The following is a 57,671-nucleotide window of genomic DNA, read 5'->3' as shown; positions in this document are numbered from 1 at the left end:
CGCAGCGCAACTGTGCTACATGGCCATACACATCATGATTACCACCATGATTACCAAGGTGTTGAGGTGTTCGGCACCCCCGCAACCTCGGTACAATTTGTAAAAAATGCAGCGAGTTGGCAGCAAGAAAATCTCGGCCCAGGGTATCGTCGCGTGCGTCTTGTGGCCAATAAAGCGCCCATCACAGAGGTCAAATGGCTCGCAAATTAATTTATATTCATGGCTTCAATAGCTCCGAACGCTCCCACAAAGCAGTGCAGCTTGGTGAGCACTTACGTACTTGGCAGGGGCAGTATATTGTGCCACGCCTCAGCCACGACCCAGAGCAGACGATCGCTCACTTGAGCGCGTTGGTGGATGAAGACACCGCCTTAATCGGCAGTTCGCTTGGTGGCTTTTATGCTACGTATTTATCGCAGCGTTATCATTTACCAAGCGTGGTGATAAACCCTGCCGTACGCCCTTTCGAGCTGCTCGATGAGTATCGCGGGGTGCAGTACAACCCCTATCAAAATTATAGCTATGAGCTGAATCACACTCACATGCAGGCCTTGCAGGGGCTTTATTTACAGCAATTAACTTCCCCCGAGCTGCTGTTTTTGTTACAACAAGAAGGTGACGAAGTGCTACCCTATGAGCAGGCTGTCGCTTACTATCAAGGTTGTAAACAACAAGTAGAAGCGGGTGGCAACCACAGTTTTATTGGGTTTGAGCGCTACTTTGCCCATATAATGCAATTTCTGAATATCTCTCTAACCACTAAGGCCGTTAACGAATAAAAATATGAGCCAGCAGAATTACAACGCCGAAGCAATTGAAGTATTAAATGGTCTCGAGCCGGTGCAACGCCGCCCGGGGATGTACACCGACACCACGCGCCCTAACCACCTCAGTCAAGAAGTGATCGATAACAGTGTGGATGAGGCGCTGGCCGGACATGCCAGTAAGGTAGATGTCATTTTACATGAGGACAACTCGTTAGAGGTCATTGACGATGGTCGTGGTATGCCGGTGGATATTCACCCTGAAGAGGGGATCCCAGGGGTTGAACTGATTTTAACTAAGCTTCACGCCGGTGGTAAGTTCTCTAACAAAAGTTACCAGTTCTCTGGTGGTTTGCACGGCGTGGGTATTTCAGTGGTCAATGCGCTGTCAACACGTGTTGAAGTGACTGTGCGTCGCGACGGGCAAGTGTATGAGATTGCCTTCGCCGATGGCGATAAGGTGAAAGACTTAGAAGTCACCGGGACTGTGGGCAAGCGTAACACCGGTACGTCCGTTCGCTTTTGGCCCGATCCAAAGTATTTCGACTCCGCGAATTTTTCGCTTTCTAAACTCAACCACATTCTCAAAGCGAAGGCGGTACTGTGTCCTGGCTTGCGTATCCGCTTTATCAACAAGCAAAACAAAGAAACCCAGGAGTGGTACTACGAGGCGGGCCTGCAAGATTACATTAAAGACGCAACCAAAGACTTTGAAGCACTGCCTAAACAGCCATTTACTGGTGAGTTTAGTGGTGCCACGGAAGGGGTGGATTGGGCCTTGTTGTGGCTGCCAGAGGGCGGTGAGTCGATCACCGAAAGCTACGTTAACCTCATTCCCACCGCACAAGGCGGCACCCATGTTAATGGCTTGCGCCAAGGCTTGCTCGAGGCAATGCGAGAGTTCTGTGAATTCCGCAACTTGTTGCCCCGTGGTGTACGGCTGACGCCAGAAGATATCTGGGAAAAGTGCTCCTATGTATTATCGGTAAAAATGCAAGACCCACAATTCGCCGGACAAACCAAAGAAAAGCTGTCGTCACGTTCGTGCTCAGCGTTTGTCTCTGGGGTGGTTAAAGATTCTTTTAGCCTGTGGCTAAATGAGCACACCGATATTGCCGAGCTCCTTGCTGAGCTATGTATTAGTAACGCTCAAAAACGTATGCGCGCCGCCAAAAAAGTGGTGCGTAAAAAGGTTACGCAAGGCCCCGCTTTGCCCGGTAAGTTAACCGATTGCAGCAGTAACGAAAGTGAGCGCACGGAATTATTTTTAGTGGAAGGGGACTCAGCAGGCGGCTCAGCCAAACAAGCCCGGGATAGAGACTTCCAGGCGATTATGCCGCTGCGAGGTAAAATTCTGAATACTTGGGAAGTGGAATCCGGACAAATTTTAGCATCGCAAGAAGTGCATGATATCTCCGTTGCATTAGGTATAGACCCCGACAGCGACGATTTAAGTGGCTTACGCTACGGCAAAATTTGTATTCTTGCCGATGCTGACTCCGATGGACTGCATATTGCCACCTTGTTATGTGCTTTGTTTGTTAAACACTTCCCCACCTTGGTGCGCCAGGGTCATGTTTATGTTGCCATGCCGCCTTTGTATCGCATTGATGTGGGTAAAGAGGTTTTCTATGCCCTAGATGAGGGCGAAAAAACCGGTATTTTGGATCGCATCGAAGCAGAAAAGAAACGCGGCAAGGTCAATGTGCAACGCTTTAAAGGCTTGGGGGAAATGAACCCGTTGCAACTGCGTGAAACAACCATGGATCCGAATACTCGCCGTTTGGTGCAGCTTACCCTTGAAGAGATGGAACACACCGTCGAGGTGATGGATATGCTGCTGGCGAAAAAACGCTCTGGCGATCGCCGCCAATGGCTTGAGAATCACGGCGATAAAGCGCAAGTAGAGGTGTAACTAGAATCAATATCACGGCTAACATTACAGCCTGGTGTTAGCCGTTCACCTTCCCTTTACTTGCGGTGTGGTCTATTTAAACGAGGCCATATTAAATTAAGGATAGCTATGAAACGCGTATTACTGCTTTGCCAGCATATACTATTGCTTGTGTTTGTCGGCTCGGCGCTGGCAAGCGAGCCAGAGCAGTATTCCGACGCGTGGCTGAATCAGCAGCTCAAGCAATTGGATGAATACAGCGTTCAAGACCCTGTAGAAGCTGTTAACTTTACTGAACAACTACTTGATAACCATAGCGGGCTCAGTGCATTGCAACGCGCAGCGTTTGAACTTGAGCTGGTCAGCAACTACTTACTTGTAGGGCGCGATAGTGACGCACAGCGTTTAACCGATAAGCTCACCGCCACAGCAGATGAACTTAGGCCATCACAACAAGTACTCCTGTTGCTTGCCCGTGCGCAACTATTTGACCGCCAAGGCAAGCTAGACGCAGCGACTGAACTCTACAGCCAAGCCGAGCAGCAAGTCCAAGACCTCGCCCCTCTTCTACAAGCTGAAGTGTACAGCGCCATCGGCACTTTTTACGTTTACAACGACCAAGAGATAAAAGCATTAGGCTATTTCTCTCGGGCTTATCGGTTGTTACTTGAACACGGCTCAGAGCTGCAAATCGCGTATCTTGAATCAAGTATGGCGAAAACCCACGAATACCTGTTCGATTACGACCAAGCATTGGCTATGCAAACTAAAGCGCTTAATTATTTTAGCGAGCATGGTTTGTACTTCGATCAAATGGTGTCGCTGTTTAATATTGGTTCTATTTACATCGAACTCAATGACCCCCAAACAGCGTTGGAATACTTTCAAGCAATGTTGCCACTTGGGGCTAAACGCGACGACCCACAAGGTAAATACTTTACCTACTTTGGGTTGGCGCTTGCTTATGCGCAGATGGGGAAAACCGAACAAGCAGACCAAGCATTAGATAAAAGTGAGCACTGGGTTTGGGTGGTTGAAGATGCAGCTAATGAGCGTGCCCATCAATTTTTGCAAGCGCGTATTCGCTTGCAACAAAACCGCCTTGAAGAGGCTCAGCATATATTGCGCAACATTGAACAACGGCGGCAATCACAAGCAGAGCAAGGCAGTATTCATCGCAATTTGGAGTTGCTGGAATTAAAAGCGCAATTGGCCAAGCGCCAGCAAGATTACCCAAGAGCAGTGGACTTGTTAGAGCAGTATATTCAGGCCAGTGAGCAACATTACGACAGTGTTGGAGCCGTGGCCAAAGCGCGCCATAAAGTGCAGTTTGATACCGAGCAAATAGAACTTAATAACCGTATTTTGGCGCAGCAGCAGTCACTGCAAGAGCTAGAACTCGAGGCTTCCGAGCGACAGCACCGACTACAGCAAGGAATCATTTTTCTCGGTAGTTTAGTGCTTATCACCGTGCTTGCTTTTTCTTGGCGACAATATCGTTTGCGACAGCGCTTTCGCGCGCTTGCGGTCACCGATAGCCTTACGGCGGTGGCAAACCGTCGCCATGTCATGGATAAAGTCGATAGCTTGTGGCAAGACAATCAGCCTTTTGCTGTGATCGCCTGCGATATTGATCATTTTAAACGTATTAACGATGAGTATGGGCATAGTGTCGGCGACGATGTATTAATCTGTGTGACCAAACGTTTTAGCTACATGGTACGCCAGAGCGATATGCTTGGGCGCACTGGGGGGGAAGAGTTTTTGGTGGTGCTACCAGACACCGACCTTGAGCAAGCCGTTGAGATCGCAGAGCGTTTGCGCAATAGTTTGTGCTCGGATACAGTAAAAAGCAATAATCATGAGTTACGAGTAACGGCGAGTTTTGGGGTACTGCAGCGCAGTAATGATTATGACTCTGCCAAAGCGCTGCTTAGCGCCGTGGACAAATTACTCTATCAAGCAAAAAACAGCGGTCGAAATAAGGTGATTTATGAATAACAAACTTGTTAGTGCATTACTTGGGTTAACCTTCGCCAGCAGTGCGATGGCAACAGATATCACCGACAGACTGTCGGTTCCCGCAGGCTTCACCATCGAGCCGTACGCGCTAAATGTTGATAACGCGCGGCAACTAGCCATTTCCGAAAATGGTGTGGTCTATGCCGGTTCGCGTAAAGCGGGTAATGTTTACGCCTTAATTGATAAAGACCAAGACGGCCGTGCCGATAAACAGGTGCTGATTGCTGAAGGTCTTAACATGCCTTCGGGCATAGCCTATAAAGACGGAGCACTGTACGTTGCTGAGGTAGAGCGCATTATTCGCTTTGATGATATCGACAACAAGCTTGATAAAGCCAAACTAGAAGTGGTGTATGACAAGTTTCCCGATAAGCGCCACCACGGTTGGAAGTTTATTCGCTTCGCTCCCAGCGGTGAGCTTATTGTGCCTGTCGGCGTGCCCTGTAACGTCTGCGCAGAAGACCCTGAATTTGGCCGTATTTTCTCCCTGAATTTAGAGAGCAAAGAGCTTACCACCCTTGCAGAGGGGGTGCGTAATTCAGTTGGTTTCGATTACCATCCAGACAGTGGCAAACTGTGGTTTAGCGATAACGGTCGTGACATGATGGGTGATGATATTCCGCCGTGTGAAATTAACCGTATCGATGAAGTAGGGCAACATTTTGGCTTTCCATACTTCCACGGTGGTACAATCCCGGATCCGGAGTTCGGCAAAGGCAAAAACGCTGCCGATTACACTCAGCCAGCGCTAAATTTAGGTGCTCACGTGGCGCCACTAGGTATTCATTTTTACACTGGCGAGCAATTTCCAAGTGACTACGACAAACAGCTTTTTGTGGCTGAGCATGGTTCGTGGAACCGCAGTAAAAAAGCGGGCTACCGGGTTATGATGGCTAAGGTAGAAGATGGCCAAGTGACTGGCTACGAGCCATTTATAACCGGTTTTATGGAAAACGAAGAAACCTTTGGCCGACCCGTTGCCATGGTGCAAATGGCCGATGGCAGCTTGCTGGTCTCCGATGATTACGCTAACGCGATTTATCGCGTGCACTATAACAAGAAGTAAGTTTGGGTAAGTATCAATGACACAAACAACGACCTTGTCACAACAAGGCATAGAGCAACTTACCATGGGGCGCTTCACCGAAGACGCCTACCTCAATTATTCCATGTATGTGATCATGGACCGGGCCTTACCTCATATTGGTGATGGTCTCAAGCCCGTGCAACGGCGCATTGTCTACGCAATGAGTGAGCTGGGGCTCTCTGCAGCGGCTAAATATAAAAAGTCTGCCCGTACTGTGGGTGATGTGCTCGGTAAGTACCACCCCCATGGTGATAGTGCTTGCTATGAAGCTATGGTACTGATGGCACAGCCTTTTTCATATCGTTACCCCTTGGTTGATGGCCAAGGTAACTGGGGGGCCGCCGACGATCCTAAGTCCTTTGCAGCGATGCGTTATACCGAAGCGCGGTTGTCAAAATTCTCTGAGGTACTGCTAAAAGAGTTAGGCCAGGGCACCGCTGATTGGATCCCCAACTTCGATGGCACCATGAAGGAGCCTGAGGTACTGCCTGCACGCTTACCGCACATTTTACTTAATGGAGTAACGGGTATTGCTGTGGGCATGGCAACCGATATTCCACCGCACAATGTGCGCGAATTGGCTAATGCCTGTTGTCTGTTATTGGACAAACCCAAGACCGAATTGGCGGAGTTACTGGAGCTGGTTAAGGCACCCGATTACCCCACCGAAGCGGAAATCATTACTCCCAAGGCGGACATTGAAAAGCTCTACACCAGTGGCCGTGGCTCACTGAAAATGCGGGCTAAATACCATATTGAGCAGGGTGAAGTGGTGATCACTGCATTGCCACATCAGTGTTCAGGCGCCAAGGTGTTGGAGCAAATCGCCAACCAAATGACGGCAAAGAAACTGCCGATGGTGGCCGATTTACGCGACGAGTCGGATCATGAAAACCCAACCCGCATCGTTGTGGTGCCACGCTCTAACCGGGTAAAAGTCGAGCCGCTGATGGCGCATTTATTTGCCACCACGGATTTGGAAAAGAATTACCGCGTTAACCTCAATATGATCGGCCTTGATGGTCGACCGCAAGTGAAAGACTTACGCAGTATTCTTAGCGAATGGCTGACTTTCCGTCGTGATACGGTGCGTCGACGGTTGCAGTACCGCCTAGATAAAGTGCTCGCGCGACTGCATATTCTCGAAGGCTTGATGATTGCCTACCTCAATATTGATGAAGTCATTGCTATTATTCGCAGCGAAGACGAACCAAAGCCGGTATTGATGGAGCGCTATGGCCTCAGTGAAAAACAAGCTGAAGCAATTCTCGATTTGAAACTTCGTCACCTTGCTAAGCTTGAAGAAATGAAAATTCGCGGCGAGCAAGACGAGTTGGAACAAGAGCGTGACAAACTGCAGCTGATCTTAGGTTCAGAGCGCCGTATGTCGACGCTAATGAAAAAAGAAATTCAAGAAGCGGCTGAGTTATACGGTGATGATCGTCGCTCGCCTGTAGTTGAACGTGAAGAAGCCAAAGCACTGAGCGAAAAAGACCTGCTCCCCTCAGAGTCGGTCACTGTGGTGCTTTCCGAAAAAGGCTGGGCGCGAGTGGCCAAAGGTCATGAAGTGGATGCCGAGGGCTTAAACTATCGCGCAGGCGATAAGTTTAAAGCCAGCGCCAAAGGCAAGAGCAATCAGCCGGCGGTATTCCTCGACTCCAGTGGCCGCGCCTTTGCCACCGACGCACACAGTCTGCCCTCAGCGCGCAGCCAAGGTGAACCGATGTCGGGGCGTTTTAATATCGCTACGGGCGCCACACTTGAACACGCGGTGATGGCAGAGAATGAGCAACTGTTACTGATGGCCAGTGATGCCGGTTACGGCTTCGTTGCTGAATTTGCCGATTTGGTCAGTAAGAACAAAAATGGTAAGGCACTGGTAAGTTTGCCCAAAGGCGGGTTATTGTTCCAGCCTATTGCTGTGAATGATGTCAGTAAAGACTACTGCATGGCTATTTCCAGTGAAGGTCGCATGTTACTGTTCCCGTTACGAGACTTGCCTAAGCTCGCCAAAGGGAAAGGGAATAAGATTATCTCCATACCCAGTGCCAAGGTACAGGCGCGCGAAGAGTATGTGAAGTTACTCACCGTGGTTCCCGAGGGTGCGAGCGTGACCTTGCATGCAGGTAAGCGCAAACTGACGCTTAAGCCCGCAGACCTCGAGCACTATTATGGAGAGCGCGGACGCCGAGGCAATAAGCTACCGCGCGGTCTACAGCGAGTCGATGGCTGCGATATAGAGCTGAGCGCCAAAGCCAGTGAAGCGCCTGACGAGGAAACGCTTAGCGAAGATTAAAAAAGAGGGCCTTGGCCCTCTTTTTACTTTAACGGCTTTTGTCACTTACAGGTCGAAGCGATCGGCGTCCATGACTTTAACCCAGGCTTTGATAAAATCGTGGACAAAGCGTTCTTTGTTATCGTCTTGAGCGTAAAACTCAGCATAACTGCGCAGGATAGAGTTTGAGCCAAACACCAGATCAACGCGGGTAGCGGTCCACTTCACTTTGCCTGTGCTGCGCTCAACAATATCATAAAGCCCATTCTCTTTAGGCTGCCACTGGTATGCCATGTCGGTGAGGTTAACGAAGAAGTCATTGCTCAGCACCCCTTCACGGTCGGTAAACACACCGTGCTTGGAGCCACCATGGTTGGTACCTAACATACGCATTCCGCCTAATAACACGGTCATCTCCGGTGCCGTTAAGCCCATCAACTGCGTGCGTTCAAGTAACAATTCTTCCGCTGGAACGGCGTAGTCTTGCTTTAACCAGTTGCGATAGCCATCATGAATAGGTTCCAGTGGCTCGAATGACTCGCCATCGGTCATTTCATCGGTCGCATCGCCGCGCCCCGCGCTAAAGGGCACATTGATATCTACGCCCCCGGCTTTTGCCGCTTGCTCAATGGCTGCAGTGCCACCGAGAACAATGAGGTCGGCCATGCTAATGGGTTTGTCTAAGGTGCTTTGCAATTGCGTCAATGCATCAAGTACCCGATTTAAGCGTTCAGGTTCGTTGCCAAGCCAATCTTTTTGTGGTGTCAAACGGATGCGCGCGCCATTGGCACCGCCACGATAGTCTGAGCTACGAAAGGTGCGAGCACTGTCCCATGCGGTGCAGATAAGGTCGGCGGCACTCACTGGGCACGCCAGTATTTGCTGTTTAAGTTCAGCCTGCTCGGAACTACTAAGTACGTAATCGACACTCGGGATAGGGTCTTGCCAAATTAAATCTTCACTTGGCACATCGGCGCCGAGGTAACGAGATTTAGGGCCTAAATCACGATGGGTTAGTTTAAACCAAGCGCGGGCGAAGACATCGCTAAAGTAATCAAAGTCGTTGTGAAAGCGCTCGATGATTTTGCGATAGCTGGGGTCAAGCTTCATCGCCATATCGGCGTCGGTCATGATCGGATTGCAGCGAATAGATGGATCTTCGACATCAACGGGCTTATCTTCCTCTTTCATATCAATAGGCTCCCACTGCCAAGCGCCCGCAGGACTTTTCTTGAGCTGCCATTCGTAGTTAAGCAGTAGGTGGCAATATCCGTTGTCCCATTTTGTTGGGTAGGTGGTCCATGCTCCTTCTAATCCTGAGGTGACCGTATCGCGACCGATCCCGCGCTGGTGGTGGTTATTCCAACCCAGCCCTTGTTCGAAAACATCGGCGGCTTCTGGCTCGGGGCCAAGTATTTCGGCATCGCCATTACCGTGGGTTTTGCCTACAGTATGACCACCGACGGTCAAGGCTGCGGTTTCCTCGTCATCCATGGCCATACGAGCAAATGTCTCTCTGACTTGCGCTGCGGTCTTGAGCGGGTCTGGTTCGCCATTAACCCCTTCAGGGTTAACGTAGATAAGCCCCATTTGCACGGCGGCGAGAGGGTTTTCCATACTTTGCGGCTTCTCAACATTGTCGTAGCGCTCATCGCTCGGTGCTAGCCACTCTTTTTCTGCGCCCCAGTAAACGTCTTTTTCTGGGTGCCAAATATCCTCGCGGCCACCGGCGAAACCAAAGGTTTTCAGTCCCATGGACTCATAGGCCATGTTGCCGGCAAGGATCATTAAATCGGCCCATGAGAGTTTGTTACCGTACTTTTTCTTGATAGGCCACAGTAATCGCCGTGCTTTATCCAAATTGGCATTATCAGGCCATGAATTAAGCGGAGCAAAGCGTTGGTTACCGGTACCACCCCCACCGCGACCATCAGCAAGGCGATATGAACCTGCGGAGTGCCAAGCCATACGAATCATCAACCCACCATAATGGCCCCAGTCGGCAGGCCACCATGCCTGGCTGTCAGTCATCAGTGTTTTAAGATCGTTTTTCACCGCCTCTAAGTCGAGCTTTTTGAACTCCTCAGCGTAATTAAAATGCTCGCCGTAGGGGCTTGTTTTGCTATCGTGCTGATGCAAAATATCGAGGTTGAGTGCGTTGGGCCACCAATCAGTATTAGGTTTTGCTTGCGTGGTTTGGCTGCCATGCATCACTGGACACTTACCCATATCGTCCTCCTTAAGGAATCTAACGGTAATAAATTCATTCACTTACTATAGAGCTGTGGAGATGAACTAAGATTAAACAAGTGTAGTCTATAAGGCCTTAATGACAGCGAAATTGGAAACGATAAAAACCGATGCGTGGCATCGCTTTTTTCCAACACGTATAGCGCACTTAGTGAGAAAGCAATAACAGCGTACAAGTGTTCGCTTAAAATAATTCGCCTATGTATAATGCCGACAATTCAGGTTATGTGGAGTTTATCGTGCTGGCTTTATTGCGTTTGTTAGCCATGGCTGTGTTTGTCCCCTTAAGCTTTATCGCGGGGTTTATCTTGTGCTTGGTACGCCCGTTTCACGGTGATAACGTGCGGGTGATTGGTAGCTGGTATGCAAAGATGCCTAAGTTGCTGGGGGTGAATGTTGTTATTGAGAAAGACCCAGCCATTGTGACTGGTTCGCCTGCGGTCTATGTTGCTAACCATCAGAATAACTATGATTTATTTTTACTCCCCGGTGCGCTGCAGCGTAATACCGTAAGTTTGGGTAAAAAAAGCTTAAAATGGATCCCATTTTTTGGCCAAATTTATTGGTTGTCGGGCAATATTCTTATCGATCGTGCAAATCGTTCACGGGCGATGGCCACCATTGCTAAAACCACCGAAAAACTCAAAAAAGGCGGGTTATCACTGTGGATGTTTCCAGAGGGCACCCGTAGTTATGGTCGTGGCTTGTTGCCATTTAAAACCGGCGCGTTCCACACCGCACTCAATGCCAAGGTCCCTGTGGTGCCGGTAGTAATGAGTGATACCCACAAAACCATCAAGCTAAATCGCTGGGATAATGGTACTATTTACATCAAAATGCTGGCGCCACAATTATTGGATGCCTCGATGAGCCCGCGCGAATATGCGGATCATTTCCATGCCTTGATGGCTCAGACACTGGCGCAATTGAATGAGAGAACATAATGGAAAACTGGCGCGAAATTAGCGAAGAAATTGTCGAATCTTTACTTGAAGATGGCTCTAATCCGGAAATTTTATATGAGGTAGAACACCACTTTGTGTGTGAAGATTTTAATGCCCTAGAAAATGCCGCGTTAGCTGCTTTTAAGGCTGGCTTTGATGTGGAAGAACCGGCTGAGTTGGAGCTCGAAGAAGGGGGAACTATCTGGGGCTTTGATGTGGTGGTTGAGTCGGAGCTGGATGCCGACGTTATTATGGAAGATGTTGATAAGCTGGTAGCCATTGCCGCCGATAACGGCGTGGAATACGATGGCTGGGGCACTTACTTCCAAGACTAAAGGGTGGTTTTAACCACCTTTTATGGACTTTATTTACCATTTAGTGGTAATTTTATCTGAGTTTATTCAGCTTTCGTACAGTCCTCTATGTTGATCTCCTTACCTATTAGCGAGCTAAAAACCGGCATGTTTGTTGACCGGGTAAATAAGCAGGCCCAAGGTGCGTCAATAAAGATAAAAACCCGAGGCATGGTCAGAGATGCTTCCATCATTAAGCGCCTGCTGAGTGAGGGAGTGGAAGAGCTGACCATCGATTTCGCACAAAGCGATATCCCTATTCCCACGCATTTAAAACCCAAGTCTAAGAAAGAACACACTGGCGAGTCGCAAGATATCGCAAGCCAAGCAGAAAAGCCGAAGCTTAGTGACCGTGATCACAGTCAGGCGACGCTAGAGCAAGAGTTCCTCATCGCTAGCACTTGCTATGATCAAAGCTTGGGTAAACTGCGTGCCATGTACAACGAGCTGACATCAGGCATGCAAGTCAATATGGCACTACTCAGTGGTATCGCTGATGATATTGTTGACTCAGTTTTTCGTAACCCAGACGCAATGGCCGCGCTGACACTGCTGCGCGATAGAAATAGCTACACTTGGCGTCATATGATGAATTGTGCCATCTTGACCGCTATTTTTGCCAAATATTTAGGTTTCGAAATTAATAAAGTGCGGCAAATGGCGTTAGCGGCCTTGTTGCATGACATTGGTCTGGCCAAAGTACCGCAAGGAATTCTATCGAAGCCAGGTAAACTCACTGAGCTTGAAACCAAGGCGGTACGTAAACACGTGGCGCTAAGCCTAACCATGCTTAAGGGGCAAAAGCACATCTCCAGCATGATGTTAGAAATGGTTGTTAACCATCATGAGCGTTTAGACGGCAGCGGCTACCCGCGTGGTATCAAAGCCGATAAGTTATCTCGTGAAGCACGTATTTTAGCGCTGGTGGATGTGTATGCTGCGATGGTGGCAGATAAGCCCTATAAAAAAGGTGAGGAGCCGCTAACGGCACTGCGTTTCTTACTAGCGCAAAAGGCGATGTTTGACCAAGCCCTAGTGCAGCGCTTTATAAAATGTGTCGGGATCCATCCGGTGGGAACCTTGGTAAAGCTCACTAATGAGCGTTTGGCTTTGGTAGTGCAGGGCAATGAGGCTAATCCTATCAAACCTAAGGTACGGGTGTTTTATAACACTCAGCACCGTCACCACATTACCGCCAAAGACGTAGATTTAAGTGTCAGCAAAGACGATATCAAAATCTTGGGTAGCACCTCTCCCTTAGAGTTTGACCTTAATTTGTCTCGTTTGTTAAAGGAGCACTTGCTGCCTTAGCACGTTCACACTGCTTTTTTCCTTGGCGCTTCGCAGCGATTAATGCGCCACTAAAACAACTCCCCGTTAATATAAACCATACCATGGTGCCTTGTGTCGTATGCAGGGCAATACAACACAGCCCCAAACTTACCAGCGAGGCCAGCATTGAAGCGAGCCAATATTGGCTTACGGGGTTGTCGCACTCGCCTTGATGGTGGCAGGCGCAGTAGTTCGCACGTAAAAATGCAAATACACTGATAGCGCAAAACACCAGCGCAACCAAAATAAGCATTATAACGAGCACCATAGGACATTCCTGTTCACTTTTTTAATACCCGCAGTGTAGCGATATTAGATAAATAGTCAATGATAATGAGAATTTATATCATTTGAGTGTTTGAGGTCTAATCAGTCTTTAAAATCGTAAAATTATGTAAATATTGCCCTTAAATTACGCTATGTTAACCATATTTAACAGTTTTTTTGCATGAAATACGCTAGTGTATGCCAGTTAAAATGACAACAATGAGAAAGAAGTATGCAATTCAAAAAGACAATTTTAGCGGCTTCATTGGCGCTATTATCAACAGAATCTTTCGCTGCCGCTTTTCAGCTGGCAGAGCAAAATGCGTCAGGCTTAGGCCGCGCCTACGCTGGTGAAGCAGCCATTGCTGATGATGCATCTGTGGTTGCCCGTAACCCCGCACTGATGTCGCAATTTGAAACGGCACAGTTGAGCGTGGCGGCAATTTATGTCGAGCCAGACGTGAGCCTTGAAGGCGAAAGCACTAACAATGGCCTAAACCCTAACGTGTTAAACGACGATAGCATCGCCCCTAGCGCGGTGGTCCCTGCCGGTTACTTTGTACTCCCGGTAAACGATAAGGTGGCAGTGGGCTTTGGTGCCTTCTCTAACTTTGGTCTAGCTACTGAGTTTGCCAGTGATTATGCCGCAGGTCAGCTTGCTGGTGAAACTGAAATCGTCACCATTAACTCTAATGTATCGGTTTCTTATAAAGTGGACGAAGCTCTGACCTTGGCACTGGGTGTTAACCACATATACGCCGATGCAAAAATTGTCCGTAACCTTGGCGCAAACCCGCTAGGTGCACCGGCAAACCTAGAAGCGGTTCACCTTGAGGGCGACGACTATGGCTTTGGCTGGAATGTAGGCCTGGCCTATGACCTAGATAGTGACAACCGTCTTGGCTTCCATTATCGCAGCGAAACAGACCTCACATTTGAAGGTGACTACACCAATCAGCTTCCGGCAGCATTGGGCGGCCTTAATGGGCAAACTTTACCTGGCACGGTTGATTTAACCCTGCCAGCGATTGCTGAATTCTCAGGCTCACACCAGTTAAACCAAGATTATGGCCTACACTACAGTGTGCTTTGGACAGGCTGGAGTAGCTTTGACAAGCTTGAAGCCTATGTGCCAGTGAGTGAGGGACCGGTATTTAGCAAAAACGAAGACTTCTCGGATTCAATCCGTGTGTCAATCGGTGGTGACTACCAGCTAACAAACGATATTAAATTGCGTGCTGGTTTAGCCTTTGATGAATCGCCAGTGGCGCAGAAGCATCTGTCTATCTCTATCCCAGATACCGACCGCTTCTGGCTCTCTTTTGGTGCAGAGTGGTTTATCGATGAAGCGTCTAGCGTTGATTTAGGTGCCAGTATTTTACGCGGTAAAACCCAAAACTTTGTTGAAGGTGACAACCTAGGGCAGCAATGGGGCTTTGAGTCTGAAGGCCATGCTTACCTGGTGGGTGCACAGTACAACTACAGCTTCTAAGAGACGCTGAGATGAAAAAGCCAAGCAACCGCTTGGCTTTTTTGTGCTTATTTGTATGCGGCGCGGGCATAAAAAACGCGAGCCTGAGCTCGCGTTATGATTGTTGCCTAACAGTTTTTACAGGCTTTCGATTTTTGCTTTTTGCTCGAGCAATTTCGCCTTGGCTTCGCTGTACTCTGCAAGCTTCGACTTTTCTTTTTCAAGCACGGCTTCAGGCGCATTGTTGACAAACTTCTCGTTAGCGAGCTTTTTCTCAACTTGAGCCAGACCTTTTTCAGCTTTTTCCAATTGCTTAGTAATACGCGCTAACTCAGCGTCTACATCAATCAGTCCGGCCATGGGGATCATGATCTCGAGTTGACCCACGTAGGCGGTCGCACACGCTGGCGCGTCGTCGACGTTATCAAGCACGGTCACATCTTCTAACTTGGCTAGAGCGGCTAGGAAAGTCTGATTTTCTTGTAAACGACGAGTATCCTCGGCAGAAGCCTGAGCAAGCAACACGTTCAATGGTTTGCTTGGGCTAATGTCCATTTCACCGCGAATATTGCGAATGGCGACAATAAATTGTTTCATCCACTCTAAATCAGCCATCGCGGTGCTATCGACTTTATCTTGCTCAAACGCAGGGAACGCTTGGGTCATAATGGTATCGGCTTTGATACCTGCAAGCGGAGCCACACGCTGCCAAATAGTTTCGGTGATATATGGCATTAGCGGGTGCATCAAACGCAGTAGTCCTTCAAGCACAGTGATCAGCGTATGACGGGTGCCGCGTTGCTGGGTCTCGGTGCCTTTAAATAACACCGGTTTAGTCAGCTCGAGGTACCAGTCACAGAACTGGTTCCAGGTGAACTCGTAAATCGTGTTAGCAGCAAGGTCAAAACGGTAGTTGTCCAAGTGTTCAGTAAAGGTTTTCACGGTTTGTTGGAACTGCCCTTGAATCCAGCGATCCGCCAGCGAGTACTCGCGCTGTGCATCGTTGAAGCCGCAATCTTGCTCTTCGGTGTTCATAAGCACGTAACGGCTAGCATTCCACAGCTTGTTACAGAAGTTACGGTAACCTTCCAGGCGGTTCATATCCCAGTTGATATCACGACCTGTTGACGCCATGGCTGCAAGAGTGAAACGCAGGGCATCGGTGCCATGCGGCTCAATGCCCTCAGCGAAGGTTTTACGGGTGTTCTTTTCGATTTTCTTCGCCAGCTGCGGCTGCATCATGTTGCCGGTGCGCTTAGTCACTAGGCTTTCCAAATCGATGCCGTCAATCATGTCCAGTGGGTCAAGCACGTTACCCTTAGACTTCGACATTTTATCGCCATTCTCATCGCGAATCAGGCCAGTCACATACACGGTTTTAAACGGTACCTGAGGCTTGCCATTGTCATCTTTGATGAAATGCAGAGTCATCATAATCATACGGGCAACCCAGAAGAAAATGATGTCGAAACCAGTGACCAACACGTTAGACGGATGGAATACTTTTAAGTCTTCAACGTTGTTCGGCCAACCAAGGGTTGAGAAGGTCCACAATGCTGATGAGAACCAAGTATCGAGTACGTCGTCATCTTGGCTGAGCGTGACATCGTCATCGAGGTTATGCTCGCGGCGCACTTCTGCTTCATCGCGTCCAACATACACGTTGCCGTTGTTGTCGTACCACGCTGGAATACGGTGGCCCCACCATAGCTGGCGTGAAATACACCAGTCTTGAATGTCGCGCATCCAAGAAAAGTACATGTTTTCGTATTGCTTTGGTACGAACTCAATATCACCGTCTTCAACGGCTTTGATAGCTGGCTCGGCCAGTGGTGCAACGCGCACATACCATTGGTCGGTAAGTAGGGGCTCAATCACCACCCCAGAGCGATCGCCGTAGGGCACGGTTAAGCTGTGATCGTCAATCTTTTCTAATAACCCAGCCTGCTCGAACTCCGTAACCACTTGCTTACGCGCATCAAAACGGTCTAAGCCGTGGAAGCGCTCAGGGATAGGGGCGTCTAACTGCAGAGGTTTGCCATCAAAGGTAAAGGTTTCGCCTTCGCTTAGAATCGCCGCATCTTTGTTGAATACGTTAATCATCGGCAACTGGTGGCGTTTACCGACTTCATTATCGTTAAAGTCATGCGCAGGAGTGATTTTCACACAGCCGGTGCCTTTTTCCATATCGGCATGCTCATCGGCAACGATAGGAATACGGCGGTTGACGATAGGCAGCAAGACTTCTTTGCCAATGAGGTTCTGATAACGCTCGTCATCAGGGTTTACGGCCACACCGGTATCGCCGAGCATGGTCTCAGGGCGAGTGGTGGCGACGACGATGTAATCTTTGCCATCCTGAGTTTTGACGCCATCGGCCAATGGATAGCGCATATTCCACATATGCCCTTGTTTGTCTTTGTTTTCAACTTCAAGGTCAGAAATAGCGGTGTGTAGTTTTGGATCCCAGTTAACCAGGCGCTTACCACGGTAAATTAAGTCGTCTTTATACAGGCGTACAAAGACTTCTTTAACCGCTTCAGATAGGCCGTCATCCATAGTGAAGCGTTCACGGTCCCAATCCACCGAGGCGCCTAAACGACGTAGCTGCTTGGTGATGGTGCCGCCAGATTCATTCTTCCATTGCCAGATTTTATCGATAAAGGCATCACGACCTAGGTCATGGCGTGTTTTATCTTCCTCGGCGGCGAGTTTGCGCTCGACCACCATTTGTGTCGCGATCCCAGCATGGTCGGTACCAACCTGCCACAATGTGTTATTCCCTTGCATCCGCTTGAAACGGATTAAGGTATCCATGATGGTGTCCTGGAAGGCGTGACCCATATGTAGGCTGCCGGTGACATTTGGTGGTGGGATCATAATTGAGTATGAGTCGCCCTCACCACTTGGCTTAAAGTAGCCGTTCTCTTCCCACTTCTGATAGAGGGATTGTTCAATATCTTGCGGATTATAGGTTTTATCCATTGCCCAGAACCTTAACTTAAACTTTTTGTGTTGCCAGCTGCGCGCCTAAGTCGCGTAACTGCTTATATCTTGCTCGTGCTTGGTGTTTGCGTGTGTCATCGGCTGGCACAAAGTCAAACACCGTATCAAAGCGACGTATAAAATCGGGCACGCTTGACGCTAAGTTGATCAGTACACTGCGCCGTGACACGGGCGGGGTTAGCCCTATCTCCACAGCGGCACCGGCGCGCGGCCCTTCACCTTGGAGGTTGTGGGGCACAAAGCTATCGGCGTCAAATGCCCATAGGTGCTGATCAACAAGATGAGCATCGTCGCGATTATCAACAAAGATAAATACCCGTTGTCCTTGGCGATATTGCTCGCACGCCAAGCGAGCGCCAAGATCAAAATGAGCCGGTACGTCGCTGCCCGGCTCATCGGCATGTTCTAGCAGGTAAAATAACGCGTGCATTGCGCCCTCTACGCGGCTCGTTAATCCGCCAATTTTGACACAATCACGCCCCTGCATCAATGAATAAGCCCCTTAAAAAAGGGGCTTGAAGTGATATCGCAGTGATTAATCTTGCGGGTTATCCAATACCCCAGCGCGGTTAATCAAATATTGCGTTAGCATCGGCACAGGACGCCCCGTGGCGCCTTTAGTTTTGCCGCCGCTGCGCCATGCCGTACCGGCAATATCTAAGTGCGCCCAGTTATACTTTTTGGTGAACTTAGATAAGAAGCAGGCTGCGGTAATAGTGCCTGCGGCGCGACCGCCTAAGTTAGTGAAATCAGCAAACGGGCTTTCTAACTGCTCATGATAGTCATCCCATAGCGGCAGCTGCCAAGCACGATCGCCACTTTGCTCAGAGGCTTTAAGAAGGTCATGTGCCAAAGGATTATGGTTAGAGAGCATGCCGGTTGCATGAGCACCCAGGGCAATGATACACGCACCAGTAAGGGTGGCTACGTCAATCACGGTATCGGGGTCGAATGCCTCCACATAGGTGAGGGCATCACACAGTACCAAGCGTCCCTCGGCGTCAGTATTAAGGACTTCGACGGTTTGCCCCGACATCGTGGTTAGAATATCACCCGGGCGATAGGCATTGGAGCTGGGCATGTTTTCACAACCTGCAAGCACACCAATGACATTAATGGGCAGTTGCATTTTGGCAATGGAGCGCATGGTGCCGATAACCCCAGCTGCGCCGCCCATGTCGTATTTCATCTCGTCCATGGCTTCGCCTGGCTTAATTGAAATACCGCCAGAGTCGAAAGTCAGGCCTTTGCCTACCAACACTATCGGCGCCGCGCCTTCTGCGCCGCCATTGTAGTGAATCACTGACATCACTGACTCGTTAGCACTGCCACGGCCTACGGCGAGGTAAGAGTGCATACCGAGCTCTTCCATTTCTTGCTCGCCGACCAAGTTTACGGTGACGTTCTCGAACTCTTCTTCTAAGCCTTTTGCTTGCTCACCTAGGTAACGAGGGTTACAGATATTTGGCGGCATATTGGCGACATCTTTACAGAGTTTGGCTCCTGAAGCGATAGCTAAACCATGCTCAATAGCACTTTCGCCAATCGGCAATTCGCGGCGCGTTGGGACGTTGAAAACAATTTTCCGCAGTGGTCGGCGTGGGTCGCTTTTTTTACTTTTCAGCTGGTTAAAGGTGTATAAGCAATCTTGTGTAGTCTCAACAGCTTGGCGTACTTTCCAATACGTATCACGGCTTTTCACATGCTGCTCTGTTAAAAAGCACACCGCTTCCATGGCCCCAGTCTCGTTCAGGGTATTAATGGTTTTGGAAATGATTTGCTTATACTGTTTGTCGTCTAGCTCGCGCTCTTTACCACAACCTACAAGTAGTACGCGCTCACTTAGCACATTCGGTACATGGTGTAATAATAGCGTTTGCCCTGGCTTACCTTCTAAGTCGCCGCGACGTAAAAGGTTAGAGATGTAGCCTTCACTGATTTGATCCAGTTGCTCGCCGATAGGGGATAAGCGGCGTGGCTCGTAAACACCCACTACAATACAAGCGCTGCGTTGCTTCTCTGGGCTACCACTTTTTACGCTAAATTCCATTGTGACTCCTAATTAGAGGAAAAGTCAGCCCTTGGGGCGTTTGCCAGCCAAGGCGCTGTTCACCTACTTACTATTGTCGTGAACTATTTACGCATTTATCAATCCACTAACTAAAGTGTAGACAATTACATGCCTTAGGTATGATATTTAATGCGCTTGACATATAATAAAGTGACTAAAACAACTAGTTTACTCAAATTTTCCTACTATGCCAGTGAAACACGACGTTTTTAGGGGCGGACATTGCTGATTTTTCGATACTTAACCGCTGAAGTTTTCAAGTCTCAGGTTGCTGTTTTCTTGACCTTAATGACCATTTTTATCAGCCAAAAATTCGTCGTAATTCTAGGCGATGCATCTGAGGGCAGTATTCCTGCAAAATTAGTGCTTTCTATGGTGGCACTAAAGCTGCCGCAATTAGCCTCGTTGATTCTGCCGCTAAGTATCTTTTTAGGTATTATCCTCGCTTATAGCCGCGTGTATGCTGACAGCGAAATGACGGTTCTTAAAGCCTGTGGCGTCAGTGAATGGTATGTGGTGCGTATCACCTTAATCTCAAGCACCGCATTGGCTATTTTAGCCGGTGCCATGACCTTGTATTTGGCCCCATGGGCCAGTGAAAAGGAATACCAGTTAAAGGAGCGGGCACAAGCCGATGCCGGTCTTTCTGCCTTGCGTGCCGGGCGCTTTCAGGAAACAGGGAATGAAAAAGCCGTGGTCTTTATTCATGATATGGACGATGGCGGACGCGTTTTAAATAAAGTGTTCGTGGCGCAGTTGCCTCGTGGTGAAGGCCAGCAACAGTCTCAGGTTGTGTATGCCGAGCAAGGGCAGGTGATCGAACGTGATAACGGCGAACAACAGTTGATCCTGCGTCAGGGGCAGCGCTACGAAACTCAGGCCCGCGCACTGAACATGCAACATACCGAGTTTGATAGCTATCAGGTGCAGATCCGCGAGCAAGCCATTGAACACCAGCGTCGTAAGCTGGAAGCCGTGCCCACCGCCAAGTTGTTAGAGCAAGATAGCAATGAAGCTATCTCGCAGTTTCAATGGCGCTTAGCCATTCCGTTGTCTATTCCGCTATTAACGCTTATCGCCGTGCCTTTGAGCGTGGTGAACCCGCGCCAAGGTAAATTTGCCAAACTAGTGCCGGCGATCAGCCTGTACCTAGGGTATTTTATTTTATTGAATGCCGCTAAGTTTGCCTTGGAAGATGGCAAAATTCCGCCTTCGATTGGCCTGTGGTGGGTGCATCTTAGTGCGCTGTTTATTGGTGCATTTCTTATTATCAAAGGGCGACCGCTCGGCGTGTGGCTGCGCTCCATCCTAACTAAGCGAGAGGCCGCAGTATGAAAACACTCGATTGGTATTTAGGGCGCAGCATTATGCAAACCACGGGGTTCGCCCTATTGGTTCTGGTGGGGATCAGTACCCTCATTAAGTTTATTGAGCAGCTTAAATCAGTGGGGCGTGGCAGCTACGACATTATGGATGCGCTGTTATATACCTTGTATACGGTGCCTGGCGATGTAGTGGTATTTTTCCCTATGGCGGCGTTGATAGGCGGACTCACCGGGCTCGGTGCTTTGGCTTCAAACAGCGAGTTGGTCGTGATGCAGGCGGCGGGCATGTCACGCTTGCAGGTCATTGCCTCGGTGATGAAAACGGCGGTGGTATTAGCCTTATTGATGATGGCCATGGCCGAGTGGGGTGTACCCAAGGCCGAGCAAACCGCCAAACAACTGCGTTCGCATGCTATATACGGCGGCGATGTATACAGCGCCAAGCAAGGCGTGTGGGCCAAAGATGGTGATGTTTTCGTCAACATTGAGGATGTTGACCAACAAGGGCAACTCAACGGCGTGCGTATGTATCACTTTGATAAAGACTTAGAGCTGGAAAAGATCACCTTTGCTGATCGAGCGCTTTATCGCGAAGGTGGCTGGATGCTACGTAAAGTCAAAGAGTTACATGTTGATGCGGCACAAATTAGAGAAAGCTTCGCCGAAGAACAATTTTACGACTCACAGCTCACCGCTGAAAAATTGGGAGTGGTATCGGTGAAGCCCGAAACCTTGTCATTCAAAGGGCTGTGGTCTTACTTGCAGTATTTGCAGCACAATGACCAAGACACCACCGCTTACGAGTTGGCATTGTGGCGCAAGATTATGCAGCCCGTGTCTTTGGCAGTGATGCTGCTTGTGGCGCTGTCATTTATTTTTGGGCCGCTGCGCACCGTAACCATGGGTGCGCGTATTGTGATGGGGGTGGTCACAGGTATCGCTTTTCACCTGACTGACCGTATCTTCGGCCCTATTGTGACGGTGTATCAGATCCCCGCATTTGTGGGGGCGGTGCTACCGAGCATGTTGTTTATTATCTTCTCAAGCTACCTACTGAAGCGGCGCAATTAAACGCCGCTTGCTGTGCTTAATCTAGAGCTTGGTAAATTTTCTTGTTGTCTTCTTTGCTTAAGGTAACCACTTCACAGCCCGATAAGTAGTCCTGCAGGGCGCGTTTGTTTTTTATATCAACCAAGACCAAGATATTGCCTAAGCCAAGTAACGCGCACAGGCTGCGCCATGCGCTTTGCCAAAAGCCTGGAAGGCTGCCATCGAGCCGGCGCACTTGCATACGCCATGCACGCATACCGATTGTTTGCCCACTCTTACTCCAGAAGTAGCCAAAAAAGCTTAGGCTTACTAAGACTAAAAGCACATCACGGAGCACATAGAGAACGGTATTTTGTTGAATCAACGCTGCCACATCTTCCGCCTCACCTAAGCTTAACCAACCTAGCGAGATAGCGCCTTGTACAACAAGCAAGTACACCACCGTGGTCAGCATGGCAAAGGCGATAACCACAAGGCCATCATAAATTAATGAGGCGATACGTCGGGCAAACCCAGTGCGTGCATAATCAGCAGACATGACAACATTCCTAAGCGATAAAATCGGCGACAGTGTAGCAAACCCCCTGCACAAAGGCGACGCTCTTAGTGCTCGCTCGACAAGGTGGTCAGACCTGCTATAGTCAGTGACATAACTCCACTGCCGCACTGTGAGAAAAATAAATGAATAACAACAGCCTAGCAGATACACACTCGGTATTTAATCAACCCAAGCCATTAGCGAATTACAATGCCTTTAGCGCCGACGAGGTGTTGCAATACTGGCTAACGCGATTCGGTGGCAGTTGGGGCGCGCCCATGCTTTGCAACTTTGGTGAAGGCATAGGTGGGTCACTATTAGAGGCCGGCTTCCTTGCTAATAAGCACCTTCCCGAATTTGTTAGTCATAACCGTTTTGGTGAGCGCATTGATCAAGTCGATTACCACCCGGCTTATCATCAACTGATGCGTCATGCAGTGCAAAGTGGTCACTGCGCACTACCTTGGTTGGAGAGCAAAAGCGGGGCGCATGTGGTGCGCGCAGCGCTGGCTTTTTTACACAGCCACGCCGACCCTGGCTCGGGCTGCCCGTTAACCATGACTTTCGCTAGCGTTCCGGCAATCGCGGTACAAAAAGAGGTGGCCGATCGATGGCTGCCCAAGATTCTGTCCCGTCACTATGATGAAAGCAATAAGCCCTGGTATGAAAAGCAAGGCGTGACCATAGGGATGGCAATGACCGAAAAACAAGGTGGCAGTGATGTGCGAGCAAACACCACCTATGCCACTCCTGTAGCTGCGGGTGGGCCGGGGCAATTGTATGAGATTGTGGGTCATAAGTGGTTTTGCTCGGCGCCGATGTGCGATGGCTTTTTGGTGTTAGCTCAGGTTGAGCAACAGCTTTCATGCTTTTTAGTTCCCCGTTGGCGCGAGGATGGCAGTAAAAACCCAATGCATATCCAGCGCCTTAAAAACAAGTTAGGGAATCAATCTAACGCCAGCTCCGAGGTGGAATTTCGAGGTGCTCATGGGTGGCTATTGGGTGAGCCAGGGCGCGGCATCGCCACCATCATTCAAATGGTGGCTTTAACGCGCTACGACTGCATGCTGGGCTCTTCGGCACTAATGGCGCAAGCAGCGAAAGAAGCGATTTGGCATACCCATGAACGCCAGGTATTTGGCAAAGGCCTGCACCAGCAACCGCTTATGCGCAACGTATTAGCAGATTTAGCCATTGAGGCCGAGGCTGCTTTGGCTATCTCTATGCGTATCGCCAATGCGTTAGATAACCAAGATGATCACCACCATCGAGCGTTAGTACGCAGCGCCACCGCAATCGGCAAGTATTGGATTTGCAAGCGCGCCGTGCAACATACCTATGAGGCCATGGAGTGTGTCGGTGGGGTGGGGTATGTAAACGACAATGTGCTCAGCCGTTTGTATAAAGAGGCCCCGGTGAACGCCATTTGGGAGGGCTCGGGCAATGTGCAGTGTTTAGATTTATTACGGGTGCTGAATAAAGAGCCGGATACGCTAAAGGCGTTATTGCGGGAATTAGAGCAGGCAAAGAGCCAGTATACACAGTTCGACGAGCGCTTAGCGCAGTTGCAGGCCCAGCTTGGTGATAAAGGGGCGATTGAAATACACGCGCGGCAAATTATGGAGAGCTTGGCCCTGCTTTGGCAGGGTGCAACCTTGCTTATTTACGGCGACCCCTTAATTGCCGATGCCTTTGTGCGCTCACGTTTAGCACCCCAGAGCCATCACCAATATGGCACACTCAATGAAAATATTGATATGCAGGCAATTATTAAACGCTTTATGCCTAAGTGCTGATATTGTTAAACATCGATGCTCGCGCTTGGTTGTTTATTCAGCAGTTGACACATTAATAACATAAAACGCTTGCCGCGCTTTTCATTCTTTGTATAATGCACGGCATAGAGATGAAGGCAGATAAACAAAGCCTTTGCTCTGAAGTGGTTTTTCTTTATCTTCTCGTTGAGAAGGTCAAAGAAAAAAGATGCCAGTGTGATGGAATTGGTAGACATGACGGATTCAAAATCCGTTGCCTTCGGGCGTGGCGGTTCAAGTCCGCCCACTGGTACCACTTTTGATAACCCTAGCCGATTGGCTAGGGTTTTTTTATGCCTGAAATTTGATATCAATCATTTCCTCTTAACTGTTTATGGCGCAGCGGTATTAGGAAAGCCATAAAAGCAAAAAATCATCTTGCTACCTTTCTCGCTCCTCCTAAGTCAACAAAGACATTGGTTCTAATGTCTTCTGTCCTTACTAGTTACTTGAAAAAGAGTTGGATTCTTTTCGTCGAGTTTATGTTTCACTTTTTGTTCTACACGGCTAAGGTTGTTACAAGGCAGAAAAAATTAACAATATAGACATGGAAGTAATATGAAATTATCAAGTGTTCTCTCATTAGTAAATCAGGTTGAAAAGTCTAAGTTCATTAATGCGATAGACCGTATCTGTGGAGATGCGGTTAAGCATGACAAGAAAATTGTTGCTCAACTGAGCAAGCTGGATGGCCAAATTAAGAATGCATCGAGCACCGATATAACCCAACTATTTAATATAGTCTTGCCTTACTTCGAAAAATCAGTGCGTGAGCAATTGGCGATGTTAGGTGCTCAAGCAACTCTCTTAACGAATATTCTTAGCCGAGATGGTAATAGCATCGCCAGAACAACTTGGGTCGAAACTCTTTACTCGAAAGAGTGGGACGTAATAAACCGTAGAGCTAATGAATTAAAGTCTGATATAGAGGCGCTCGATGATAGTGAATCCTTCAGTGAAAGAAAACGTTTAGGTATTTATCACGCTTGCTTCAAAGAAGCGTATGCTAATGATGAACGCATTAATCGTGATGCAAAAATATCAGATGACGAAAGAGGCATTCTCAATGTACTGGCTAAGAAACTTGATGTTACTGCTGATGACCAAGCAGGTGTAGAGCATTTAGTTGATCAAATACCCAGAAACGGTGTACAGGATGCTTTAAATGAATTGCGAGAAATAGGCATTGTGTTTGTAAGTCGAAAACGACAAACAGTGTATGTCCCGGATGAAATAGTAAGCCTTTTACACCGTCTTCAAGGTAAAGAGCTAGCAGATAAGCACTTGCTTCGCATACTAAGAACATTCAGTGATGCTGAGCTATCAAATATATTAAAAAATCATAGAAAGAAAATTAGAGGTGTTGAGCGTAGAGAGAAAGTAGCCAGCATCATGAAGCTAGGCGTGCCCGTCACGCAAATACTCCAGGAAGACCTCTTTAATGAAGACATCAATGTTAATGAGCGCAAAGACCGCCTGAAAAGTTTAATTCAAGATCTTGAACTGGATTTGGATAAGCTCGGTGCGACACTTGAGGAGCGAACAGCAATAATCTTAAAAACATTAAACTCTTGCGCTGAAAAAGAATTTAATGTGCTCAGCGCCACAGGCTTTAAAGAACTTTTTTCTGCTTTACAGAATCACTTCCCGTCTCTTTCAAAGGTACTTAAACAAGAGTTTGAACTAGAAGAGCAGGAAGAACTCGATGTTGAAAAACTCAGAGCGCTGAGCATCACGCCTTACGATATTCTCTATATGCTTACAAATGATGAAGTGAAGAGCGTTGTTGAGAGCATGGGAATCAAAAAACGAGGCAACCTCCGGTTAAACATTTTGAATAGTTTCGCGGATGCTACAGATAAATTAATTGATAACTACGCGGCACTTGCTCGTCGCGATTTGGCTTCATTGAAAACGAGTAATATTGAAGTTCCTGAGGCTGAAATCGGCGTTAAGTTTGAAGAAGTGACGAAGGCTATATTTGAGCAACTTGGTTTGTCGGTCGATGAAGATTTAAGGCGCTCTGTAAACACAGCAAAAGATAAAGCGGATATTCTTATTTCTCTAAGTGAAGATGATGTCATCGTGGGAGAGGCGAAAACCTGTAAGAGTGGTGACTTTGCTAGATATTCAACCACTTCAAGACAAGTTAAAGCTTATGTGAATCGTTGTGAGTCTGCAGGAAAACGTGTGGCTCAGGTTCTGATTGTGGCACCAACATTTTCAGAGGACTTTGTAGAAAGCGCTGAGATGGATACAGAGGTAAATATCTCATTGCTTGAAGCGGAAGGCCTGAAGCGTATTCTTGATGCGTACAAATCAAGACGAAACCCCAAGTTTTCAGCCAAGCTTTTCACGAAAGGGGGCCTATTAAAAGCTGACCTGATAGCGAAAAACATTTAAGGGCTGACCTTTTGACAAAACTTATTACTGGAGGTTGGGCTTCAATGCTTTAACTTTCAAATATCATTGCTGATCTGTATGGTTGCGCAAGCAGAAGCTTGCTCGTATGATGTTTGGAGAGTGGCCTATTTCAGTGCTGCAATACCTACAAAATAAACAAGGAAAGTTTTATGGCTTTAATACCAGCGAATATAAATGGAGTGATGGTTGAGTTCTCGCCACATGTTAATAAGAATGTAGATCAAAAAGTGGTTTCGGCCCTTAAGCATATCTTAAGCAAAAATATTGCCCCTAGCCATGTACTAAACAAAATCTATATTTCATCGGCAAATGACCAGCACTCGTTTCCTAGCCGCCATGTTCAAGGAGATGGCAAAGCGGTCGATATCTCACGCATTAATGGTATGAAAATGTCAGTATCATACCCCTCAAACTCAGCAGTAAAAGCTATCACAGACGCACTTCAACTGAAGTTTGAGAGTTTCCCACAAAAGAGAGAGAACTTCGGACCCCACTTTCAAAAAAAACTGGGTAGACCCCATCAAGTCGGTGGTCACAACGATCATATCCACATTTCAGTGAACTAGGAGAGCCTGATGAGGTTGGCATTATTCGCATGTATGGTTTTTCTTGGTGCATGTACTTCCCTAGAGGGAGATTTTGAAAAAGCGATTTCATTTGGAGTTGTCACCGAGGTAAACGATTATTCAAACCAAGTTGATAAATCATTGTATGTGCGCATGTACCAAGCCCCAGTTTATGAAGAGCAATGTTTTATCGAAACACACGGGGTGTGTAAGTATCAATACTATTTAAGTGTCGCGACCTTTGATGAGTACCCGCAGACAAATCTATTTCCCTTGACTCACCAAGGAGAGGTAACAGATATCAAATGGTTAAGTAATGATGAAATAGATACCGCAACGCTGCAATTGACTATGTTGAATTACACCGCAGCAGCGCTGAAAAATAATCCATCTTTGCCTGTAAAAAAAGAGGTGCTTCGTGTCACATTGACACCGCACCAAATTGAAGAGCATAACTAAATCAGGTCGTGCTCTTCAGTCTGCAACTTCACTTTCTCCTTTATCCATCCAAGCCCTATCGCCGTAATAAGCACTGCTACACAGTGGCGCACTTAACTCAAATAGAGTGATTAAGGGTGGCAATTCATCCGAACTAAGTTACTCTATTAGCGGGACAAATAATAAAAAAGGAAGCAATAACAATGACTCGGGTGTTTAGCGCGGTGGTATTGGCGACGGTCGTTCTCGGTGGCTGTACTAGCGTTCCACAACAGGCGATTACTGCAAATCAGCAAGTCTCGAAAGGCATCGCCGCGATTGGGGATAATGGTTTGGCCATGGTGGATGCGTGGGAGCACTCTGCTTATGCGATGCTTGATGAGCGCTGGCATAAGGTGTACGCCAAAGCGGAGCAAAGTTATCGTAGCAAACGACAGCTGGCTGATAATGATAATCTCAACTCACAGCAACGTGAAGATGTGGCTGGTTTGGCGGCCCTTATCCGCACGCAAGTGCGAGGCAGCATTCACGATGAAGCCGATAGGATGCGTCGCACTATTCATGACAATGTGCAAGCAACCCTTGAAGCGAATGAAAGCATCACCGAGTTACTTATTAGCGCTAATTCGGTATTGAGTTTGCAGCAAAGCGCCATAAAGGAGGTGGGTGATTTACTGCCGATCCCGCCAACAATTAGCACCTTTATCGATAAATCATTACAAAGCGCAGGCCTTTAATAACAGGATAGAATAATGAGCCTAAACGATTTAAGAGGCGAGTTCGCCGACGATATCACCCAGATTGCCGCTGATTTAAGCAATTCCTTACCCATGTCGAAGCCACAACTTCGTAGTGCCTTTAGTGATGATGAACTAAAAGAGCTGCATGAGATGATTGCGGCTGTGCATCAGGCGACTTCAGAGCATGATAAGCAGTTGGCATTAGCAGATAATGCTAAAAGTGTGTTGGCGCTGTTAAAAACCCTTGGTGTGGGGGTGTAGCCTCCTATTAGAGCGCTCAGTGGCAAAGCTTGGGGCTACCAAGGCACTTTGCCAATGAGCATATCTTTAAACATGACCCAGTCGCCAATCAAGCTGTAAACTGGATGGCGAAAGGTGGCAGGGCGATTTTTCTCGAAAAAGAAATGACCAACCCATGCAAAGCCGTAACCGGCCACAGGCATCGCCCACAACCAAATGTAGGTGCCGCTGAACACAGCAAAGCCTAATATCGCCAGCACCACTAAACTGCCGATAAAATGTAAACGTCGGCACACAGGGTTTTCGTGCTCTTGTAAGTAATAAGGGTAAAACGCCTTAAAGCTATTAAAGTTCTCTTTATCAATTGCTTGGGGCATATTCTTCTCCAATGCGGCTATGACTTTAGCCTAGCTTTATTTTTGCATTAAGGGCAACAGTTCTTTCCTTAGTTGTTTTAGTTATATCTGATAACGACCCTAAATTGCCCCCGGGATGGCGTGATAGTGGGCAGATCCGTTACACTTAGTCTATTACAAGTCCGTTGTTCGTAAGTTGGTGGATATGCCCATGCGTCATGAAATCTGGCAGCAGCTCAGAGAAGAAGCAAATCAAGTTGTAACGAAAGAGCCGTTATTGGCCTCGCACGTATACTCGTGTGTGCTTAATCATGAGTGCCTTGGCTCGGCGCTAAGCTTTATCGTGGCCAACAAACTCGCCGATGCGGTGGTGTCAGCGTTTACCATTCGCGAGCTATTTGACCAAGCGTTTGTGGACTGCGATACCATGCTGACTCATGTAGCAAACGATATTAAAGCCGTTCGCGATCGTGACCCGGCGGTGGATACTTATTTAACGGTGATCTTAAACCTTAAAGGCTTTCACGCCATTCAAGCGCACAGGTTGGCTCATTGCTTGTGGCGTCAAGGGCGCATCGAGCTGGCTCGTTTTATACAAAGCCGCTGCTCAGAGGTGTTTGGTGTTGATATTCACCCCGCGTGCCGTGTTGGTCACGGCATCATGTTTGACCATGCGACAGGTATTGTTATTGGTGAGACAGCGGTGATTGAAGACAATGTGTCTATTTTGCAGTCGGTCACTTTAGGCGGTACAGGTAACGAGTCTGGCGATCGCCACCCTAAAATTCGTGCCGGGGTGCTGATTGGCGCCGGGGCGAAAGTGCTGGGCAATATTGAAGTGGGTGAGGGTGCGCGTATTGGTGCCGGCTCGGTAGTCTTGAGCTCAGTGCCGCCGCATATGACCGCCGTTGGCGTTCCCGCTAAATTGGTGGGCAAACCGGACTGTCCTTGTCCAGCGGAAAGCATGAATCAAAACTTTTTAGATGACGAACAAGAGAATCAATCGCATACTAGTGCCATGTTGTAGTGGCACTAGAGTGAAAAAGGGATGAATAAACAACTTGTTATAACTGCATTGGGGGCATTCGCGTTGGGCTTCGGGGGCGGTTATATGGTGTTCTTCGAGCCATCACCCGCGCCATCAGTGTCAGCAACGCAGCCCGCACCATCAAGCGTGGCACAGCTTGCAACTCATCCCCCTCAGCTCGCAGCGTCGCCTGAATCAACTCAAACAGCAGTAAAAAAGCAGCAGTTGCCACCTGCTACCGAGACGCTAGAGGTCGCCCCCGAACAACCCACGGATGCCGCTAACAATACCAGCGACATTGACACTTTACGCCGCGAATTGGCGGCCGCTAAGCAAACCATTGCTACCTACAAGCATATTCTGGATGCGCCCAGTGACATGGAGGCCGAACTTAAAGAGCGATTCACCAATCAAGAGCGGGACGAAGCTTGGGCCTATGACGTTGAGACCAAAGTGAGTGACTTTGTTTACAGCCAAGGGTTGGCGTACAAGATTAAACTCGATACCGCCCAATGTAAGCAAACGGTGTGTCGCCTGCAGTTCTCAGCCCAAGAAGACGTTGAACTCGACCCGCGTGACGATTGGCACAATATTCAAAATACTCTTATGGAACAGCCGTGGTGGCAGCAGTTTCACCGCACCAATTCGCGCAGCTCCGAAGCGGGCCTTAACCTTTGGGTTGAACGCCTACCACCGTCGTCGTAACCTCACCATCGGCCACGCGCGTATGCAGTGTTTGGCCCGGTTGTACTTGCTGTACTGACTTAATAATTCCCGAGTCGGCGCGCGTAATACTGTAGCCGCGCCCAAGCACGGCCAAAGGGCTAATGCTATCGAGGCGAGTAGCGAGGTGACTCAGTTCGCTTTGGGCGCGATAGAGTTGCTCTTTTTGGCTTGCCACTAGACGGCTCGACAGTTGCTGCAATTGATATTTGGCACTGGCTACCCGCTGAGCTGGGTTGGCGCGTTGTAAACGCATACTAAGCTCGCCAAGGTGCTGTTGTTGGTGGTTAAAACGCTGCTCCATGGCGCGGTGTAGACGCATTTGCAACTCATCTAAACGCTGCTGCTGTTGCATCAACTGATTAGCTGGATGCTGGTGTGATAAACGGCTTTGTAGTTGCTGCAATTGCTGTTGATAGGCCGCTAAGCGGTGTCGCCATGCGCTGTGTAGCTGCTGCTTTTTATGCGCTAAGAACTGCTTAATTTGTTCGCTATCGGGACTCACTAACTCGGCCGCCGCCGAGGGGGTCGCCGCGCGAATATCAGCAACAAAATCGCTGATAGTGGTATCTATTTCATGACCCACGGCACTGATCACAGGTAATTCACTGGCAAAAATAGCGCGCGCCAATTGCTCGTGATTAAAGCACCACAAGTCTTCTAAACTGCCGCCACCGCGACCGACAATTAATACATCGATCTCTTTGCGGGCATTGGCTAGAGCAATTTTATCGATGATCCCTTGATGGGCACTATCACCTTGCACTTGGCAAGGGTAAATAACCACTTCAAGCTGCGGTGCGCGGCGCTTTAATACGGTTAAAATATCCTTTATAGCGGCCCCTGTGCTGGAAGTGACAACACCGACTTTATTGATGCTGCTAGGCAACGGCTTTTTGTAACTAGAGTTAAAGAGCCCTTCACTAGCTAAGCGCATTTTTAAGGCTTCGAACTGTTGTTTAAGCAGCCCCTCGCCAGCGGCTTCCATGCGCTCGACGATGACTTGGTAGTCACCGCGCGGTTCGTACAATGAGACTCGTGCATGTACTTGCACCTGGTCGCCGTTCTTTGGGCGAATTTGTGCATAGCGGTTGTTGCCGCGCCACATCGCTGCGCGTACTTGGGATTTATCGTCTTTTAAGGAGAAGTACCAATGTCCAGAAGCGGGGGCAACAAAGTTAGAAATTTCACCATTGAGTACTATACTGGCAAAGCCACGTTCTAACACGGTTCGGATTTCGCGGTTTAGGCGCGATACGGTGTATACGGCAGCTGGCGTATTGGCGTGGGGTTGTGAATACATAGAACGACCCAAGAGAGCGAAAAAGTTGTCGCCACTTTATCATAAATAAACGGCGAATTTTATTTACTCGCCCTATTATCGCTGATAAAATGCCGCCGCAACTCCATCCAATCACCAATTCGTGAGAAGTTGCCAATGCTTAGGATCGCTAAAGAAGCTCTTACCTTTGACGACGTACTTTTAGTACCTGGTCATTCTACTGTTCTACCGCACACAGCGGACCTTACCACTCGCCTTACTCGCGGCATTAAGCTGAACCTCCCGCTTGTTTCTGCATCTATGGATACAGTTACAGAAGCGCGTTTAGCCATTGCTCTAGCGCAAGAAGGTGGACTGGGCTTTATTCACAAAAACATGACCATCGCCGAACAGGCGGCCAATGTACGTAAAGTAAAAACGTACGAGGCAGGGGTTGTGTCGCAACCTGTGACCGTACCAGCGGACCTGACTATTGCTGATGCACAAGCACTGGCGGTTGAGAAAGGCTTCTCTGGTTTCCCGGTGACTGATAAAGACAATAACCTTCAGGGTATTGTTACCAGCCGTGATATGCGTTTTGAAACTCAGCTGAGCAAGCCTGTTTCTAGCGTGATGACCAAAAAAGAAGACCTTGTTACGGTAAGTGAAAATGCTGATCGTGACCAGATCCTCGGGCTGATGCACGAGCACCGCATTGAGAAAATCCTAGTTGTTGATGACGCTTTTAAACTGAAAGGCATGATCACAGTGAAGGATTACCAAAAAGCCATGGACAAACCAAACGCCTGTAAAGACGAGCAAGGTCGCTTACGCGTCGGTGCTGCAGTGGGTGTGGGTGCTGGTACTGACGAGCGCATCGCTGCACTGGTTGAAGCCGGTGTTGATGTGCTACTCATCGATACCTCGCATGGCCACTCGCAAGGGGTTATTGACCGCGTTAAAGAAACGCGTGCAGCTTACCCTGATTTACAAATCGTTGCTGGTAACGTAGCAACAGCTGAAGGCGCTATTGCCCTTGCTGATGCTGGCGTGGATGCTGTGAAAGTGGGCATCGGCCCAGGCTCTATCTGTACTACGCGTATCGTGACTGGTTGTGGCGTACCCCAAATTACCGCTATTTCAGATGCTGTTGAGGGCCTTAAAGGACGAGATATTCCTGTTATTGCCGATGGGGGGATTCGCTTCTCAGGCGATATTGCTAAAGCGCTGGTTGCCGGTGCATCGTGCGTCATGGTGGGGTCAATGCTTGCGGGTACTGAAGAGTCGCCAGGCGAGGTTGAGCTGTATCAAGGACGCTACTATAAATCTTACCGTGGCATGGGCTCATTAGGTGCGATGGACCAAAAAGAAGGGTCGTCAGATCGCTATTTCCAAACTTCGAAAGAAGCCGAGAAATTGGTACCAGAAGGCATTGAAGGTCGCGTGGCTTACAAAGGCCCGATTGGCAATATCATCCACCAACAAATGGGTGGCCTGCGCAGCTCCATGGGCCTAACTGGCTCGGCCTCCATTGAAGAGATGAACACTAAGCCACAGTTTGTACGCGTTACCTCGGCCGGTATGGGCGAGTCGCACGTACACGATGTGCAAATTACAAAAGAAGCGCCCAACTACCGCCTAGGCTAGGCGCGAAAACGGTGCACTCAGGGCTAGCAACTGCTAGCCCTGCTTAATTTCGGTTAGCGTAAAGGGCCTGGTTGCACTGGGTCCGCCATCATTTAATTTAGATGAGACAGCAATGAGCAAAGACATCCATGATTCCCGTATATTGATCCTCGACTTTGGTTCGCAGTACACCCAGCTGATCGCCCGCCGCGTGCGTGAAATAGGCGTTTACTGTGAATTATGGGCGTGGGATGTAACGGAAGAGCAAATTCGTGAATTTAACCCGCAAGGCATCATTTTATCTGGTGGCCCTGAATCTACAGTCGAAGAGGGCAGTCCGCGTGCGCCTGACTACGTATTTGAAGCGGGTGTTCCGGTACTGGGTGTGTGTTATGGCATGCAAACCATGGCGGCGCAGCTTGGCGGTAAAGTACACGGCTCTGATAAGAAAGAGTTTGGCTATGCGCAAGTGGAAAAAGTAGGTAACTGTGCCTTGTTTGAAGCCATTGAAGATCACCTTGGCGACAACGGTAACGGTCTGCTTGATGTATGGATGAGCCACGGCGATAAAGTAGAAGAAATTCCCCCTCAGTTTGCTACCACAGCGAGAACAGACACGTGTCCCCATGCAGCGATGTCATGGGAAGAAAAACGTTTTTATGGCGTGCAGTTCCACCCAGAAGTGACTCATACACTTCAAGGCCTGCGTCTGTTAGAGCGCTTTGTGGTTGATATCTGTGGTTGTGAAAAGCTTTGGACACCTGCGCAAATCATCGAAGATGCCGTTGAGCGTATTCGTGAAAAAGTCGGTGACGAAGAAGTGATCTTAGGCCTATCTGGTGGGGTAGACTCGTCTGTCGTGGCGATGCTTATTCATAAAGCCATTGGCGATAAACTAACTTGTGTGTTTGTTGACAACGGCCTGTTACGCTTGAACGAAGGCGAGCAGGTGATGGATATGTTCGGCGACCACTTTGGCCTCAATATCATCAAAATAGATGCCGAAGAGCGCTTTTTGAAAGCCTTAGAAGGGATTGATGAGCCAGAAGCTAAACGTAAAGCCATTGGCTACACCTTTGTTGATGTGTTCAATGAAGAAGCTGGCAAACGTGTGAATGCGCAGTGGTTGGCGCAAGGAACTATCTACCCAGATGTAATTGAATCAGCCGCCTCGGCGACCGGTAAAGCCCATGTCATCAAGTCACACCACAATGTTGGTGGTTTGCCAGAAGATATGAAGCTGGGCCTTGTTGAGCCGCTGCGTGAATTGTTCAAAGACGAAGTACGCAAGATAGGCCTTGAGCTGGGTCTTCCTTATGACATGTTGTATCGCCACCCATTCCCAGGCCCAGGCCTAGGTGTACGGGTACTGGGTGAAATTAAGAAAGAGTATTGCGACTTGCTCCGTCGCGCTGATGCTATTTTCATCGAAGAGCTGCACAAGGCGGAGCTTTATCACAAAGTAAGCCAAGCCTTTACGGTGTTCTTGCCAGTGCGTTCGGTCGGGGTGATGGGCGATGCGCGTAAATATGACTGGGTGGTGAGCCTACGTTGTGTTGAAACCATCGACTTTATGACCGCGCGTTGGTCACACTTACCCTATGAATTTCTTGGTAAGGTGTCTAACCGTATTATTAACGAAATCGATGGTATTTCTCGCGTGGTGTATGACATCTCAGGTAAGCCGCCAGCGACTATCGAGTGGGAATAGTGGTTTAGCCTCACGGCGAAAGAACAACCATATTAAAGCGGCATGCAAGTAATTGCATGCCGTTTGTTTATTTTAAAAGCAGTTAAACCGGGTAAGCGTGATTTTTTCTTTACCTTTTTAAAAACCTCATTATAATGCGTCGACATTGCAGGGGCGTAGTTCCAATTGGTAGAACAGCGGTCTCCAAAACCGACGGTTGGGAGTTCGAATCTCTCCGCCCCTGCCACTTCTTTCTTTTCTAGCTTTGCGCTACACTGGCTCTCGCCAAAACGACTTAATCATTACTATGCATCCAGATATTGCCGATATACTTGCGATCCAACCTGTGCGTTTACGCAGCAGCGACGCAACAGCGCCCGTTGCACATGTCAATTCGGCCAATGCAGAGCCACTAAACAACACAGTGGCACAAGATATTTTACGCTGCTTGCCACAAGGCGCTGCCGTTTATATTAGTGATGTACCAAGCCCACAAGTGCAGGGGCTGAGCGTTTATTTGCCCGCAGCAACGCTGGCGGTCACTCAAAAGCAGGCGTTGTGGCAGCAGTTATCGAATGTGATTGACGAGTACAGCCATGCAAGTGAGTGAGCTGCCGTTGGAGCATATCCAGGCGGTATGCGTTATTGAAAATGCTTGTCACAGCCACCCGTGGAGCGAAAAGCTGATACGTTCGTGCCTAGGTGGGCGTTATTTCAACGCCGGGCTCTATGATGAGGCTGAGCTGGTAGGCTTTTATATAGCTGAGCAAGCGGGCCCAGATTGCACGCTCATGGACATTTGTATTGCCCCAAATAAGCAAGGGCAGGGGCTCAGTAAAGCGCTAATGAACCACCTTATAAACCAAGCAACAGCACGCCAATGCGAGGCCATCTTTTTAGAAGTACGGGCGAGTAATGAGGCTGCCACCGGCCTTTATCAGCGCAGTGACTTTGTGATTAATGGTCGACGCAAAGGGTATTACCCAGACGGCGAAGATGCATTGTTAATGATGCGCAAGCTAGATGTAGTACAGCCTTAAGCGCCCCCCTTCAAGCATATATCTCTTGTTATCCTAAGCTACCTGCTTTTAATTTAAGCTAGTGCAACCAGATAATTTGTTACAACTTAGATAAGGTATCGATCTCAACACCTTGATAGTATTAGCTAAAAATGACACTTACCGAACACGATGAGAACGACGTGTCGCTATTGTAGCTGCTGCGCAGGGCGCCTGTTTTTTAGCAACGCATTGCCTTCGCTTGTTAGGTTAAGTGATGATGTTATCTGGCTAAAGAAGAATAATAAATGAGAATAACCTTACTATGCTCTATGGTGGCGTGTGCGTTAGTGAGCGCGCCGGTGGCGGCCAACTCGCGCGCCGATGTAATGACTAACAATGCCTTTATAAACGTTCCCTCCGATGCGTTTCCCAAAGACGCAAAAAGTTACTGGCGGCAGCGTCAGCAGGCTGTGCAGTATGCTCGCCAAGAGCAGTGGCAGTTGGCTTTACCCTTGTTAGAGACTCTCACAAAAACATACCGTGATGATGGTGATACATGGTTTCTACTAGGGCATGGCTATATGCTAGATAAACAGTATGAGAAAGCAATACCCGCTTTGGAGCGAGCAATTGCACTAGGGACTATTATCTCAGGAGTGCCCTCCACCTCGTCACCGGCTAACGATATGATGGTTAAAATAGCGCGTTGTTACAGCGCTTTGGGTGAAAGCCAAGCCGCGCTTCAGTGGTTAGAACGAGCACTGGCTTATCGCTGGGATGACCGCAAAAGCTTGCTAACTAGCAAGCACTTTACAGCGTTGGCTACGAACACACAGTTTAAAGCCATTGCCGGGGCCGCGTTAGCTGATAACCTCAGTCGCGACCAACAATGGCTTAAGGATCTCGACTTTTTAGTGGCTGAGATTGAGCGCCTGCACGTTAACGCCTTTCACCACATCAGTCAAAAATCCTTTGCCGCGAAAGTACAACAAATAGCTGAGGCGATCCCGAGTCTGAGCGACCAACAAATCGTGTTCCAATTTATGTCATTGCTGGGCAGCCTCGGCAATGGTCACAATTTTATTGTGCCGACGCACTCATTGAAAGGGGCATTTACGCAACTGCCGGTACAATTTTATCGTTTTAATGATGGTTATTTTATTGTTTCAGCCAGTGCTAAATATCGCCATTTGGTGGGGCAAAAAGTGTTGCGTATCGGCAATACACCGATTGCGCAAGTGGTGGACAAGGTAGCCATGGTTAATGCCCGTGATAATGAGATGCAACAATTATGGCTTGCACCATTTTACCTCTCTTTACCTCAGGTTTTACAGGGAGTGGGGGTGACAACAGAGACAGAGAAAACCGCGCTGACGGTCTCCGACTCGCAGGGGGTAAAAACGCACGTTACCTTGTCGGCAGAGTCTTTCAATTTCACCGGGTTTCCGAAGTTACCAAAGCTAGAAGAGCAACATAATCCACTTTATCTGAGTCAGCAGCATCAACCTTACTGGCTCAAAATAAGCCCAGAACAAAACTTAGCTTACGTACAATTTAATCGTGTTGGGCAAAAAAAGTCGGAATCACTTGCTGCTTTTAGTAAGCGCATTTCACGCATAGCTAACGAACGCCAAGTGCAGAACTTAGTGCTCGATTTGCGTCATAATAGCGGCGGAAATGGCTCGATTATTCCACCGTTAACCAGAGCGTTGCTGCACTTTGCACAAGAGCGTGAGCAAAATAAGCTGTTTGTAATTGTTGGCCGCAATACCTTTTCCGCAGCACACTTGTTACTGGCTGATTTAAATCGCTTAAGTGATGCCATTATAGTCGGCGAACCCAGTGGCAGTCGACCTAATCATCTTGGTGAGAGTGGCTGGTTTAAGTTGCCTTACAGTGGCGTTTGGGGCTTGATTTCATCGCAGTTCCATCAAGCGTCAAAGGCCGAGGACCACCGTATTTGGATTGCTCCTCATGTGCCGGTAACACTGTCATCAAAGCAGTACTTCAATGCTCATGACCCGGCCATGGCAGCCATTCATGGAATTATTGGCGCGCATAAACACGCGCAGTGATTAGCTTGGCTCGACATCTTGCTCAAGCACATAGCGAATGGCGTGTTCGAGCTTAAGTACGCTGTAGTCATGGCTGTCATGGTGGCCTTGACGTAAGACCTGCTCGAGCTCGCCCGCTGCTTCGGCAATGGCGAAGAAACCAAAACAGCTGGCGCTGCCTTTGATGCTGTGAGCCAGTGACTGCAACTGTTCCCAATCCCCGTCATGGTGGTGGCCAAGCACCTCATCAAGGTACTCAGGCAGCTTTTCCTTATAATTGGCATTAATTTGCAAAAAACGCTCGCTTTGCAAAATATCGTCCCACTGTGAAGCTGCTTCTTGTTGGATGCTCAAATAGGTGGCTAACGTATGCTCAAGCTCTTGTTTATCAATAGGCTTTCCTAAAGTCTTATCACAGCCAGCACCGAGGTAGCGCTCAATATCATGCTTCATCACGTTGGCAGTTAAGGCGATAATAGGGCCATCATAAGCGGCATGGCGGAGCATTTTGGTGGCCTCTTCACCGCCCATAACGGGCATTTGCATATCCATAAGAATCAACTGATAGTCTTTGACTAAGGCCTTTTCCACCGCCTCTGCGCCGTTGTTAGCAAAGTCAGGCTCAATCCCCCAGCGCTCGAGTAGCAGTGATATTAATGCCTGGTTATCTTTGTTGTCTTCCGCCACAAGAATATCGCCATCAAAGCGCTGCTCGCTCAGGGCGGGGCGTTCGCTGTAAACCGGCTGCATTTGTGTGTGGTCGTAGTAATAATCCTGTTCGGTATATTGTTGATAGCAAGCAACATGAATAGTGAATTGACTACCGACCCCTTGTTGGCTTTGTGCCCAAATATCACCGCCGAGTAGCTGCGCCAAGTTTTTAGCAATACAGAGGCCAAGGCCGCTGCCGCCAAAACGTCGTGTAGTGGTAGCATCGGCTTGTTCAAAGGGCTTAAATATACGGTCCAGTTCTTTATCTGAAATGCCAATACCCGTGTCGGTAACAACAAACTCCAGCATGCCACTTTGATAGCGAATGCTCATATGCACGCCACCTTGGGTGGTGAACTTCACCGCGTTAGTGAGAATGTTTAAAAGGATTTGCTTTAATCGCGTTTGATCGCTGCTTAAATATTTGGGCAGCGGGAAGTGATAGTCGATATCGAATTGCAGCTGTTTTTGCTGCGCTTGAGGCTCGACGATGGACTCAAGATCATGCAGTAATTCATAGAGCGACACCGGTTCATGATTCATATCCAATTTCTCAGCTTCGATTTTCGATAAGTCGAGAATGTTATTAATCAGTTCCAGCAGGTGGCGTGAATTGCGCAGTACTGTAGCGAGCTGGGTGTGCACTTTTTCTTCTTTTATCTTGTTGTTATCAAGCAGTTGCTCGGTGAAACCCATAATTGCCGTCAGCGGAGTGCGGATCTCATGACTCATATTGGCTAGGAAGCGACTTTTAAGTTGGTTGGCTTGCTCGGCTTGTTCAATGGCGAGCTCTAACGCCTTATTGGTTTTTTCCAGCTCCAAGGTGCGCGCTTCTACCTTTTGTTCCAAGGTGTTTTTGTATTCTTCGAGCTCTCCCTGGGTGTGGTAAATTTTGTTAACCATGTGATTGAAATCACTAAAGAGTTGGCCTACCTCGTCCTTGCGATCATCGGGTAGGCGTACGGCAAGGTCATTCTCGCCAACGCGGTGACTGGCCGCCCCCAACTGTTCGATAGGGTTTAACAGCAAGTTACGTACAACAATAAAAATGAGTATTGGCAGAGTGATAACAGAGATCATCACAATTAAAGCGGTGATCAAGCTAATGACTTTGCCAGACTCGTACAGTAATTCCTTCGGAATACTGGAAATGAAGTAGTGGCCTCCGGCCATTTGCACCGCATACACCAAGCGTTGTGTGTGATCAATACTGTGCAAGGCGAGCTCGTTGAGGCGACCATTATCGGCCCATAAGCTAATTTTACGCAGCTCTTCGCTGGCGATATTCTGGCCTCGCAGGGCGTGGTTAGAGCTAAATAGAATTTTCCCTTGCTCAGTGAGCATCAAGTTGAGGGTATTGTTGTAGGGAGACTCTAAAATCGCTGTATTAAGTACTGTTGGCTGCACGCGCATGATTACGTAGCCCAATAAAATAGGGCGCTCTAAGTGGTAATCTGGGGTAAATACCTTTTGCACGAAGTACAGTGTGGTTTCGCCGCGTTCATTTTGCACCATAAATTGCTGGCGGCGCAGGGAACTGGCGCTGAGTTTCTCAAAAAATGGGTATGCCTGCGGTGCGGACTCTAATTTCGTCGAAAAGTAAGCGTAACTTTTTTGCTGTGGTGACACTAAGTTAATACTGAGTATATCTGGGTAAGCTTGGGTGTAGCTGCCAAACACATCCATTAGCGCCGCTAAACGCTCGGTGTAGCGGTCGCTGCTCTGATGTATTTCCGGCACAAAGTCTTGCAGTACGGGTGAGCTTGTTAACAGCTCGGTGGTTGAGTGATAGACATTAAGGGAGTGAAACACCTTATTTTGCTGCTGTTCGACAAAGCGGCTTACAATGAGCTGTGTTTGCTGTTGTGAGCTTGAAGTTACGTTGGTCAAGGTAAAGCCACCTAAAAACAGCAAGGGCAAAATCACCACCGGAGTGATATACCATAGTAATCGTATACTTAACTTACTGGTTTTCATGGTATGGGTGCGGCTCCTTGCAACGTAAAAAACAGCTTACTAACTCAAACGAACGAAAAATTATACAAAATTGCTTAGCAATAATACACATGGCAATGCGTAGAAGTCACTTTTGTCGGTATTAGGCGCTTTTGTGTGCATGCTAAAGTCGGTATAATCACGCGTAATAATCTCTAAATTAATTCCCGGCTTGGTTCGCGTATAGTGCCGGGTCGACTATTCATAAGTGACCGCATGTCAGAGTTAACACAACAAATTAGTAAACGTCGTACTTTTGCGATTATTTCACACCCCGATGCGGGTAAAACCACCATTACCGAAAAAGTTCTATTATTCGGACAAGCCATTCAGAAAGCGGGCACAGTTAAAGGCCGAGGGTCAAACCAACACGCTAAGTCAGACTGGATGGAAATGGAAAAAGAGCGTGGCATCTCGGTGACCACCTCGGTAATGCAGTTCCCTTACAACGAGCGTTTAGTTAACTTGCTAGATACCCCAGGGCACGAAGACTTCTCTGAGGATACTTACCGTACTTTGACCGCCGTGGACTCGTGTTTGATGGTGATTGATGCCGCTAAGGGTGTTGAGGACCGTACTCGTAAGTTAATGGAAGTCACCCGTTTACGTGACACCCCCATCGTCACCTTTATGAACAAACTTGACCGTGATATCCGTGATCCAATGGAGTTATTGGACGAGGTCGAAACTGAGCTTAATATGATGTGTGCCCCCGTAACCTGGCCCATTGGCTGTGGTAAGGAATTCAAAGGGGTTTATCATTTGCACCGTGACGAGACGATTTTGTATCAAAGCGGTCAAGGCCATACCATTCAAGAGTTGCGCATCGTCAAAGGGCTGGATAACACTGAATTAGATGAAGTGGTGGGTGAGAGCTTAGCGCAACAACTGCGCGAAGAAATTGAGCTGGTGCAAGGCGCGTCCAACGAATTCGATTTAGAGTTATTTTTGAGTGGTGAGCTAACCCCAGTTTACTTCGGTACTGCGTTGGGCAACTTTGGCGTTGATCATATGCTTGATGGCTTGACCGAGTGGGCCCCGGCCCCCTTACCGCGCGCCACCGATGATGGCAACAAAGTAGGTGCTGAGCACGAAAAGTTCACCGGCTTTGTGTTTAAAATTCAGGCCAACATGGACCCCAAACACCGTGACCGTATTGCCTTTATGCGCATTGTCTCGGGCAAGTACAGCCAAGGCATGAAGATGAACCACGTACGTATAGGCAAGCAAATCAGTATTTCTGATGCGGTGACCTTTATGGCCGGTGACCGCGAGCGTGCTGAGCACGCCTATGCCGGAGATATTATTGGCTTGCACAACCATGGCACTATCCAGATTGGTGATACTTTCACCGACGGAGAAAAGCTTAAGTTCAGCGGTATTCCTAACTTTGCCCCAGAGTTATTCCGCCGTATTCGCCTTAAAGATCCACTTAAGCAAAAGCAGTTGCTTAAAGGCCTAGTACAGCTATCGGAAGAGGGCGCGGTGCAGGTGTTTAGACCGCTTGCCAATAACGACTTAATTGTTGGCGCCGTTGGGGTGCTGCAGTTTGATGTTGTGGTTGCACGCCTAAAAGCCGAATACAAAGTGGATGCCATCTATGAAAGTGTCAACGTTAATACGGCGCGTTGGGTAAGCTGTGATGATGTGAAGAAATTTGAAGAGTTCAAGCGCAAGTGTGAGCAAAACCTAGCCTTAGATGGCGGAGATAACCTGACATACATCGCCCCAAGTCGCGTAAACTTGAACTTATCCATGGAGCGTTACCCAGAGGTAACCTTTAGCGAAACGCGCGAGCACTAAAGCGCCACTGAGCAACTGTATTAATCGTGGTCAGCCCTCGCTGGCCCTTATTGCAAGGTAACTGCAACTATGAACATTAAGCAAATTCTGATTGAAAAAGCCAACGCTGCGATGATCGCTGCGGGACTTGAGCAAGGCACGAACCCAGCGGTGACGCAAAGTACGCGCCCGCAATTTGGTGATTATCAAATTAACGGTGCCATGGGCGCTGCGAAAAAACTAAAAACTAATCCGCGTGAACTAGCGCAAAAAATTATCGATAACCTGGATGTGAGCGATATCGCCGCCGAGGTTGAAATAGCAGGCCCAGGCTTTATTAACATTCACCTCAAACCGGCGTTTTTAGGCGCCAGTGTCGAAGCTGCAAGCCAAGACGATAAACTCGGTGTAGCGCAGCACCCGCAAGCAGATACAGTGGTGGTGGATTACTCATCGCCCAACCTTGCTAAGGAAATGCACGTCGGCCATTTACGTTCCACCATTATCGGTGATGCCGTGGTACGTGCCTTGGAGTTTCGTGGTGATAAAGTAATACGGCAAAACCACATGGGCGATTGGGGTACGCAATTTGGTATGCTTATCGCGCATTTGGAAGACATGCTTAATGAGGGCGTTGATCTAGAGGCCGTAGCGCTTGCTGATTTAGAGACATTCTATCGTGACGCCAAAAAGCGTTTCGACGATGAGGCCGGTTTTGCTGATAAGGCGCGCGAGTATGTTGTGCGCCTACAACAAGGCGATGCGCACTGTAATAAGCTGTGGCAACTTTTCATTGATACCTCGGTCAAGCACTCCGAAGAAGTATACAAAAAGCTGAATGTCACCCTGACTCGCGATGATATTAAAGCGGAAAGTGCCTACAACAGTGAGTTGCAGCGCATGATTGAAGTGCTTAAAGAAAAAGGACTGGCGCAGGAAGACCAGGGTGCGCAAGTGGTCTTTTTAGATGAGTTAGCCAACAAAGACGGTGAGCCATCGGTGTTCATCGTACAGAAATCCGGCGGTGGCTTTTTATATTCAACCACAGATCTTGCCGCCTGTGATTATCGCTCTAATGAATTGCAAGCCGACCGTATCTTGATTTTCGTTGATGCTCGTCAAAGCCTGCACTTTAGCCAAGTTGAGCTGACAGCACGCAAGGCCGGCTTTTTACGCGAACAAACCAGCTATGAATTCTGTCCTTTTGGCACCATGATGGGCGAGGATGGTAAACCGTTTAAGACCCGTACTGGCGGTACCGTTAAACTTGCCGATTTACTCGATGAAGCGGTGACTCGCGCCAAAGCAAAGCTAGCCGATAGCGACTCTCCTCATAGTGCGCAAGAGCAAGAAGAAATCGCCAGAAAAGTGGGAATCGGCGCGGTAAAATACGCCGATCTATCGAAAAACCGTACCAGTGACTACATCTTTAACTGGGATACCATGTTGAGCTTTGAGGGAGCCACGGCGCCTTATCTGCAATATGCCTATACCCGAGTGAAAAGTATTTTCCGTAAAGCCGGCATTGATAGCACCACTCATCAGGCACCGGTTGTGATTGCTGCGCCACAGGAAAAAGCGCTGGCTATCAAGCTGATGCAATTTGAAGAAGTGCTTGATCAAATGATCAGCGATGCCACACCACACGTACTATGTGGGTACTTGTATGAGCTGGCGAGCTTGTATATGAGCTTCTATGAAGCTTGTCCGGTACTTAAAGAGGGCGTCAGCGACGCAGATAAAAATAGCCGCTTAGTGCTGTGTTCATTGGTAGCAAAAATCTTGCACAAAGGGCTAGACCTACTCGGCATTGAGGTGATGGAGCAAATGTAATCAGCTCAACGTTTGCTGGTACTTTGCCCTCTTATCGACCGAACCGCGCGCTTTATCCAAAGTAGGCTGTTGGGGAGGTCGATTACACACATCCCCCAATAGGCTTTACTTCGGGATAAGCTGAGTGACTGGGTAAGGGAACATAGCTTGATTGATTGTAGGGTATTCTTGGCGCTTAGTGAGAAGGAATGAATATGAAATTGGAAGATATTCGTCGTGAGTATTTGCAAGGTGGATTAGATGAAACCATGCTCGATGCGACGCCAGTAGCACAGTTTGAAAAGTGGTTACAACAAGCCATTGATGCGCAAATCCCCGATCCGACGGCCATGGTCGTAGCCACCGTTGACGAGCAGGGTCAGCCTTCGCAGCGTATTGTGTTGCTTAAGCATGTCGATGAGCAAGGGTTTGTGTTCTTCACTAATACCGGCTCACGCAAAGCGCAGGAACTTGCCCAGAATAACAAAATTAGCCTGCACTTCCCGTGGCACATGTTTGAGCGTCAAGTCATTGTTTACGGCGAGGCCAAACCGTTGCCAACATCGCGAGTGGCAAAATATTTCTTATCGCGGCCAAAAGAAAGCCAGTTAGCGGCATGGGCTTCTAGCCAAAGTCGGCCGGTGTCATCACGTCAGGCGCTCATGGAAAAGTTTGCGCAAATGAAAAGTAAATTTGCTGAAGGTGAAATCCCGCTGCCTGATTTTTGGGGAGGATACTGTGTCGAGCCGACTAAGGTTGAGATTTGGCAAGGAGGAGCGCATCGCCTTCATGATCGCTTTATGTATCGTCGTCAGCCAGATGGGAGCTGGCGTGTAGAGCGCCTAAACCCTTAAATGCGTTTTATCGATTCTCATTGCCACCTCGATTTTAGCGAGTTCAATGGCCAGCGAGAGGCGATAATAGCGAATGCCCAAGCATTGGGCGTGAAGCAGTTTATTGTGCCTGGCATTAGCTTGGCGCAATCCCAGCAGTTGCTCGACTTCAGCCAGCACCATGGACCTACTCATATCGGTGCTGGTTTACATCCCTACTTTTTGTCGCAACACGCGAGTGAACATATAGTCGGCCTAGGCGAACTGGCAACAGCGCATAAGCACCGTTGGTGCGCCATCGGAGAGTGCGGCCTTGATCGCAGTATTGGAGAAATGGACAAGCAAGTGGCGCTCTTTGAAGCGCAGATTGCCTTAGCGAATGAACTGGCGTTGCCACTCATTGTTCATCATCGTCAGAGCCATGACTTAATCGCCGCGAGTTTTAAGCGTTGCCAGCCGCGTTATGGCGGCGTCATCCATGCGTTTTCTGGGTCCGAACAAGTGGCTAAATACTATATCAAGTTAGGCTTTAAATTGGGTGTGGGCGGAACCATTACCTACGATCGATCGGCCAAGACCCGGCAAGCACTGCGTAGTGTCGCAATAGAGCACCTGCTATTGGAAAGTGATGCTCCGAGTATGCCGCTTTGCGGATACCAAGGGCAAATCAATACGCCAGAGCGTATTCCTCAAGTGTTTATAGCCCTAGCACGGCTACTGCAATGTCAAGACCTCAGCGCCTTGAGTGAGCAGCTCTATTTTAACTGCTTAGCTTTTTTACGAAAGTAACGCTTTAACTGCCAACGTTTTAATCCTCGTCCAAGCTGCCAAGTGAATACGCACGTGATCAAAAGCATAAGAAGCACTTGTCGACCGACCTCATGAAAATATCGGTGACTGTCATCAATGGCGACTTGAGGCAGATAATTAACGCGAGCAAAACCGATGGGCTTATTGCTTTGCAATGAGGTGATGGGGATGACAATAGGCTGACTCAATTTACTCACCCCCGGGGTTGCTTGCGTGACTCCAAACTCACGTTGATAGGGGCTAAACGCCTCACTGAGCGCCATCGCAGTACCGTGAGCATCATAAATGGCTGCACTTTGGATACTCGAGTCTGTACTCAATTGATTGGCCAAGTGTCCTAAACGTGGCTTATTGCTCTGCTCCAAAGGCTCCGCTGCGGTCAAGGCTAACTGTTCGGTGAGGCTTTTGGCATATTGATAGCTTTGCTGGTAGAGCATTTGGTGGCCTTGAAAGCTGGTGTTAAAGGCCATCCAAGTCAGTAATACAAAGCAAAAAGCGGCAAACACCAAGCGCAGTAGCCGTTGCCACTGCGATGTTCGAACCGGGTTTTTCACTTGTTTATTTTTCATATCATGGGTGTACTTACTGACTTTCATCGCTAAGGGTGATTAAATTAAGCATCCGTTGTCATCAGCTAACGTGTTCACCTTTTTGGAGTTTTAATGTCGCACCAAAGCATGCTCTTGTCTACTTTAGCACAGCAAGACGATTTGTCTTTACAGCAAACCCTAAGTTTAAATACTTGGTATTCTTTTGACGATTCGCCTTTAGTGGCAAGTCAGCAGAGCGAACAGCCACTGGCTTATGTCAGTGTGTTTGGTTTTCAACTGGGCATGCACGTTGCTCAACTGGCACAGCAGCTGCTTGACTGGCAATGTCAGGTACAGGCGGTGGTGCGGTATCACGCCGATGACGATTTACCTCCAGGGTTCGCGTTCGCGATTGCTAATCCCCAGGCTGAGCTTAACTCTCAGCTCAAGCAATATGCAGCTGAAAACGCAGTGCAATGCGCACTGCTGAGCAACCCGCCACGTTTACATACACCTGGCTTATTGGTTATGGATATGGACTCGACGGCGATCACCATCGAATGTATTGATGAAATTGCGCGTTTGGCAGGGGTGTACGACGAGGTCGCTGCGGTCACCGCACAAGCGATGGGTGGGCAATTGGAATTTAGTGACAGTCTGCGTCAGCGCGTCGCTAAACTAAAAGGCGTTGAATTGTCTTTGCTTGCAGAGCTCAAAGAGCAGCTTCCCTTGATGCCAGGGGTCGACCACCTATGCGCAACGTTAAAGCGCCATAATTGGCATTTGGCCATCGCCTCGGGAGGATTTATTCCATTTGCTGAGCAGGTACAAAAACAGCTCAAACTAGACCGTATTCATGCCAATCAATTAGCAGACGATGGTAAAGCGCTAACCGGAGTGGTCAATGGGGATATTGTTGATGCGCAAGAAAAAGCACGCTTTTTATTAGCTTACCGCGATGAGTTGGGCGTGGGCGCAGAGCAAACGGTGGCCATCGGTGATGGTGCCAATGATCTGCTTATGATGCACGCCGCTGGGCTAGGTGTTGCTGTCCACGGTAAGCCTAAAGTGGTGGCGCAGGCTCCCACCGCCATCAATGCTGGCAGTTTGGCGCAGATACTGTATCTACTCAGTATTCCCGAGTTCAACTAACCTAAACGCTGTAGCCACAGGTTGCGGCGTTCAAGCATTTTTTGATAATCCTGAACCTCTATATCACAGAGCTTTGGCACTAACTCATCAATAGCGAGGGCATCAATTACGCCCTCAACACGCCATAGCGCTTGCTCTAACTCCTTGGCTTTATGCAGCGCATAGTGACTGATGTATTTTAGCTCACTGATCAGGTATTTCGTGTCTGGGCGGCCGGTTTTCGATAAATGCAGGCGAAACGCAAACAACAAGCCCGATTTAAGCGCCTTGTTCACAAAGGGCAGCAGTGAGCTGTAGTCCTCTTCGGTGCTAATACAGCGGCTGGTGACTGCGCTACTGAGGTCGTCTTTTTTAAGGTTTAAGCGAATAAACAGGTCGAAAGTTTTGGGCTTATCTTGGCGGTTTCCATCGCGTAGGGTATCACTGAGCTGTTGGAACTCCTTGATGCTCAGTAAGGGTTTTAAGTTTATTTGCGTAGAGAATTCACCAAACTGACGCCAAATATGGTGAATCGCGCTTTGATAACGTCCTTCACCTATTGCACCAAGCTCCAGGTGTGCTTCTTCTTTGGTAATATACAGCGGTGTTTGCGCTAGATTCTTGACCACGATATTACGCAAGGCTTTGGATAGCCCCGGCACTTTCGGCTCTTCCTCACACACTTGCAGTTTGTCTTTGTTGTTCTCTACTAGTTGCGAGAAAAACTGTACGCCAACATGGGGTTGCTTACTTTTTTGGTAGGCTTTTAAGTTTAAAATAGTGCCGGTCTTACTGACAGCCATCACCTCGTAAGGCAGCTGAGTGAGCTCAAATTTTTTCGTTATTTCTTGCAGTTGCGGTAAGCGCAGATAAATAACATCGCCTTTTTTGGTCTCAGGCGCTGACTGGCTCAGCTCTATTTGCATTCCTAGTACACTGAAATCACGAGATTGTGCCGACATCGGCGCTGCCAAACCACTTTCAACAATCACTTCTGTTTGGTACAGATACCGTTTGTGAGCCCGTAAGTTAGCATACTCCAAGGCAACGACTTCAAGCTCTGGCTCTGCCACTTTACGATGGCCAAATACTTTGAGCTGGTTGACTAAGCTTTTATCGAGGCGGTAGCGGCGCTTGTGTGCGGTTAGATTAGCAGAGCTCACCTCCGATAAGGTACACAGGTACTTTAGACCCTTTAAATAGCTTTGCACGCGAGCGCTCGGAGGCTTATTAAGTTTAGCGATGGCTTCGCCGGCACTGTCGGGGAGCGAGAGTGGAATATGGGAGTCTTCGCTTTGCACGGGAACCAATTGCAACTTAAATACCCGCCAAGACGGCTTCCTACTGGCATAGGAAAAAAATAACGAGCGTAACTTAGGGTAGGTGGCCAGTTCGATATCGGTGGCACTGTAAAAGAAGACCTTGCCATTTTGGGTGTGACTAAAGCTGTAAAGTAGAGTTGATTTGACTTGCCCCTTGCGTGCCAAAATGCTGCTTATACGCTGCGTATTGAGAATACTCGGTAACACTGAGCGGCGCTCTTCATCACTGAAATAATAGTGAATGTAGGCATTATTCTCGGTGGTAAGCAGCAGTTTAGGGGTGAGCTTTTTATCGTTTACGCAAATGAAACTGAACAGTGAACTGACCCGTGGCAAGTAATACTGCTCATAACCTTTGGTTAAAACCGCATCGAGGGTGTTATCAAGGTTGACCTTATAGCGGCGCTTGTTACCATCAATGAAGCGTGCCAGAAATTCATCGAACCCAGGGGTTGTCTCGCTACCAGTGCGTTTCATGCGGGCGTAGTAAAAGTCGATGGTGCTCGCAGGGTCTATGCCGACAATTTCATATTCTAAGCCGTTTTTGAGGCCCAGTTCGAAATCTTCCTCTAGACCGGTAAAGCGAACCTGTACTTTTTGCCCACGTTCAAGCATGGCATGACTAGGCAATTTGAGCTTACATCCCCCCAAAGAAATATCGCTGCTTTTACCTTCAATGGTTTTGTCATTCACCATAACACTGACTTTGATGGTGTAATTCATGCGCTCTTGCTGACGAAAATCATACGAGGCGAAGTGGATTACACGGGCACTTTTTTCACTATTTTCCGGTTGTGGTGTCGCACCTTGGCGCAATTGGCGCTGATTGTTCACCTCTTCCATCACCATTTCATAAACAGCCATGGTGTAGTCGCCGAAGCGAGCGACGCCTTTTTCAAAGGTTGCGATGGCTTGGGCATCCATAAAATGCTGCTGACTCTTGTATGAGTAGCTTTGCACCTCACCGGAAGCCGTGCCGCGTAAATCAATGGTGCGACTGCACGGCTGACGAAGACGATTAAACTCCATCTTTATAATAAATTGATCGCCCTTAGGTAGTTGTGCCGTTTTAGCGGCAAAATCGCGGCTAAAGCTCGCCTGTCCGAGGCTTTGCTTGAGTTCGTCAACTAAGGGTTGGTGTTTTAAAAGGGTGTCTTCAGCCATGCATTAAACCATTACCCAGTCGGCAAAAACCGTTATACTGGGTGTCAAATTATTGTTTATTCGTTATTTAAACGATTTATCCAGCAAAAATTATGCCCGTAATATGGTAAAAAAGAAAACAGCTTTTGTATGTAATGAGTGTGGTGCTGAGTTTGCGCGTTGGCAAGGCCAATGTAGCGAGTGCAAAGCATGGAACACAGTAACCGAATTTCGCGTGCCCTCGGTTAAATCGGCGCCACGCAATAGTGCTGCGAGCGGCTATGCCGGCATGGTTGAGGCCAAAATTCAAACTCTGGATGAGGTTAATCTTGAAAGCCTGCCGCGCTTCTCCACCGGGTTTGTTGAGTTTGACCGCGTGTTAGGGGGTGGTGTGGTGCCGGGGAGTGCCATTCTTATCGGTGGTGAGCCCGGAGCCGGTAAAAGTACCATTTTGCTGCAAACCATGTGTGGTCTCGCAGAAAATATGAAAACCCTGTATGTCACCGGGGAGGAGTCTTTGCAGCAAGTGGCTATGCGGGCAAAGCGTTTGGGGTTGCCCACCAATAAGCTACAAACCTTAGCCGAAACCAATGTCGAAACCATTTGCCAGCTGGCGCTAAGAGAAAAGCCCGGGATCATGGTCATAGATTCCATTCAAGTCATGCATATGGCCGATGTGCAATCGGCACCGGGTAGCGTTTCCCAGGTAAGAGAAAGTGCGGCGTACCTCACCCGTTTTGCTAAACAAAATCAAATAGCCATGATCATGGTGGGCCATGTGACCAAAGACGGCTCCTTAGCCGGCCCCAAGGTATTAGAACACTGCATTGATTGTTCTATTTTACTTGAAGGTAGCAGTGATAGCCGGTTTCGTACTTTGCGCGGTCACAAAAACCGCTTTGGCGCAGTAAACGAGCTTGGGGTTTTCGCCATGACAGGGCAAGGGTTGCGCGAGGTAAAAAATCCCTCGGCTATTTTCTTGAACCGCTCACAAGAGCAAACACCGGGCTCATTAGTGATGGTGGTATGGGAAGGTACCAGACCGCTGCTGGTGGAAGTGCAGGCGCTCGTCGATTATTCGCAGCTTGCAAACCCTCGTCGCGTCACGGTGGGTTTGGAACAAAATCGTCTCGCGATGTTATTGGCGGTGCTACACCGCCATGGCGGTTTACAAGTGGCCGATCAGGATGTGTTTGTTAACGTCGTCGGTGGTGTCAAGGTCACGGAAACCAGTGCTGATTTGGCTTTGATTGTGGCTTTGGTGTCCAGCTTTAAAAATTATAGCTTGGCCCGTGAGCTGGTGGTATTTGGTGAAGTTGGCCTGGGCGGGGAGATTCGTCCCGTGCCCAGTGGTCAAGAACGACTGCGTGAAGCCGCGAAACATGGCTTTAAACGTGCTATTGTACCCATTGACAATAAACCGAAAGAGGCAATCGAGGGCATGGAAGTCACAGCAGTCGCAAGCTTAAGCGATGCACTCGATGCGTTATTTTAAAGTAATGTCCAAACTAGGAGGGAGCTGGACACTCCCAAGGAAGTCAACATGAAAAAACTACTCATTGTCGGTGCCGTGGGTGCCATCGCCATTGGCGGTTACAGCTATGCCAATTATTATGTGTCGAAAGAAGCGCGCAAGGGCATTGATCAGCAGCTAATGCAAATTCAAACGCAAACAGGCCTTGATATCCGCTACGACGAGATTTCTGCCAATGTATTGGACAATGCGTTGGCGTTGGCCGACATTTCTGTCAATGACCACCTCGGCGAGCAAATTGCTCAGATTGAGCGTGTTGAAATGACCGGCTATGAGCCGAATAAGATTTCTGAATATTCTCGTGTCGAAATCAAAGACTTAACTTTCTCAGGCGCCGCAGTACAAGGCATGGATGAGCTTAAAGGCGAAAATATCAATGTCTTGAGTGAGTTCACTTATGATGAAAAAAGTGGTGATGCGGATATTTTTACCAAGCTCAATGCAGGTAAATTGGCCGATGTTGAGTTTAGCTTTGCCATGACCAATTCACAGGCGTTAATGGCAGTGTCGCAGCAGCTTAATGAGATGCAACAGCAATCGCAACAAGAGCAGGGGAATTTACAGCAGCAGCTGGCGCTACAAAGCCAGATGATGAGTGCTGTGACCGAGTTGGTGCCAAAGAAAGTGAGCTTTAAATTAGCCAACAACGGTAAGCTCAAGGCTCTTCTTGAGCGCCTAATTGGCGAGCAAGGCATGACCTATGAGCAATTCCAACAAAATGCCCAGCAACAATTGAGCATGTCACCGGCGCCGGTGGTATTGCGAGAAGCGGCACTGAATTTTATCGAGGGCACGGAGCAGTTTGAAGTCTCTATGCAGGTTCCCGAAAATACCTCGGTGGCAGAGATTAATCAGCAAATGATGACACTAATGGGTAAGCCGGAAGAGTTGGCTAACTACTTTAGCTTGCATGCTGTAGGTAAATAATGACGACCCATAGCGCGCACGGATGTGGGCGGTAAAACTCGAGAAGGCACCTGAAGGTGCCTTTTTTGCTCTTGTAATTATATTATCCACCCTCAGGTCTATACTCAAAACGTTTTTACATCACCAGGAGCGACAATGAGTAAATCGACCTACACTCCACCAAAAGTTTGGCAGTTCGATAGCGAAAGCGGCGGCAAATGGGCAAGCCTAAATAAACCCACAGCAGGGGCCACGTTCGAGCAGCATCTGCCAAGCGGACAGCATCCCTTTCAGCTGTACTCTATGGCCACTCCTAATGGTCAAAAGGCCACGATTATGTTTGAAGAGTTGCTTGAGCAGGGAATTAAAGACGCCGAATACGATGCTTTTTTAATCGATATTAGCGAAGGCGACCAGTTTGGTTCTGACTTTGTTGCCATTAACCCGAACTCAAAAATCCCGGCGTTACTGGACACTTCAAGCACCCCCGCCACACCGGTTTTTGAATCGGGAGCAATACTGCTTTATTTAGCACAGAAATTTGCCACGCTTATCCCTTCAGAGCCTTATGCAAAGGCGCAGTGTATGAATTGGCTATTTTGGCAGATGGGCAGCGCGCCTTATCTAGGTGGCGGTTTTGGTCACTTTTATGCTTATGCGCCAGAGCCGATGGAATATCCCATCAATCGCTTTACCATGGAAACTAAGCGCCAGTTGGATGTGTTAGATAAGCACTTGGCGCAAAACGAGTATATGGCCGGTGAGCAATACTCTATTGCCGATATTGCTATTTGGCCTTGGTATGGGGCCTTGGTGTTAGGACGGTTATACGATGCCGCTGAGTTTCTCAGTGTACACGAGTATAAGCATGTGTTGGCGTGGGCCAAGAGAATTGACGCTCGGCCTGCAGTAAAGCGGGGCCAACGAGTTAATCGCGTATGGGGTGAGCCGAGCGAGCAACTCAAAGAGCGCCATGCCAGTAGCGACTTTGATACCTAAACCAACAGCCGCTTAGATTGGCGAGAGTCTGGGTATTATGCTAGAAGCTCGCCTACTTTAATGCCCAAGGCAAAAATACCCACGGCCACTAAAAAGGCAATGAGGGTGATATGGCCGCGACGTTCTTTCGCTTTATCTTTGTTATTATTGTTAGAGTCCATAAGGTGATCCCTATTGGTTACTGTTGATCAAAAAAGCACAGCCGAAGCTGTGCTTTTTAGTCTACCTATACAAACCACTTAGTGCAAAATTCGCGCACGTATAGTGCCGTCCACGGCGCTGAGCTCTTTCAATGCCACTTCAGAGTGGTCGCTATCCACATCAATAACGACATAACCTATGTTGTCATCGGTTTGCAGGTACTGCGCGGCAATATTAATACCATGCTGTGCAAACGCTTGGTTAATTTGTGTCAGTACACCCGGGCGGTTTTGGTGAATGTGTAACAGGCGACTGCGATTCGCCAGTTCTGGCAGGGCGACTTCAGGGAAATTGACGGCTGTCATTGTTGAGCCGTTGTCGGAATATTTAGCGAGCTTACCGGCCACTTCCACACCAATACTTTCTTGCGCCTCTTGCGTGGAGCCGCCAACATGGGGGGTTAAAATAACGTTGTCGAATTGGCGCAGTGGCGAGACAAATTCTTCATCGTTTGATTTCGGTTCAACAGGGAACACATCAATGGCCGCGCCGGATAGGCCGCGCTCTTCAAGTGCCTCGGCAAGGGCGTCAATATCGACAACGGTGCCGCGTGAGGCGTTAATCAAGATACTGCCTTTTTTCATGACCGCTAACTCAGCGGTGCCGATGAGGTTCTTTGTTTGCGGGGTTTCCGGCACGTGTAAACTGACTACGTCTGATTGTTGCAGTAGTTTTGTGAGGTTTTCTACTTGCTGGGCATTACCTAAGGATAACTTATCTTCGATATCGTAATACCGCACTTGCATGCCAATGTTCTCAGCCATAATGCCCAACTGAGTACCTATATGGCCATAGCCTATGATACCCAATGTTTTGCCTCGAGCCTCAAAAGAGCCTTCTGCTGATTTCAGCCACTGACCTCGGTGAGCCATGGCATTACGTTTAGGAATACCGCGCAGCAACAATAAAATCTCACCCAGCACCAATTCGGCGACTGAGCGAGTATTGGAAAATGGCGCGTTGAAGACCGCAATCCCCCGGCGCTTCGCGGCGTCTAGGTCAACTTGGTTAGTACCAATACAGAAGCAACCGACCGCGACCAGCTTTTGCGCTGCATCTAAGACCTTTTCTGTGAGTTGTGTACGTGAGCGCAAGCCAACGAAGTGCACGTCGCTAATGCGCTCTACAAGTTCACTTTCAGGTAGCGAGGTTTTAACGTAATCGATATTGCTGTAACCGTTGCGTTTTAACGTTTCCACCGCACTTTGGTGTACGCCCTCTAGCAAGAGAATCTTAATTTTGTCTTTTGCTAACGATACCTTACTCATGTTCCTCATTCCTCTAACGTGTAGTAGGCCCCTGCGCAGTACCAACGACAACGGCATCGGCACCACGATGGGCAAATAGGCCGTTGGTTACAACACCGACGACTTGGTTTAATGTTTGCTCAAGCGACTTGGCATCAACAATATGTAAATTATGCACGTCCAAAATGACATTGCCGTTATCGGTAGTGACACCTTGGCGATAAACCGGGTCACCCCCGAGTTTTACAATTTCACGGGCGACATAGCTGCGCGCCATCGGGATCACTTCCACTGGCAGTGGGAACTCACCCAAGGTATCGACGATTTTGCTCTCATCAACGATACACACAAAGCGCTTGGCCACAGCCGCGACAATCTTCTCACGAGTCAATGCCGCACCGCCGCCTTTGATCATTTCATTGTTGGCGTTGATCTCATCGGCGCCATCAACATAAATATCGAGGCTACTGACATCATTGAGCTCAAATACCTCTATTCCCAACGCTTTTAACCGTTGTGTTGAGGCTTCAGAGCTGGAAACGGCGCCACGAATCGTGTCTTTTATCGACGCCAGTGCATCAATAAAGTGATTCACAGTAGAACCGGTGCCAACACCAACAATCGTGTCGCTTTTTACATAGTCTAGCGCTGCCCAAGCAGCCGCTTTTTTCATTTCATCTTGAGTCATGGTGTGCTCATTAAAGAGTTAATAGCAAAGGGTTTCGGTTAGTGTATCACTGTGCACCGGGGCGATAAATTGTCTTCGGTGTCACAATATAATCAAGTGGCACATCCCAACTCGCGACCGGTAGTTGCGCCACTTCTTGGCATTGATGGGCAATGCCTATGAGCAGAGGGCGCTGACTTCGATCGGCGGGGATTTGTGCTAATGTGCGGTCATAATATCCGCCACCCATACCCAACCGATTGCCTTGACTATCAAATGCAACCAGTGGCGTGAGAATATAATCTAACTGCGCAACCGGACACACATGACTGCAATTCAACTTGGGCTCCAAGATACCATAGCGGTTTGTGCTCATGGGTGAATTTTCTTCATACCTCTGAAAGAGTAGATGAGTCTTTGAAAAGGGGTGAATAATGGGCAGGTTTGGTACTGCTTTTTTAGCCCATAAGTCTTCAAAAGTGGGAGATAGGCTCGGTTCCCCATCGTTCGCCAAGTACCCGCCTACTTGGGTCCCTTGAGTAATCTTTGCTACTTGAAGAAAATTAATAATGAGGTCGTCGGCGGCACGTTTTTGTTCAGAAGTAGATAAGTTTTTTCTCATTTCCCGCATCTTCTTGCGGATGTCAATACGTTGCTGATTAAACTGATTCGCACTCATAGCTTAAAAAGTCAGTAATTCGGGGTAGATGAAAGCCAACGCGAGTACACCAAGCAGAAACACAATCAGCGCGATTAAGGTAAATAAAGGCCAACGTTTGCGACTAGGCTGAGGCGCCAGCTCGAGCTCCTCGTCGAGGCTGAGATCAACGGCAAAATCATCATTCACTTCATTGCTAGAATTTTGCTGCAGCTGATCATTGAGGCGGTTATCCATATCATCAAGGCGTTCCTCAAGGCGAATAAGGCTACTGGTAATATAATCAAGGGCCGCCAAAATTTGCTCGTCTCTAGCAGCGGACGATGCCGTATTCGCGGTCTCATTGGCCGTACTTTGCATGCTTTGCAGTCGTGTACGAATGCCTAGCGAAGCCAACACCTTAGCTTGTTTTAATGCTTTGGCTTTATCACTGGGAGCAAAAATACTACGCCCAGTAAAAAACGCTTGCGCCTGCTTGGGTGACAGTTTGAGTTTCTGCTGCAACGCATGTGCGACTTCGGTTTGCTCAAGGCCCTCATCGAGGCTGGCGAATACTAACCTATATTGTTCACTCATAGATATCCTGCTGTGCTGATACAGCTACAACGATTGTGTAGTTGTGAGTATAAATCCTTTTTTTTAAAAAGAAAAAGCCCACCATTGGGTGGGCTTTAATAGATACAGTGACCCGTCCTAAATAGCGTTGACACTTTTCAAACTTAATTTGGAGAGTGTAATGAAATCAAATAGCAAACGAACTCAACGAGATTATTCCCTCGCT

At 48.4% G+C, this 57,671-nt stretch carries 49 protein-coding genes and 2 tRNA genes (1 of these 51 running past the window's edge); 35 read left to right on the top strand and 16 right to left on the bottom strand.

The window, feature by feature from the left end:
• From MHM93_RS10055 to parC, 6 genes are all read left to right on the top strand, one after another.
• A protein-coding gene (locus MHM93_RS10055; protein ID WP_239449058.1) for a metallophosphoesterase crosses the window boundary here: on the top strand, nt 1-210 show its 3' portion. 570 nt of this gene lie to the left of the window's left edge; 210 of the gene's 780 nt are visible here — the last part of the coding sequence; the start codon falls outside the window, past its left edge; its stop codon occupies nt 208-210.
• Nucleotides 195-779, top strand: a complete 585-nt coding sequence (locus MHM93_RS10050; protein WP_239449057.1) for a YqiA/YcfP family alpha/beta fold hydrolase — start codon at nt 195-197, stop codon at nt 777-779. The genes MHM93_RS10055 and MHM93_RS10050 overlap by 16 nt, the downstream gene beginning before the upstream one ends.
• A 4-nt stretch (nt 780-783) precedes the next feature.
• Entirely contained in the window at nt 784-2,679 is a 1,896-nt protein-coding gene (gene parE / locus MHM93_RS10045; protein WP_053910599.1) for a DNA topoisomerase IV subunit B, read from the top strand.
• A 108-nt stretch (nt 2,680-2,787) separates the two neighbouring features.
• A complete protein-coding gene (locus MHM93_RS10040; protein ID WP_239449056.1) occupies nt 2,788-4,659 on the top strand; it encodes a GGDEF domain-containing protein in 1,872 nt (623 codons plus the stop codon).
• Nucleotides 4,652-5,746, top strand: coding sequence for a PQQ-dependent sugar dehydrogenase (locus tag MHM93_RS10035; RefSeq protein ID WP_022946298.1), 1,095 nt, complete (start codon nt 4,652-4,654; stop codon nt 5,744-5,746). Before MHM93_RS10040 ends, MHM93_RS10035 begins: the two co-directional genes overlap by 8 nt.
• A gap of 16 nt (nt 5,747-5,762) precedes the next feature.
• A complete protein-coding gene (gene parC / locus MHM93_RS10030; protein WP_239449055.1) occupies nt 5,763-8,063 on the top strand; it encodes a DNA topoisomerase IV subunit A in 2,301 nt (766 codons plus the stop codon).
• 45 nt (nt 8,064-8,108) lie between these two features.
• On the opposite strand, the gene katG is transcribed toward parC, so the two are convergent.
• Nucleotides 8,109-10,271, bottom strand: coding sequence for a catalase/peroxidase HPI (gene katG / locus MHM93_RS10025; protein WP_239449054.1), 2,163 nt, complete (start codon nt 10,269-10,271; stop codon nt 8,109-8,111).
• A gap of 260 nt (nt 10,272-10,531) precedes the next feature.
• Here katG and MHM93_RS10020 point away from each other — a divergent pair, with 260 nt between their 5' ends.
• The 3 genes from MHM93_RS10020 to MHM93_RS10010 all read left to right on the top strand — a co-directional run bounded on the left by MHM93_RS10020 (nt 10,532) and on the right by MHM93_RS10010 (nt 12,900).
• Nucleotides 10,532-11,236, top strand: a complete 705-nt coding sequence (locus MHM93_RS10020) for a 1-acylglycerol-3-phosphate O-acyltransferase (RefSeq protein ID WP_026111301.1) — start codon at nt 10,532-10,534, stop codon at nt 11,234-11,236.
• Nucleotides 11,236-11,571 (top strand): ribonuclease E inhibitor RraB, encoded by a 336-nt coding sequence (gene rraB, locus MHM93_RS10015; protein WP_022946294.1) that lies wholly within the window; start codon nt 11,236-11,238, stop codon nt 11,569-11,571. Before MHM93_RS10020 ends, rraB begins: the two co-directional genes overlap by 1 nt.
• Nucleotides 11,572-11,658: 87 nt before the next feature.
• Nucleotides 11,659-12,900 (top strand): HD-GYP domain-containing protein, encoded by a 1,242-nt coding sequence (locus tag MHM93_RS10010; protein ID WP_239449053.1) that lies wholly within the window; start codon nt 11,659-11,661, stop codon nt 12,898-12,900.
• Here the strand turns inward: MHM93_RS10010 and MHM93_RS10005 are convergent.
• A complete protein-coding gene (locus MHM93_RS10005; RefSeq protein WP_138547988.1) occupies nt 12,860-13,189 on the bottom strand; it encodes a hypothetical protein in 330 nt (109 codons plus the stop codon). The genes MHM93_RS10010 and MHM93_RS10005 overlap by 41 nt on opposite strands.
• A gap of 231 nt (nt 13,190-13,420) precedes the next feature.
• Between MHM93_RS10005 and MHM93_RS10000 the strand changes: the two genes are divergently transcribed.
• A complete protein-coding gene (locus MHM93_RS10000; protein WP_239449052.1) occupies nt 13,421-14,680 on the top strand; it encodes an outer membrane protein transport protein in 1,260 nt (419 codons plus the stop codon).
• Nucleotides 14,681-14,797: 117 nt separating this feature from the next.
• Here the strand turns inward: MHM93_RS10000 and MHM93_RS09995 are convergent, their stop codons facing one another.
• The 3 genes from MHM93_RS09995 to pepA form a co-directional block, all read right to left on the bottom strand.
• Entirely contained in the window at nt 14,798-17,644 is a 2,847-nt protein-coding gene (locus MHM93_RS09995; RefSeq protein WP_239449051.1) for a valine--tRNA ligase, read from the bottom strand.
• Between the two features lie 16 nt (nt 17,645-17,660).
• Nucleotides 17,661-18,095, bottom strand: a complete 435-nt coding sequence (locus tag MHM93_RS09990; RefSeq protein ID WP_239449050.1) for a DNA polymerase III subunit chi — start codon at nt 18,093-18,095, stop codon at nt 17,661-17,663.
• 105 nt (nt 18,096-18,200) lie between these two features.
• Nucleotides 18,201-19,715, bottom strand: coding sequence for a leucyl aminopeptidase (gene pepA / locus MHM93_RS09985; protein WP_045979554.1), 1,515 nt, complete (start codon nt 19,713-19,715; stop codon nt 18,201-18,203).
• Between the two features lie 243 nt (nt 19,716-19,958).
• Here pepA and lptF point away from each other — a divergent pair, with 243 nt between their 5' ends.
• The gene (gene lptF, locus MHM93_RS09980; RefSeq protein ID WP_022946286.1) at nt 19,959-21,071 is read left to right on the top strand and encodes an LPS export ABC transporter permease LptF; all 1,113 of its coding nucleotides are present in this window, start codon (nt 19,959-19,961) and stop codon (nt 21,069-21,071) included.
• Nucleotides 21,068-22,132, top strand: coding sequence for an LPS export ABC transporter permease LptG (gene lptG / locus MHM93_RS09975; RefSeq protein WP_022946285.1), 1,065 nt, complete (start codon nt 21,068-21,070; stop codon nt 22,130-22,132). Before lptF ends, lptG begins: the two co-directional genes overlap by 4 nt.
• Nucleotides 22,133-22,148: 16 nt before the next feature.
• Here lptG and MHM93_RS09970 read toward each other — a convergent pair whose 3' ends face one another.
• Nucleotides 22,149-22,649 carry an RDD family protein gene (locus tag MHM93_RS09970; protein WP_053910590.1) on the bottom strand — a complete coding sequence of 167 codons (501 nt, stop codon included), beginning with the start codon at nt 22,647-22,649 and terminating at the stop codon, nt 22,149-22,151.
• Nucleotides 22,650-22,792: 143 nt separating this feature from the next.
• Here MHM93_RS09970 and MHM93_RS09965 point away from each other — a divergent pair, with 143 nt between their 5' ends.
• The 7 genes from MHM93_RS09965 to MHM93_RS09935 all read left to right on the top strand — a co-directional run bounded on the left by MHM93_RS09965 (nt 22,793) and on the right by MHM93_RS09935 (nt 28,892).
• The gene (locus MHM93_RS09965) at nt 22,793-24,445 is read left to right on the top strand and encodes an acyl-CoA dehydrogenase family protein (RefSeq protein WP_239449049.1); all 1,653 of its coding nucleotides are present in this window, start codon (nt 22,793-22,795) and stop codon (nt 24,443-24,445) included.
• 189 nt (nt 24,446-24,634) lie between these two features.
• Nucleotides 24,635-24,719: transfer RNA gene (locus MHM93_RS09960), tRNA-Leu, on the top strand.
• Nucleotides 24,720-25,021: 302 nt separating this feature from the next.
• A complete protein-coding gene (locus MHM93_RS09955; RefSeq protein WP_239449048.1) occupies nt 25,022-26,866 on the top strand; it encodes a hypothetical protein in 1,845 nt (614 codons plus the stop codon).
• 170 nt (nt 26,867-27,036) lie between these two features.
• Complete coding sequence (locus MHM93_RS09950; protein WP_138509944.1) at nt 27,037-27,453, top strand: hypothetical protein; 417 nt, start codon at nt 27,037-27,039, stop codon at nt 27,451-27,453.
• Nucleotides 27,454-27,462: 9 nt separating this feature from the next.
• Complete coding sequence (locus MHM93_RS09945) at nt 27,463-27,912, top strand: hypothetical protein (protein WP_239449047.1); 450 nt, start codon at nt 27,463-27,465, stop codon at nt 27,910-27,912.
• 182 nt (nt 27,913-28,094) lie between these two features.
• Nucleotides 28,095-28,628 carry a hypothetical protein gene (locus MHM93_RS09940; protein ID WP_239449046.1) on the top strand — a complete coding sequence of 178 codons (534 nt, stop codon included), beginning with the start codon at nt 28,095-28,097 and terminating at the stop codon, nt 28,626-28,628.
• A gap of 15 nt (nt 28,629-28,643) precedes the next feature.
• The gene (locus tag MHM93_RS09935) at nt 28,644-28,892 is read left to right on the top strand and encodes a hypothetical protein (RefSeq protein WP_022946281.1); all 249 of its coding nucleotides are present in this window, start codon (nt 28,644-28,646) and stop codon (nt 28,890-28,892) included.
• Nucleotides 28,893-28,927: 35 nt separating this feature from the next.
• Here MHM93_RS09935 and MHM93_RS09930 read toward each other — a convergent pair whose 3' ends face one another.
• Complete coding sequence (locus tag MHM93_RS09930; RefSeq protein WP_239449045.1) at nt 28,928-29,248, bottom strand: Mpo1-like protein; 321 nt, start codon at nt 29,246-29,248, stop codon at nt 28,928-28,930.
• 190 nt (nt 29,249-29,438) lie between these two features.
• On the opposite strand from MHM93_RS09930, the gene cysE reads away from it, so the two are divergent.
• Together cysE and MHM93_RS09920 are read left to right on the top strand one after the other, a co-directional pair.
• Nucleotides 29,439-30,254, top strand: coding sequence for a serine O-acetyltransferase (gene cysE / locus MHM93_RS09925; RefSeq protein WP_045979543.1), 816 nt, complete (start codon nt 29,439-29,441; stop codon nt 30,252-30,254).
• 21 nt (nt 30,255-30,275) lie between these two features.
• A complete protein-coding gene (locus MHM93_RS09920; protein WP_239449044.1) occupies nt 30,276-30,959 on the top strand; it encodes a hypothetical protein in 684 nt (227 codons plus the stop codon).
• On the opposite strand, the gene xseA is transcribed toward MHM93_RS09920, so the two are convergent.
• Nucleotides 30,922-32,280: an exodeoxyribonuclease VII large subunit gene (gene xseA / locus MHM93_RS09915; RefSeq protein ID WP_239449043.1), complete on the bottom strand. Its 1,359-nt coding sequence runs from the start codon at nt 32,278-32,280 to the stop codon at nt 30,922-30,924. The two genes, MHM93_RS09920 and xseA, sit on opposite strands and share 38 nt — an antisense overlap.
• Nucleotides 32,281-32,415: 135 nt before the next feature.
• Between xseA and guaB the strand changes: the two genes are divergently transcribed.
• The 6 genes from guaB to MHM93_RS09885 all read left to right on the top strand — a co-directional run bounded on the left by guaB (nt 32,416) and on the right by MHM93_RS09885 (nt 38,630).
• Nucleotides 32,416-33,885 carry an IMP dehydrogenase gene (gene guaB, locus MHM93_RS09910; protein ID WP_239449042.1) on the top strand — a complete coding sequence of 490 codons (1,470 nt, stop codon included), beginning with the start codon at nt 32,416-32,418 and terminating at the stop codon, nt 33,883-33,885.
• A 112-nt stretch (nt 33,886-33,997) separates the two neighbouring features.
• Complete coding sequence (gene guaA, locus MHM93_RS09905; protein WP_022944337.1) at nt 33,998-35,575, top strand: glutamine-hydrolyzing GMP synthase; 1,578 nt, start codon at nt 33,998-34,000, stop codon at nt 35,573-35,575.
• Nucleotides 35,576-35,724: 149 nt separating this feature from the next.
• Nucleotides 35,725-35,801 (top strand) — tRNA-Trp (locus tag MHM93_RS09900).
• A gap of 60 nt (nt 35,802-35,861) precedes the next feature.
• Nucleotides 35,862-36,164, top strand: a complete 303-nt coding sequence (locus MHM93_RS09895) for a hypothetical protein (protein WP_026111021.1) — start codon at nt 35,862-35,864, stop codon at nt 36,162-36,164.
• Nucleotides 36,151-36,594 (top strand): ribosomal protein S18-alanine N-acetyltransferase, encoded by a 444-nt coding sequence (gene rimI, locus MHM93_RS09890; RefSeq protein ID WP_239449041.1) that lies wholly within the window; start codon nt 36,151-36,153, stop codon nt 36,592-36,594. The genes MHM93_RS09895 and rimI overlap by 14 nt, the downstream gene beginning before the upstream one ends.
• Before the next feature lie 266 nt (nt 36,595-36,860).
• Nucleotides 36,861-38,630 carry a S41 family peptidase gene (locus MHM93_RS09885; RefSeq protein ID WP_239449040.1) on the top strand — a complete coding sequence of 590 codons (1,770 nt, stop codon included), beginning with the start codon at nt 36,861-36,863 and terminating at the stop codon, nt 38,628-38,630.
• On the opposite strand, the gene MHM93_RS09880 is transcribed toward MHM93_RS09885, so the two are convergent.
• A complete protein-coding gene (locus MHM93_RS09880) occupies nt 38,631-41,297 on the bottom strand; it encodes an ATP-binding protein (protein WP_239449039.1) in 2,667 nt (888 codons plus the stop codon).
• A 222-nt stretch (nt 41,298-41,519) separates the two neighbouring features.
• On the opposite strand from MHM93_RS09880, the gene prfC reads away from it, so the two are divergent.
• From prfC to MHM93_RS09860, 4 genes are all read left to right on the top strand, one after another.
• A complete protein-coding gene (prfC, locus tag MHM93_RS09875) occupies nt 41,520-43,118 on the top strand; it encodes a peptide chain release factor 3 (protein WP_239449093.1) in 1,599 nt (532 codons plus the stop codon).
• A 69-nt stretch (nt 43,119-43,187) separates the two neighbouring features.
• Complete coding sequence (gene argS, locus MHM93_RS09870) at nt 43,188-44,930, top strand: arginine--tRNA ligase (RefSeq protein ID WP_239449038.1); 1,743 nt, start codon at nt 43,188-43,190, stop codon at nt 44,928-44,930.
• A 194-nt stretch (nt 44,931-45,124) separates the two neighbouring features.
• On the top strand, nt 45,125-45,763 hold the full coding sequence (gene pdxH / locus MHM93_RS09865) for a pyridoxamine 5'-phosphate oxidase (RefSeq protein ID WP_239449037.1): 639 nt from the start codon (nt 45,125-45,127) through the stop codon (nt 45,761-45,763).
• Nucleotides 45,764-46,531, top strand: coding sequence for a TatD family hydrolase (locus tag MHM93_RS09860; protein WP_239449036.1), 768 nt, complete (start codon nt 45,764-45,766; stop codon nt 46,529-46,531).
• Here the strand turns inward: MHM93_RS09860 and MHM93_RS09855 are convergent.
• On the bottom strand, nt 46,498-47,121 hold the full coding sequence (locus MHM93_RS09855; protein ID WP_026111023.1) for an AhpA/YtjB family protein: 624 nt from the start codon (nt 47,119-47,121) through the stop codon (nt 46,498-46,500). The two genes, MHM93_RS09860 and MHM93_RS09855, sit on opposite strands and share 34 nt — an antisense overlap.
• A gap of 93 nt (nt 47,122-47,214) precedes the next feature.
• Between MHM93_RS09855 and serB the strand changes: the two genes are divergently transcribed.
• Entirely contained in the window at nt 47,215-48,234 is a 1,020-nt protein-coding gene (gene serB, locus MHM93_RS09850) for a phosphoserine phosphatase SerB (RefSeq protein ID WP_239449035.1), read from the top strand.
• Here serB and MHM93_RS09845 read toward each other — a convergent pair.
• Nucleotides 48,231-50,699: a PilZ domain-containing protein gene (locus MHM93_RS09845; RefSeq protein WP_239449034.1), complete on the bottom strand. Its 2,469-nt coding sequence runs from the start codon at nt 50,697-50,699 to the stop codon at nt 48,231-48,233. The two genes, serB and MHM93_RS09845, sit on opposite strands and share 4 nt — an antisense overlap.
• A gap of 103 nt (nt 50,700-50,802) precedes the next feature.
• Here MHM93_RS09845 and radA point away from each other — a divergent pair, with 103 nt between their 5' ends.
• From radA to yghU, 3 genes are all read left to right on the top strand, one after another.
• Nucleotides 50,803-52,173: a DNA repair protein RadA gene (radA, locus tag MHM93_RS09840; RefSeq protein WP_026111063.1), complete on the top strand. Its 1,371-nt coding sequence runs from the start codon at nt 50,803-50,805 to the stop codon at nt 52,171-52,173.
• A gap of 48 nt (nt 52,174-52,221) precedes the next feature.
• Nucleotides 52,222-53,139 (top strand): hypothetical protein, encoded by a 918-nt coding sequence (locus MHM93_RS09835; protein ID WP_022944599.1) that lies wholly within the window; start codon nt 52,222-52,224, stop codon nt 53,137-53,139.
• Nucleotides 53,140-53,274: 135 nt separating this feature from the next.
• Nucleotides 53,275-54,117, top strand: coding sequence for a glutathione-dependent disulfide-bond oxidoreductase (yghU, locus tag MHM93_RS09830; RefSeq protein WP_130148459.1), 843 nt, complete (start codon nt 53,275-53,277; stop codon nt 54,115-54,117).
• A gap of 35 nt (nt 54,118-54,152) precedes the next feature.
• Here the strand turns inward: yghU and MHM93_RS19390 are convergent, their stop codons facing one another.
• The 5 genes from MHM93_RS19390 to MHM93_RS09810 all read right to left on the bottom strand — a co-directional run bounded on the left by MHM93_RS19390 (nt 54,153) and on the right by MHM93_RS09810 (nt 57,466).
• The gene (locus MHM93_RS19390; RefSeq protein ID WP_022944597.1) at nt 54,153-54,278 is read right to left on the bottom strand and encodes a hypothetical protein; all 126 of its coding nucleotides are present in this window, start codon (nt 54,276-54,278) and stop codon (nt 54,153-54,155) included.
• Nucleotides 54,279-54,356: 78 nt separating this feature from the next.
• Nucleotides 54,357-55,586, bottom strand: coding sequence for a phosphoglycerate dehydrogenase (gene serA, locus MHM93_RS09825; RefSeq protein WP_239449033.1), 1,230 nt, complete (start codon nt 55,584-55,586; stop codon nt 54,357-54,359).
• Nucleotides 55,587-55,599: 13 nt separating this feature from the next.
• Nucleotides 55,600-56,253, bottom strand: coding sequence for a ribose-5-phosphate isomerase RpiA (gene rpiA / locus MHM93_RS09820; protein ID WP_022944595.1), 654 nt, complete (start codon nt 56,251-56,253; stop codon nt 55,600-55,602).
• Between the two features lie 46 nt (nt 56,254-56,299).
• A complete protein-coding gene (locus MHM93_RS09815) occupies nt 56,300-56,911 on the bottom strand; it encodes a 5-formyltetrahydrofolate cyclo-ligase (RefSeq protein ID WP_275444197.1) in 612 nt (203 codons plus the stop codon).
• Nucleotides 56,912-56,914: 3 nt separating this feature from the next.
• Nucleotides 56,915-57,466, bottom strand: a complete 552-nt coding sequence (locus MHM93_RS09810; protein ID WP_239449031.1) for a hypothetical protein — start codon at nt 57,464-57,466, stop codon at nt 56,915-56,917.
• Between the last annotated feature and the right edge of the window lie 205 nt (nt 57,467-57,671).

The organism is Pseudoalteromonas sp. MM17-2 (assembly GCF_022347945.1).
Classification (GTDB): domain Bacteria; phylum Pseudomonadota; class Gammaproteobacteria; order Enterobacterales; family Alteromonadaceae; genus Pseudoalteromonas; species Pseudoalteromonas ruthenica.
Note: the sequence above shows the minus strand (reverse complement) of the source record. Positions and strands in the feature narration are given on the sequence as shown.

Excerpts from the sequence above, each read along its gene's own strand:
- guaB (WP_239449042.1), top strand. The coding sequence starts at position 32,416 with ATGCTTAGGATCGCTAAAGAAGCTCTTACCTTTGACGACGTACTTTTA.
- MHM93_RS10010 (WP_239449053.1), top strand. The coding sequence starts at position 11,659 with ATGTTGATCTCCTTACCTATTAGCGAGCTAAAAACCGGCATGTTTGTT.
- serA (WP_239449033.1), bottom strand. The coding sequence starts at position 55,586 with ATGAGTAAGGTATCGTTAGCAAAAGACAAAATTAAGATTCTCTTGCTA.
- MHM93_RS09950 (WP_138509944.1), top strand. The coding sequence starts at position 27,037 with ATGGCTTTAATACCAGCGAATATAAATGGAGTGATGGTTGAGTTCTCG.
- parC (WP_239449055.1), top strand. The coding sequence starts at position 5,763 with ATGACACAAACAACGACCTTGTCACAACAAGGCATAGAGCAACTTACC.
- MHM93_RS10035 (WP_022946298.1), top strand. The coding sequence starts at position 4,652 with ATGAATAACAAACTTGTTAGTGCATTACTTGGGTTAACCTTCGCCAGC.
- yghU (WP_130148459.1), top strand. The coding sequence starts at position 53,275 with ATGAGTAAATCGACCTACACTCCACCAAAAGTTTGGCAGTTCGATAGC.
- cysE (WP_045979543.1), top strand. The coding sequence starts at position 29,439 with ATGCGTCATGAAATCTGGCAGCAGCTCAGAGAAGAAGCAAATCAAGTT.
- MHM93_RS09945 (WP_239449047.1), top strand. The coding sequence starts at position 27,463 with ATGAGGTTGGCATTATTCGCATGTATGGTTTTTCTTGGTGCATGTACT.
- katG (WP_239449054.1), bottom strand. The coding sequence starts at position 10,271 with ATGGGTAAGTGTCCAGTGATGCATGGCAGCCAAACCACGCAAGCAAAA.
- MHM93_RS09855 (WP_026111023.1), bottom strand. The coding sequence starts at position 47,121 with ATGAAAAATAAACAAGTGAAAAACCCGGTTCGAACATCGCAGTGGCAA.
- pdxH (WP_239449037.1), top strand. The coding sequence starts at position 45,125 with ATGAAATTGGAAGATATTCGTCGTGAGTATTTGCAAGGTGGATTAGAT.
- MHM93_RS09880 (WP_239449039.1), bottom strand. The coding sequence starts at position 41,297 with ATGAAAACCAGTAAGTTAAGTATACGATTACTATGGTATATCACTCCG.
- MHM93_RS09965 (WP_239449049.1), top strand. The coding sequence starts at position 22,793 with ATGAATAACAACAGCCTAGCAGATACACACTCGGTATTTAATCAACCC.
- MHM93_RS09935 (WP_022946281.1), top strand. The coding sequence starts at position 28,644 with ATGAGCCTAAACGATTTAAGAGGCGAGTTCGCCGACGATATCACCCAG.
- MHM93_RS09815 (WP_275444197.1), bottom strand. The coding sequence starts at position 56,911 with ATGAGTGCGAATCAGTTTAATCAGCAACGTATTGACATCCGCAAGAAG.
- MHM93_RS10005 (WP_138547988.1), bottom strand. The coding sequence starts at position 13,189 with ATGGTGCTCGTTATAATGCTTATTTTGGTTGCGCTGGTGTTTTGCGCT.
- MHM93_RS10000 (WP_239449052.1), top strand. The coding sequence starts at position 13,421 with ATGCAATTCAAAAAGACAATTTTAGCGGCTTCATTGGCGCTATTATCA.
- MHM93_RS09835 (WP_022944599.1), top strand. The coding sequence starts at position 52,222 with ATGAAAAAACTACTCATTGTCGGTGCCGTGGGTGCCATCGCCATTGGC.
- lptG (WP_022946285.1), top strand. The coding sequence starts at position 21,068 with ATGAAAACACTCGATTGGTATTTAGGGCGCAGCATTATGCAAACCACG.
- MHM93_RS09810 (WP_239449031.1), bottom strand. The coding sequence starts at position 57,466 with ATGAGTGAACAATATAGGTTAGTATTCGCCAGCCTCGATGAGGGCCTT.
- MHM93_RS09930 (WP_239449045.1), bottom strand. The coding sequence starts at position 29,248 with ATGCCCCAAGCAATTGATAAAGAGAACTTTAATAGCTTTAAGGCGTTT.
- serB (WP_239449035.1), top strand. The coding sequence starts at position 47,215 with ATGTCGCACCAAAGCATGCTCTTGTCTACTTTAGCACAGCAAGACGAT.
- rpiA (WP_022944595.1), bottom strand. The coding sequence starts at position 56,253 with ATGACTCAAGATGAAATGAAAAAAGCGGCTGCTTGGGCAGCGCTAGAC.
- MHM93_RS10050 (WP_239449057.1), top strand. The coding sequence starts at position 195 with ATGGCTCGCAAATTAATTTATATTCATGGCTTCAATAGCTCCGAACGC.
- MHM93_RS09885 (WP_239449040.1), top strand. The coding sequence starts at position 36,861 with ATGAGAATAACCTTACTATGCTCTATGGTGGCGTGTGCGTTAGTGAGC.
- MHM93_RS19390 (WP_022944597.1), bottom strand. The coding sequence starts at position 54,278 with ATGGACTCTAACAATAATAACAAAGATAAAGCGAAAGAACGTCGCGGC.
- argS (WP_239449038.1), top strand. The coding sequence starts at position 43,188 with ATGAACATTAAGCAAATTCTGATTGAAAAAGCCAACGCTGCGATGATC.
- MHM93_RS09970 (WP_053910590.1), bottom strand. The coding sequence starts at position 22,649 with ATGTCTGCTGATTATGCACGCACTGGGTTTGCCCGACGTATCGCCTCA.
- MHM93_RS10040 (WP_239449056.1), top strand. The coding sequence starts at position 2,788 with ATGAAACGCGTATTACTGCTTTGCCAGCATATACTATTGCTTGTGTTT.
- parE (WP_053910599.1), top strand. The coding sequence starts at position 784 with ATGAGCCAGCAGAATTACAACGCCGAAGCAATTGAAGTATTAAATGGT.
- MHM93_RS09955 (WP_239449048.1), top strand. The coding sequence starts at position 25,022 with ATGAAATTATCAAGTGTTCTCTCATTAGTAAATCAGGTTGAAAAGTCT.
- MHM93_RS09990 (WP_239449050.1), bottom strand. The coding sequence starts at position 18,095 with ATGCACGCGTTATTTTACCTGCTAGAACATGCCGATGAGCCGGGCAGC.
- rimI (WP_239449041.1), top strand. The coding sequence starts at position 36,151 with ATGCAAGTGAGTGAGCTGCCGTTGGAGCATATCCAGGCGGTATGCGTT.
- MHM93_RS09940 (WP_239449046.1), top strand. The coding sequence starts at position 28,095 with ATGACTCGGGTGTTTAGCGCGGTGGTATTGGCGACGGTCGTTCTCGGT.
- MHM93_RS09860 (WP_239449036.1), top strand. The coding sequence starts at position 45,764 with ATGCGTTTTATCGATTCTCATTGCCACCTCGATTTTAGCGAGTTCAAT.
- MHM93_RS09845 (WP_239449034.1), bottom strand. The coding sequence starts at position 50,699 with ATGGCTGAAGACACCCTTTTAAAACACCAACCCTTAGTTGACGAACTC.
- guaA (WP_022944337.1), top strand. The coding sequence starts at position 33,998 with ATGAGCAAAGACATCCATGATTCCCGTATATTGATCCTCGACTTTGGT.
- rraB (WP_022946294.1), top strand. The coding sequence starts at position 11,236 with ATGGAAAACTGGCGCGAAATTAGCGAAGAAATTGTCGAATCTTTACTT.
- xseA (WP_239449043.1), bottom strand. The coding sequence starts at position 32,280 with ATGTATTCACAACCCCACGCCAATACGCCAGCTGCCGTATACACCGTA.
- MHM93_RS09995 (WP_239449051.1), bottom strand. The coding sequence starts at position 17,644 with ATGGATAAAACCTATAATCCGCAAGATATTGAACAATCCCTCTATCAG.
- pepA (WP_045979554.1), bottom strand. The coding sequence starts at position 19,715 with ATGGAATTTAGCGTAAAAAGTGGTAGCCCAGAGAAGCAACGCAGCGCT.
- MHM93_RS09895 (WP_026111021.1), top strand. The coding sequence starts at position 35,862 with ATGCATCCAGATATTGCCGATATACTTGCGATCCAACCTGTGCGTTTA.
- MHM93_RS09920 (WP_239449044.1), top strand. The coding sequence starts at position 30,276 with ATGAATAAACAACTTGTTATAACTGCATTGGGGGCATTCGCGTTGGGC.
- radA (WP_026111063.1), top strand. The coding sequence starts at position 50,803 with ATGGTAAAAAAGAAAACAGCTTTTGTATGTAATGAGTGTGGTGCTGAG.